Below are 46530 nucleotides of genomic sequence, written 5' to 3' on the forward strand. Positions count from 1 at the left end.
CGATTCTTGATTTAGAGTGACTAGATCTTTAAATCGTCGCCGCGTCTACAAACCAAGTCATTCTCGCTGAACCTAGCATCTCGAGGTTACTTGGGTATATTATTTCAGTCTCGAAAACAAATGTTGCAATTTATTGCTTAACCTTGTTTTTATCGCGGATAGACTATATCTATAACGCAACGGAGCACGAAACTAAGCGGAATCAGCTTTTCAAGCGTTCTGTTACTTATAAAAACCTGTTCCATATAATAATCCGTTTAAAAAACATCTGTTTTAAAAAACGATAAGCTTCCTCGGAGAAAAGTAATGAAGCGAATTATGTTATTCCTAGCAACTAACCTAGCTGTTGTGCTAGTGCTTAGTGTTGTTCTGAATATTGTTTACGCTGTAACTGGAATGCAACCAGGCAGTCTATCTGGTCTACTTGTGATGGCTGCTGTATTTGGTTTTGGTGGCGCATTTATTTCGTTAATGATGTCTAAGGGCATGGCACTGCGTTCTGTGGGTGGCATGGTCATCGAAAGTCCTCGTAACGAAACAGAGCATTGGCTTCTTGAAACGGTTGGACGTCAAGCTCAGCAAGCTGGCATTGGTATGCCAACTGTTGCAATTTATGATTCTGCGGACATCAACGCATTCGCAACGGGTGCAAAACGCGACGATTCATTGGTTGCAGTTTCTACCGGTCTGCTACACAACATGACCCGTGATGAAGCAGAAGCGGTATTGGCGCACGAAGTTAGCCACATCGCTAATGGTGACATGGTAACGATGACGCTAATGCAAGGCGTGGTGAATACGTTTGTTATCTTCCTATCTCGCTTTATCGCAAATATTGTTGCTTCTAACGATGATGAGGAAGGTCAAGGTACCAACATGATGGTTTACTTTGGTGTATCTATGGTACTTGAACTGGTATTCGGGTTCCTAGCAAGTTTCTTAACCATGTGGTACAGCCGCCATCGTGAATTCCACGCAGACGCCGGGGCTGCTCAATTAGTCGGTAAAGAGAAGATGATCGCAGCACTAGAGCGCTTGAAGATGAGCCACGAATCTCAACTAGATGGCACTATGATGGCATTTGGTATTAACGGTAAGCGCTCGATGACAGAACTTCTAATGAGCCACCCACCGTTAGATAAACGTATTGCAGCGCTACGTAGCCAACAATACTAATCACGTTGTAAGCTAACAGTTCAACTTACTGCTAGTTAAAATTTTGAAAAGGCTTGGTTTTTTAACCAAGCCTTTTTTTGTGTCTGTTGATCTCTGCTGTACTTCATCACGTATCACTGTTCAGAAACAAAGTTATACAAAAATATTTTTGTACAACTTTTCATGATTAGTCTATCTTGTACATATGATATTTTTGTACAACTTTTGATGTGGTATAGGAGCAAAGGAATGGACATTCAGTCAGTTGGCAACATATATCAGAAGTTGAGTAAAGCAAACTTGCATTTGCTTGAAGGGGTTTACCACCGAGATGTGGTGTTTGAAGATGCAGCCCATCGATTAGAAGGGTGGCCTGCACTTTCCGATTACTTTCAGTCCTTATACACCAATGTCATTCGCTGTGACTTCGTTATCCATGACCATCAACAAGTCGGAGAAACTGGGTTTCTCACTTGGACGATGGATTTACAACATCCTAAGCTTCAAAAGGGTGCGCCGATATCTGTAAATGGTGTATCCCACCTTAAGTTTTGTGAAGGGCAAGTCATTTACCATCGTGATTATTTTGATTTGGGTGAAATGCTCTACGAGAACCTACCGCTCCTAGGTTCTGTCGTCAAAACCATTAAACAGAGGTTAGGGCAATGAGTGGCTCAGTACTTATCACCGGGGCAACTTCAGGCATTGGCAAACAGCTCGCCTTGGATTATGCCAATGAAGGTTGGAAAGTGATTGCATGTGGTCGTAACGAAGCTGTATTGGCTGAGCTAGAAAAAGGTTCAACCAACATGTCGACTTTACGCTTCGACGTGACTCAGTACGACGAAACAATTCAAGCTCTCTCTCAACTGCCGTTTATCCCTGAAACTTGGATTTTCAATGCCGGTGACTGTGAATACATGAATGATGGCATTGTTGATGCGCAACTCATGGCGCGTGTTATGAACGTTAACGTCGTTGGTGTGGCCAATTGTGTCGAAGCGTGTCAGGGGCAATTTGAACGTGGGCATCGCGTCGTAATTGTCGGGTCAATCGCGTCAGAGGTCGCATTGCCTCGTGCTGAAGCCTACGGCGCTTCAAAAGCAGCCGTCAGTTACTTTGCACGTACGCTAGCCGTCGATTTGAAGAAGAAAGGTATCAAAGTGGTGACGGTGTTCCCTGGCTTTGTCGAAACGCCACTTACTGACAAAAACACGTTTGACATGCCGATGATTGTTTCTGTCAATCAGGCTTCAGCTGCGATTCGAAAACAGTTGGATGCCAACAAAAGCCATATTTATTTCCCGGCGAGATTCACCGGTGTTCTGCGTTTTATCTCGTTGCTTCCGTATAGCTGGCAAGCTCGGCTTACCTCAAAACTCGCATCATAAGAAGGAAGAATCATGAATACGGCAGGAAGAAAAAAAATCGCCATCGTAGGTACAGGGATATCTGGTCTCACATGTGGCTATTACTTACATAAAGAACATGACGTGACGTTGTTTGAAGCGAATGATTACGTTGGTGGTCATACGGCGACTGTTGATGTCAGTCTTGATGGTAAAGAGTATGCAATCGACACTGGGTTTATCGTATACAACGATCGTACATACCCAAACTTCATAGAAATGATGGATGAGATTGGCGTTGAAGGCATTCCTACTCAGATGAGCTTCAGCGTCAGAAACGATGGTAATGGATTGGAATACAACGGACACACTGTATCGACATTGTTTGCTCAAAAACGAAATTGGGCAAATCCAAAGTTCTATCGTTTTATTTTTGAAATCCTTCGCTTCAACAAACTGGCTAAAAGCTTTGCCAATGAACAGTTAACTAATAACCAGACGTTGGGAGCGTTTCTGGATGAGCACAAATTCAGTGCTTTCTTTACCGACAACTACATCTTGCCGATGGGCGCTGCAATTTGGTCGTCGACACTAGCGGATATGCGTGCATTCCCGCTTATGTTTTTCTTACGCTTCTTCCTCAACCACGGTTTGTTGGATATTACAAATCGCCCACAATGGTACGTGGTTAAAGGTGGCTCTCGCTCTTACATTACGCCTCTAACGAAAGGCTATGCCAATGATATTCGTCTAAACAGCCCTGTAGAGAAAGTTGTCCGAACTGAAAATGGCGTAGGTGTTCAGGTTCATGGAGAAACACATTGGTTTGATGACGTTATCTTCGCTTGTCACAGTGATCAAGCAATGAGAATGCTAGGAGATATCAGCCAAACCGAGCAGGAAATTCTAGGGGATATGACCTATCAAGCAAACGAGGTTGTACTGCATACAGACACCCGTTTACTCCCAAAACGTAAGGCCGCGTGGGCGTCATGGAATTATCTGCTAGAAGGCAGTGAAGATGAGCAGCAACGACTTCCTTCGCTTACTTACAACATGAATATCCTTCAGCATGTCCAGTCTGAGCATACTTTCTGTGTCACTTTGAACAGTACGGAACAAATCGACCCAAACAAAATCCTACGCTCATTCACTTATCATCACCCTGTGTTTACGACGGAGTCTATCGCTGCACAGCAACGTAAAGACGAAGTGCAAGGTATACAAGGCACATGGTTCTGCGGTGCTTATTGGTACAACGGTTTCCATGAAGATGGTGTCCGTAGCGCACTCGATGTTGTTCAAGGGCTAGAAGAAAAGTACCGCGAGCAAAATGTGGTTCCTTTTGAAAAAGGCGCGGCATGATATGGATAGTCAGATGAACAGCAGATTATTTATAGGTAACGTCCGTCACCGTCGCTTTACGCCTATAAAGCATGAGTTGAATTACTCACTATTTATGCCAGCCATCGACGTGGACGAGCTCGAAGCGTTAGAGAAAAAAGTATGGGGCTTTGGTTCGCGATGGTGGCATTGGGCACGTTTTAAGCGCAGTGATTATATCGGTGGTAAAGGGTGCGTAAAATCTGCGGTTCAAGACAAACTGGAAGCGCTAGCTGGTGTTCGTTTGACCGGTAAAGTGATAGCGGTTTGTCACTTACGTTATCTAGGGCTCTATTTCAGTCCGGTCAATTTCTACTACGTTTATAACAAAGAAGGGGAATGGAAGTACCTTCTAGCAGAGGTGAGCAACACACCTTGGAATGAACGTCATTATTATGCGGTAGCAGCGGACGAGCAAGATGAAGAGTTTGGGTGGGAGCAGAACAAAGCATTTCATGTTTCTCCTTTCAACCCAATCGACCAACTGTACCGATGGAAAATCAAACCTTTAACAGACAAGCTGAATATTCATTTGGAATGCCATAAAGGCGAAAAACATTTTGATGCGACTATGGCTATGAAAGCCAAGCCCTTTTCAAGTAATGCCTTGTTGAAATGCTTGATCGTTACGCCGATTCAAACGGTAAAAGTAATGGTTGGTATTTATTGGCACGCACTGAAATTGTGGATTAAAGGCGCACCTTTTTACTCACATCCAAAATACGCTCAATCCAGTAAGGGCGAAGCAAACCATGTGGGTGAAGACAAGAAAAATAATAAGCATAAGGAGAACTCTGCATGTTAAATACAACTTCTATCGCAATGCCGCGTGAATTAACAACAACGCAAAAAGCGGCCCGTGGAGTTCTTTTCCAGTGTCTGCAAAAGATGGAGATTGGATGCTTAACGGTCATTGAGAGCTTCAAGACAGAAACGACTGAGCGTAGCGAACGTTTTTCAACACCCAATGGTGAGCATAACGGAGAACCCGTTGCTGCAACTATTGAAGTTAAGCATCCGGGGTTCTACTCCCGAATTCTACAGGGCGGCAGTATCGCTGCGGGTGAAGCCTATATGGATGGGTGGTGGGATAGTCCAGATCTGACAGCATTGATGAAGCTAATGGCGCTTAACATGCGAGCGCTGGATAAGCTTGAAGAGCAGGGCAGCTGGATAACGAGGCTGTTATATAAGGTGAGCCATTGGACAAATCGCAATTCGCAAGAAAATTCGCGCAAAAACATTCACGCTCATTACGATTTAGGCAACAATTTGTATGAAGCATTTCTTGATACGAATATGCTGTACTCGTCGGCCCTGTACAACCAAGTGGATGACTCATTAGAGCAGGCGCAAATCAATAAGATGGAACGCCTGTGTCAACAACTTGAGCTCAAATCTAGCGACCATGTCATTGAAATTGGTACCGGTTGGGGCGCAATGGCGATTTATATGGCTGAGCAGTATGGCTGTCGAGTGACCACGACAACCATTTCTGAAGAACAGTATGCCTACGCTGAACAGAAGATAAATGAGCGTGGTTTGACCGACAAAATCACCTTGCTTAAAGAAGATTACCGAAACTTAACGGGGTCTTATGACAAGCTTGTTTCTATTGAGATGATAGAAGCCGTGGGTAAGCAATTTTTACCTTCTTATATCAAGAAGTGTGAGTCCCTGCTAAAGTCGGGTGGTTTGATGGCTATCCAAGCGATTACTATTGCCGATCAGCGTTACGATTACTACAGCAACAATGTCGACTTCATTCAGAAATACATTTTCCCTGGCGGTTTTTTACCTTCGGTAACGTCACTCACCCAAGCAACAACTAAACACAGTGACCTGGTGACGCGAGACTTGTTTGATATTGGGTTGGATTACGCCAAGACGCTTAACGAATGGCACCACCGCTTTAATCAATCAGAGCATGACGTGCGTGCGTTTGGTTACGATGATCGCTTTGTACGTATGTGGCGATACTATCTAAGTTACTGTGAAGGTGGGTTTCTAGCTCGCACGATCAGTGCGGTTCATATGACGTTTCAGCGCCCGTAGTTCGTCATGAAAGTGTTTTTAGCGTCAACTTGGTTCCAACTATGCTGGTTTTTAGCTGTGCTTGGAACCTATCAGTGGCAGTCGCTGACCTTAATACTTACATTGCTGACCATAGTACATTGTTGGAGAGTGGAGCCCTCCGCTCTCAAACGTATCGCAATGGTTGTCTTTGTGGGTTTGGTGCTAGACACACTCAATAAGCAATTTTCTGTCTTTATATTTCCGACCACGTGGTTACCCTTATGGCTCACATGTTTGTGGGTTCTGTTCTCTTGGTACGCTTATCAACTTAAGTCAATTTTGCACCGTTTCCCCAAAATTTACGTATCAATAGTAGGTGGTCTCGGAGGCACAGCCAGCTACTTTGCCGGTTGTAAGCTTGAGGCTGTCGAGTTTGGTTTCAGCGTTAGCGCGACACTAGCGATTTTGTTCGTTGAATGGTGTTTGATGATGCTATTGATACTCAAGGTGTACGGAAATGAAAAGTTGGAAGATAAATTGGAAACGGAAACTGATTAGCAGTGTAATAGTCGCCTCCCTATTCTGTGCGGTGCCTTTGCAAGCGCAAAGTGTGACGAGTACAAACGGAGTAACAAATAGCGATTGGCAGCAATGGCAAACTGTCGGCGAAGCGCAGCTCACTTGGTTCGTGTTTGATATCTATAAATCTCGCTTAAAAGCGCCTGAGGGCATATATATGGTGTCCGGTGATATTTCTCCCCATCCATTTGCTCTCGAGATTAACTATCAGCGCGATATCAGTAGAGACCAGCTACTTGATGTGACCGACGAACAATGGCAAAAGCTGGGTTTTACTCAGGCTTATCGCCAGCAGTGGATTTCTGAATTGAACACTATGTTTCCTGACATCAAGAAAGGCGATGAGCTTACCTACCTTACCGATGGTAAAAATGGTCAACTGATTTATCGTCAAGCAGGCAGTAAACCTTACCAGACGGTTGGTTATGTGAATGATGAGCGCCTCAATGATGCCTTTCTTTCAATTTGGTTATCACCACAGACGGAATTCCCCAAACTTCGTAAACAACTGATTGGGCAGGTGAGGCAGTGAAAATAATAAAACGAATGATCAAAACATCGGTTGTCGCTGCTGCAACGTTACTCGGCGCATGTTCGGCTGACATAGATAATTACCAGGCGTCCTCACCGGCTTTTGATCTATTTGGCTACTTTGAAGGCGATGTCAAAGCGTGGGGGATGGTTCAAGATTACACCGAGAAGCAAACTCGCCGCTTTGAAGTCGATATTGTTGGAACGGTTGAAGGCAATGAGTTAACGCTGGTGGAAGACTTTGTCTTTGACGATGGTGAACTTGACCAGCGAATCTGGGTCATTACCAAACTTGCAGACGGTACTTATCAGGGGAAAGCGGATGATATTATTGGTGTCGCTACGGGCAAAGAGGTAGGAAACGCTCTGCAATGGCAGTACGATTTTGAGCTAAAAATGGATGATTCAACTATCACGGTTTCATTTGATGACTGGCTCTACCGCCAAGACGAAATGCACGTGTTTAATCTTACTAAGATCAAGAAGTTTGGGATCGAAGTAGGGACGATTACTCTGTTTTTTCAGAGGCAATAAAATTGCTGGTAATGCTGGTAATGCTGGTCTTCGAGATTCGAGAACGCTTCGCTTCATTAATAGAGCCTTATCCATTATTCCGAATCACTGCGCTGCATAGGTTGCAGTTCGTTCCCCTAAAATAAAGAAAGGGTTGACGCTTTCACGTCAACCCTCTTTATTATTCGATTCTCTTACAGCTTGTCTGTCAACTCAATTGCTTGACCGATGTAGTTCGCTGGTGTCATCTCTTTAAGTCGCGCTTTCTCGTGCTCAGGAAGCTCAAGACCGTCGATGAAGTTACGCATTGCTTCACCATCTACACGCTTACCACGAGTCAGTTCTTTTAGTTTCTCGTAAGGCTTCTCGATGCCGTAACGACGCATTACTGTTTGTACTGGTTCTGCCAGTACTTCCCAGTTCTTGTCTAGTTCAGCAAGAAGTGCTTCGCGGTTTACTTCTAGCTTGCTGATGCCTTTAAGCGTAGAAGTGTAAGCGATAATTGCGTAGCCAACACCAACACCAAGGTTACGTAGAACTGTTGAGTCAGTTAGGTCACGTTGCCAACGAGAGATAGGTAGTTTCTGTGCTAGGTGACCGAATACAGCGTTCGCAAGACCTAGGTTACCTTCTGAGTTTTCAAAGTCGATTGGGTTAACTTTGTGAGGCATTGTTGAAGAGCCAATCTCACCAGCAATGGTTTTTTGCTTGAAGTGACCTAGTGCGATGTAACCCCAAACGTCACGGTCGAAGTCAATCAGGATAGTGTTGAAACGAGCGATAGCGTCGAACAGTTCAGCGATGTAATCGTGCGGTTCGATCTGAGTTGTGTAAGGGTTCCAAGTTACGCCTAGAGACTCTGTGATGAACTCTTCAGAGAACTTGTGCCAATCTAGCTCTGGGTAAGCAGAAAGGTGTGCGTTGTAGTTACCTACTGCACCGTTGATTTTCGCTAGGATCTCAACGTTTTCGATTTGTTTGAATTGACGCTCCATACGGTACGCCACGTTTGCCATTTCTTTACCCATTGTTGATGGAGAAGCTGGCTGACCGTGTGTACGAGATAGAAGAGGAATGTCGCGGTATTCCACTGCTAGCGCTTTGATAGCGTCGATTAGGTTACGGATTTCTGGAAGAATCACGTTCTCACGCGCTTCTTTAAGCATAAGAGCGTGTGAAGTGTTGTTGATGTCTTCAGAAGTACATGCAAAGTGGAAGAACTCGTTTACTGCGTGCAGTTCAGGAACGTCTGCTACTTTCTCTTTTAGGAAGTACTCAACCGCTTTAACGTCGTGGTTAGTTGTACGCTCGATCTCTTTGATTCGGCGTGCATCTTCTTCAGAGAAGTTTGCAGCAAGGTCGTCTAGGAATTGGTTTGCTTCTGCGCTAAACGCTGGCACTTCTGCAATTTCAGCAGTAGCAGCAAGCTTTTGTAGCCAGCGGATTTCAACGATAGTACGGTACTTTAGTAGACCGTATTCACTGAAAATTTCGCGTAACGCAATTGTCTTGCTTCCGTAACGGCCGTCTACTGGTGAAACAGCAGTCAATGCTGACAGTTCCATGATGTTCTCCTGAATTGGGTTTCTAAATTTCGTGAGCTTTATACCAATAACTGTGGCAATTGTCACGAATATTGCGCAAACGTTTGCGCGAGATTTGTTTTGATCGAAAAAAATGAGCTCGCGATAAACGCGAGCTGCTTACTTGATACCTTATTACATTCGAGCAAGAAGGATTTGTGCTTGCTCTACCATCTTCTTGCGTCCGAAGATCAGGTGGCGACGTTTACCGCCAACTTGACGCCAGAGTACTGCGCTACGAATACCCGATAACAACAACGCACGAACTTTGTGCTGGTTAGCGGTTTGTTGCAGTACAGATGGAGTACCAGTTACTTGAATACGAGGACCAATAGGGCTGACTACATCCAAGTAAATGCTCGCTAGGTTGCTGATCATTTGATCATCTAGCAATTCAAAATGTTCCGTTTGACGCTGAGCCATTTGAATGCGGTCACCAAGTTGTGACATTGCATCGTTACGACCCGATAGCTTGCGCTCTAATGCCATTAGGCTGATGATGTAGCGAGTGACTTCACTTCCAGATGGGGTGCTATCAATCCCTTTCACCAAGCATTCAAGACCCAGCTTAAGGTCGGCTTCGCGACCGAAAACACCGATGGTGTTGGCTGGGCTAGTATTCAAAATGGCGTTAATTGACGTTTCAAAGGCATCTTGATCACAATGTCCGTCTCTCGCTACCTGTTGAACCAAAGCAACAGCTTGGCAGATACCTGCAAAAGCGATAGTACGGTCATAAAGTGTATTCGCCACGTAACGACTCCTAAGCTTGAGAATATTTAATGCGTTGCTCGATGATGCCGCCACCAAGGCACACGTCATCTTTATAGAACACGGCTGATTGACCTGGCGTTACAGCAATTTGTGGCTCGTCAAAGATCACTTTAATGTTTTCATCATCGATAGGGATGATTGTACAAGGAATATCTTCCTGACGGTAACGAGTTTTCACTGTGCACTTCATAACATCGCGAATTGGCTCACGATCTACCCAGTGAAGTTGTGATGCAAGTAGACCTTCTGATTTCAGCATTGGGTGGTCTTTACCTTGAACCGCAATCAAAACGTTACGTTCTAGATCTTTCTCACCAACAAACCATGGGTCTTCGTTACCGCCACCGCCTTTACGACCACCGATATGAAGACCTTTGCGTTGACCTAATGTGTGGTACATCAAACCTTGATGCTGACCGATCACTTCGCCTTCTGGCGTTTCGATATTACCCGGTTGAGCAGGAAGGTAACGACCTAGGAATTCCGTAAACTTACGTTCACCGATGAAACAGATTCCGGTAGAATCTTTCTTCTTCGCTGTGATCAGGTCTTGCTCTTCTGCGATACGGCGCACTTCTGGCTTCTCTAAATCACCAACAGGGAATAGGCTACGTGCAATCTGCTCGTGGCTTAATGTGTATAGGAAGTAGCTCTGGTCTTTGTTGCCATCTAGACCACGTAGCATTTGTGGTTTTTCCTGTTCTTCCCCAGGTAAAGCGTCTTCTGGGAAAGAGCGGCGTACGTAGTGACCCATTGCGATGTAATCTGCATCAAGCACTTCATCCGCAAATTCTAGAAATGCTTTGAATTTGATTTCTTTGTTACAAAGAATGTCTGGGTTTGGTGTACGACCTGCTTTGTATTCCGCAAGGAAGTATTCAAATACATTATCCCAGTATTCAGCAGCAAAGTTGATAGTGTGTAGGTGGATGCCTAGCTTGTCACATACTGCTTGCGCATCAGCAAGATCTTCTGCTGCTGTACAATATTCTTCGTTGTCATCTTCTTCCCAGTTCTTCATGAACAGGCCTTCTACTTGGTAGCCTTGTTGCTTTAGAAGATACGCAGAAACAGATGAATCAACGCCGCCGGACATACCGACGATGACTTTCTTTTGGCTGTTATCAGACATTACTAAACACCACTAAAATTAACGGGACGCAGATTCTACCAGAATCCACTGACCGGTGACAGATCCGAGATCGAAATCACACTTCGATTTTGGCTTAAATTTATCCAAATGCGAACGTGAGTATTAAATTCGATAAGTATAGAAGGGTTATATATGGCATAGTTGGCAAAAATCCAAGAGGAAAAATCAAATGACTGAAGAAAACCAATTTATGCAAGAAGCTGAGTTGATTGAAATTGTTGAAAATCAACTTGAAGATGGTAATCCACTTAAGGTGAAAGAAACGCTGATGCGTCTAATGATGACAGGCACACCACGTGAAGATGCGGTGGCGATGATGGCGTGTGCTATGTCTATTGAGATTTTTGACGTAATGAAGAACGGTGGGGAGTTCGACCCTAAGCGTTACAGTGAACACCTCGAACAACTGCCAGATCTTGGTTTCATGGAAGGCGAATAGGGCGATTGAAAGAAAAAAGCGGACTGCAAACGTTTGCTATAATTGCCTTTATTGCTGCTTTAATGACGGCGGTATAGAATCCGTTCTCCTTTTCATCCCCTTACTCAGACTAACAATATGAAATTTCCTGGACAACGCAAATCGAAGCACTATTTTCCTGTTCATGCTCGTGACCCATTGGTGAGCCAAGCACAAGAAAGCAAAAAGATGACGCGCACTCACATCATCGGCATTGACCAAACGCTGGTTGATATTGAAGCGAAAGTTACAACGGATGTGATTGAAAAGTACGGTTTGAGTAAAGGACACTCGTTGGTAATTGATGACGCGACTGCAGAAGCGCTATACCAACAGCTAAAAGAAGAATGCTTAATTACCAATGAGTATGCTGGTGGCACAATTGGTAACACGCTACACAACTATTCTGTATTAGCGGATGACCGTTCAACGCTTTTGGGTGTAATGAGTCAGGACATCAAAATTGGTAGCTACGGTTACCGCTACCTATGTAACACTTCTAGCCGTATGGACCTGAACTACCTACAAGGTGTTGAAGGTGCCATCGGTCGCTGTTTCGCTCTGATTACAGAAGATGGTGAACGTACTTTCGCAATCAGTGAAGGTCAAATGAACCAACTTCACCCAGACAACATCCCTGAGAAAATCTTCAGGAGCGCGTCTGCGTTAGTACTGACTGCTTACCTAGTTCGTTGTAAAGAAGGCGACCCAATGCCGGAAGCAACGATGCGTGCAATTGAATACGCGAAGAAACATGATGTTCCTGTGGTACTAACACTAGGAACTAAATTTGTTATTCAAGATGACCCAACATTCTGGCAAGAATTTATTCGTGACAATGTATCCGTTGTTGCAATGAATGAAGACGAAGCGGAAGCGCTAACGGGCGAATCTGATCCGCTAGCGGCGTCGGATAAGACGCTTGAGTGGGCTGACCTTGTGTTATGTACAGCAGGTCCTGTTGGTCTATTTATGGCAGGTTATACAGAAGAAAGCGCGAAGCGTGAAACGTCGTTGCCGCTGCTTCCTGGTTCTATTGCCGAATTCAACCGTTTTGAATTTAGCCGACCTGCAAAGAAAGACTCATGTGAAAATGCAATCAAAGTATATTCACATATCTCCCCATACATGGGTGGCCCAGAAAAAATTAAAAATACTAATGGTGCAGGTGATGCAGCATTGTCAGCAGTACTTCACGATATGGCTGCAAATAAATACCACAAAGAAAATGTGCCTAACTCTAGCAAGCACAGCAATGAGTATTTAACTTACTCTTCATTCTCTCAAGTTTGTAAATACGCAAACCGCGCGAGTTACGAAGTGTTAGTGCAGCATTCACCACGTCTTTCTCGTGGTCTTCCTGAGCGCGAAGATAGTTTAGAAGAAGCATACTGGGAACGTTAATAGATTCTGTTGAATTAACCAACTTCTCACATACGCAAAAAATGGCGCATTCAAAATGCGCCATTTTTGTATCTATTTACAGAAAAATAAAAAAGGCTCCCATAGGGAACCTTTTTAAAATTTCATAAATCTATTCTTAGATTAGGAAATCATCTAGAGATTTACCTGCATCTAGTTGCTCTTGGATTGCAGAAGGTGTACGACCTTGACCTGTCCAAGTTTTCTCTTCACCGCTTACGTCAGTGTATTTGTATTTAGCAGGGCGAGGAGCACGTTTAGTTTTTGCTTTAGTTTTTGTTTCACCAGCAAGTGCACTAATTAGCGCTTCAACATCGATACCGTCTTGAGCGATTTGCTCAGCGATAGCAGCCAGTTTAGCTTCTTGCTCAGCTTGTGCTGCGCGGTCTGCTTCTTCTGCTTCTTGACGCTCTTGAACAACGATAGTTAGTTTATCTAGAGCTTCTTCCAATTGTTCTAGAGTCAGCTCACGAGAAAATGCACGAAGGCTACGGATATTTAGAAGTGTTTTAGTCAGCTCTGACATGACGATTCCTATTAATAGGTTAAAAGATTCTACATCGCTTATCGATAAGATAAATTAAATGTGAATCTAGAAATAAACATAGAGTCCTTATATTTAACTTTATCTTTCTGATATGTGCAAATGCTAATTCATGATTTAGATTAAATTTCTTTAGTTTTTTCGGGTTCTAACAATATTAATTAATCAATTTGAAATTTAATTAGCCACTTCAGACAATTTTTACTTAATAGATACGGTCTTTTTCTCGATCGCTATCATGTTTATTTATAGCTTGAATTAAATTTCCCTTTTTCTGACAGAAAAGGATTAGATGGCAAATGCTATCACTGTCATATTTCATTCATTTATTGTTGCACGTAAAACTATGGCGTATTTAATAGTAGTAATAAAGTTTCATAATGGACAAGGTTGAAGTGATTGCAGTTGCGCAATGTATGATTTGGTCACATTTCATTTATAAATCGAAATCGCGATTATTTATTCATTTAATTTAGTTTGATGTGTTGCAATGGGAGGCTTCATAGGTACAATGACAACCACCTGATGCAATATTGCAGATAAATTGTTGTTAATTTGTACGATTAACGGTTAATTGTTTGTTATTGCCGTAGAGGTGCAGTCTCGAAGAGTAGCTATTATTGGGGTGATGCCAATGAATAATAGTGGAAGGCGAAGATTGCCGAAGTAAGTGGGGCTATCGAAACCACTTGCTGGGGTTGTCTCTGAAAGGAACAACACTGCCATAGTATATTTACATTAAACTATGGAGCGCTACTGTAGGGTTGGGTGAAGTGTTCGCTTCCCTGTCGCTAAGTTCAACATGAGCACGTACCGTATGCTACGTGACTTGTCTGCAGTAGATCTCTAGCCAAACTTTGGTTTTTGAAGATCATGAATTTAATAGATTTTGCACATTCTCCTGTTTCGTTATTACCGCCTATTGTCGCGCTGACGCTGGCGATTCTAACTCGACGTGTTTTAGTTTCTCTTGGTGTTGGTATCGTACTAGGTGCGGTACTTCTTAACGATTGGTCTATCGGTAATACGGTAGGTTATGTTAGTTCTCAAGTTTCTTCTGTCTTTATTGAAGACGGTGGTATCAATACTTGGAACATGAGTATTGTTGGCTTCCTTATTCTTTTAGGTATGACAACAGCGTTGTTAACACTTTCTGGTGGTACTCGTGCTTTCGCTGAATGGGCGCAAACACGCGTAAAAAGTAAACGTGGCTCTAAACTTCTTGCAGCTTTCCTTGGCGTATTCATTTTTGTCGACGATTACTTTAACAGTCTTGCTGTTGGTGCGATCTCTCGTCCAGTAACTGACCGCTTTTACGTCTCTCGCGCTAAGCTAGCGTACATCTTAGACTCCACAGCAGCACCTATGTGTGTGATCATGCCAGCATCAAGCTGGGGTGCATACATCATTACTATTATCGGTGGTATCTTGGTGTCACATGGCATCACAGAATATTCTGCACTAGGCGCTTATGTTCGCCTTATCCCAATGAACTTCTACGCTGTGTTTGCTCTGCTAATGGTATTCGCAGTGGCGTGGTTTGGTTTGGATATTGGTAAGATGCGTGATCACGAAATCGCGGCGTCTCAAGGCCGTGGTTTCGATAAAGATAAAGAAAATGATACTCAAGAAGCGCATGAGCTAAATGAAGAGCTAGATATCCGTGAAAGTGAGAAGGGTAAGGTTTCTGACCTAGTTCTTCCAATCGTTACGCTTATTGTGGCAACGATTGCTTCAATGCTTTACACCGGTGGTCAAGCACTAGCAGCAGATGGCAAAGAATTTGCTTTGTTAGGTGCGTTTGAGAATACTGATGTTGGTACTTCTCTAATTTACGGTAGCTTACTTGGTCTTGCTGTCGCGCTATTTACGGTGCTGAAGCAAGGTTTACCAATGGTTGAGATTGCACGTACGCTTTGGATTGGTGCTAAATCAATGTTTGGTGCAATCCTAATCCTAGTGTTTGCTTGGACTATCGGTTCTGTTATCGGTGACATGAAGACAGGTTCTTACCTATCTACAATGGCACAAGGCAACATCAACCCACACTGGCTGCCAGTTATCCTATTCTTGCTGTCTGGTCTAATGGCGTTCTCGACAGGCACTTCATGGGGTACGTTCGGTATCATGCTACCAATCGCGGGCGATATGGCGGGCGCAACAGATGTAGCGCTTATGCTACCAATGCTAAGTGCGGTTCTTGCTGGTGCGGTATTCGGTGACCATTGTTCTCCAATCTCAGATACGACTATCTTGTCATCGACTGGTGCACGTTGTAACCATATCGATCACGTATCAACTCAGTTACCTTATGCATTATCAGTCGCGCTTGTTTCATGTGTAGGCTTTATTGCTCTTGGTATGACGGCTTCAATTGCGTTCTCTTTCATCGCAGCATCGATTACATTCGTTATCGTTTGTGCGATTTTGTCATGGCTTTCAAAGTCAAAAATGGCATCTTGTCAAAACGCGTAAGTTGCTTTTATACAAGCTTATAAAGAGGAAGCTCCGCTATTTCTAGCGGAGCTTTTTTTTATACGCGATTTATGGTGAGGGGGGCAAATCGCGTTTTTGGGGATATTTTGTCTAGAAGACTGATATGAATAAGGCAAATAGCATGCCGAACTCAACTTGTTGAATTGTAAGTTTTTTTATTTTAAGGAATGGACGCCATTGTCTAACTGATTGATAAACAAGAATTCACCTGTTACACAGTGTTACGTTACAGTTTATCAAGGCTCGAAGTTCAACGGGATCAGACGGGTAGGTTATATTTTTTAATTAAGCGATAGAGTGTGGTTCTGGAGATCCCCAAATGTCTCGCAGCGGCACTCATGTTGTGCTTGTTGTCTTCAATCGCTTTTAGTAGATAATCCAAATCTATTTGTTCGACAGAAGGAAGAAGTTGCCTCTCACTGGTATCTAAACCGAGATCTGCAACATGTAGAGTGTTGTTTTCGCACATAACAATCGCTCTTTGGATCACATTACGAAGCTCTCTTACGTTTCCGGGCCACTTGTGCTTCATTAGCTTGTTTCTAACTTCTGTTGATAGCCCTTGAGACCTTTTATTGGTAAGAGAACTCAAGAAGTATTCTGATAATGTCAGAATGTCTTTGCCACGCTTCCGTAGGGGGGGAATAGTAAGTGGCAGAATATTGAGTCTGTAGAACAGATCCTCGCGAAACGTTCCCTGTATTACTTCATTTTTTAGATCTACGTGACTTGCTGCTATCACACGGCAGTCTACGTCGATGATATTGTCTGCACCCACTTTATGTATTTGCTTACTCTCAAGGAAATGGAGTAAATGTATTTGTAATTCTGGCGGCATATCGCCAATCTCATCGAGAAATAGGGTGCCTCGATTTGCTTTCTGAATAAATCCAATCCTATCGGAGATAGCTCCTGTAAATGCGCCTTTTTCATGACCAAAAAGCTCAGATGCAATCAGTCCACTCGGAATTGCTCCACAATTTACTTCGACAAATGGGAATGAATGCCTGTTGGACAGCTCATGGATGATACGAGCACACATTCCTTTTCCGACCCCTGTTTCACCTTGAATAAGCACCTCAGCGTCGCATCGTGCGTATTTTTTGAGCTTGTTACGAAGTTCATTGATGCACGCACTGTTCCCTATTAAAGGAACCAATGGATCTGCATCTGCCGAATGTCGTTTTAACGTAGTGTCGATTTTTTGCACTTTGATGACTCTTTACTTTTATGCCCCAAAGGAAAGTTTAGTAATGAATGATGTCTCAAATTTGAATCAAGCGTTTCGTTATTGAGACTTTTGTTGCTTGTCGCATTGATGGAATTTTAAACGTTTGTTTTTGCGAGATTTGAGGCTACTAGTTTTTTTATAACAAATTGGTGGTATAAATGAGCTGAATTTGTGTTTCTTTGATGATTGAAATGAAAATAAAGAATAATAATATCAAATGGTTAGTAAAAACATTAGGAAAAGTGCAAATTCGTTGTTGAAAAAAAATTAATCCTTCGTTAGTGTGGTCATTAACGAAGCAACATAATCGAGCCTTAAATAAGTATGCGTAATTTTGTAATGAAAATTCATCACCATCATCACCCAGCCTAGTCTTTCGGGAGATGCACGCATACCCGGGAGATAGGAAACTCCCGGAGGTGAAAATCAAAGTGAAAACAGATTTCAAACCCTCGGGAGACCAACATCTCTCGAGGGTTTTTTAGTTTTACTGGTTTATAAAATATTTTAATTACCGAATCTGGCACAGGGATAAAGCAATGCAAACACAACGCTTAAGAATTGCAATTCAGAAAAAAGGTCGTCTAAGCAAAGAGAGCCAAGCTCTACTTAAAAAATGTGGCGTGAAGTTCAATGTAATGGGTGAGCGCTTAGTTGTTCATTCTGAAAATATGCCAATTGATTTGCTTTTGGTTCGTGACGACGATATTCCAGGTCTAATTATGGATGGCGTGGTTGACTTGGGCTTTATTGGTGAAAACGAATTAGAAGAAGTTCGTCTTGATCGCAAAGCACTGGGTGAACCGTCTGAATTTGTTCAACTTCGTCGACTTGATTTTGGTGGTTGCCGTTTATCTATCGCGATTGATAAAGACGAAGAGTACAACGGTCCTCAAGACTTAGCTGGAAAACGTATCGCTACAACTTACCCGCAACTGTTAAAAGCTTATATGGATGAAGCGGGTGTTCCATTCTCAACATGTATGTTGACAGGCTCAGTAGAAGTTGCTCCTCGCGCTGGTCTTGCTGATGCCATCGCTGACTTGGTCTCTACAGGTGCAACACTGGAAGCGAACGGTCTTAAAGAAGCTGAAATTATCTTCAAATCAAAAGCGACACTCATTCAACGTACTGGCGAATTCGATGCAGACAAAGTGGCGCTAATCGAAAAACTTCTTACCCGCATGCAAGGCGTACAGCAAGCGAAAGAGTCTAAGTACATCATGTTACACGCACCTGCAGAGAAGCTAGACCAAATCAAAGCTCTACTTCCTGGTGCTGAAGACCCAACGGTATTACCTCTATCTGCTGACAAGCAAAAAGTTGCGGTTCACTTGGTAAGTACTGAAAACCTGTTCTGGGAAACCATGGAACAGCTAAAAGAACTGGGTGCCAGCTCAATTCTAGTACTACCAATTGAAAAAATGATGGAGTAATCGCAATGAGAACAGTCGTATGGCAATCGCTAAGTGAAACGCAGCAAGACTCAATCCTAGAACGTCCTGCAATTACAGAAGGTGCGAATATCACTGCCGCGGTTTCTGAAGTAATCACAAAAGTTCGCAAAGAAGGTGATGCTGCATTATTGGAGCTGACTGAGAAGTTTGACCGAGTGCAGCCGGAATCTATCCGTGTATCAGCTCAAGAAATCGATGAGGCATCAGCGCGTCTTTCTGAAAAAATGAAGAACGCACTGGAGCAAGCGTATGAAAACATTGCTAAGTTTCACAAAGCGCAGAAGCCACAGCCAATCAATGTAGAAACTCAACCGGGTGTAGTCTGTGAACAGGTAACGCGCCCAATTCAAAAAGTGGGTTTGTACATTCCCGGTGGCAGTGCGCCATTGCCATCGACCGTTTTGATGCTTGGGGTTCCTGCAAAAATTGCAGGCTGTCGTAAAGTGGTGCTTTGTTCTCCACCCCCAATTGCTGACGAGATCCTTTATGTAGCAAAACTGTGTGGCATTGATGAAGTGTACAATGTCGGCGGTGGTCAAGCCGTCGCAGCAATGGCTTACGGAACAGAAACCGTATCTAAAGTTGATAAGATCTTTGGTCCAGGTAACGCTTACGTGACAGAAGCAAAACGTCAGGTAAGTAATGATTTCCGTGGTGCAGCGATTGATATGCCAGCGGGCCCATCAGAAGTGCTAGTGATTGCTGATGAAACGGCAGACCCAGATTTCATTGCAGCGGATTTGTTAAGCCAAGCAGAGCACGGTCCTGACTCTCAAGTGGTTCTTGTGACTCCTTCTCCTGTGCTTGCAGATCAAGTGACGGATGCTGTTCAACGTCAGCTTAAAGAGTTGTCTCGTGCGGACATTGCCGAGCAAGCATTAGCTTCAAGTTTGATTATTATTGCTGAGTCTCTGACTCAATCGGTTTCAATCTCAAATTACTACGGTCCTGAGCACTTAATTGTTCAGACGAAGAACCCACGCGAGCTTCTGCCTCTATTAGACAACGCAGGTTCTATTTTCCTTGGTGATTGGTCGCCTGAATCAGCAGGTGACTACGCATCGGGTACTAACCACGTTCTTCCTACTTACGGTTACACACGTACTTATTCAAGCTTAGGCTTGGCGGACTTCTCTAAGCGTATGACGATTCAAGAGCTATCTGCTGATGGCCTAAAGAACCTTGCCCCTACAGTGGTCACTATGGCTGAAGCAGAAGGCTTAGATGCACACAAACGTGCAGTGACTATCCGTGTAGAAAAATTGGCAGCGAAGTAAGAGGATATTGAGATGGAAAAGCTAGCGCGTAAACAAGTCCAACAACTTACCCCTTATTTATCGGCTCGCCGAATTGGTGGTACCGGTGACGTATGGCTAAATGCCAACGAATCACCATTTAACAATGAATACAAAACAGACTTTGCTCGTCTTAATCGTTACAGCGAATGCCAACCGAAAGAACTGATTTCCGCTTACGCGGCGTATGCGAGTGTGAAACCAGAACAAACGCTGACTTCTCGCGGTGCAGATGAAGGCATTGAGCTACTGATTCGTGCTTTCTGTGAGCCGGGTGAAGATGCGATTCTTTACTGTCCACCGACTTACGGTATGTACGCTATCAGTGCCGAAACCATCGGTGTTGAGCGCAAAACCGTACCACTGACGTCAGATTGGCAACTAGACCTTGCAGGCATCGAAGCCAATCTGGATAACGTGAAACTGGTTTTCGTATGTTCGCCAAACAACCCAACAGGTAACTTGGTTAAGCGTGAAGACATTGTGTCTCTGCTTGAGATGACAAAAGACCGAGCAATCGTTGTAATGGATGAAGCGTACATTGATTTTTGTCCAGAAGCGTCAACGGTAGATTTGCTGGCGCAATATCCGAACCTAGCAATTCTGCGTACTCTGTCGAAAGCTTTCGCGCTTGCTGGTCTGCGTTGTGGATTTACGCTTGCGAACGAAGAGCTGATTAATGTACTTCTTAAAGTTATCGCACCATATCCAGTACCGGTTCCAGTGGCAGAAATTGCTACTCAAGCGCTGTCTGAAGCAGGTCTAGCGCGAGCGAAGTTCCAAGTTCTCGACTTGAATGCAAACCGAGCTTACTTACAAGTTGGTTTGTCAATGATTCCGGGATTGGAAGTCTTTGAAGGATGGGGGAATTACCTATTGGTGAAGTTCCCAGATGGCGATGATCTTTTCAAAGCCGCTTGGGATACGGGCATTATTTTACGTAACTCACCAATCGAGAACTGTGTACGTATCAGTGTGGGTAACCGCGACGAGTGCGAAAAAACACTCGGATTTATCAGAAACTACTACTCATAAGTAGAAAAAAGTATTTATCGCTCTCGCTCAATAGCGGGAGCGCCAAAAAGATATAGCAATAAGGAAGTTCGAGTGAGCAAACAACAAAAAATCCTTTTTATCGACCGTGATGGCACCTTAATTGTTGAGCCGCCGGTTGATTTTCAAGTAGACCGTTTAGATAAGCTTAAACTAGAGCCATTTGTTATCCCAAGCCTGTTGTCGTTGCAGGATGCCGGATACCGCCTAGTGATGGTAACGAACCAAGATGGTCTAGGTACCGACAGCTACCCACAAGAAGATTTCGACGCACCACACAACATGATGATGGAGATCTTTGAGTCTCAAGGTGTGAAGTTTGATGACGTGCTGATTTGTCCTCACTTTGATGAAGATAACTGCTCTTGCCGTAAGCCTAAATTGGGCTTGGTAAAAGAGTATCTACAAGGTGGCAAAGTTGATTTTCAAAACTCTGTTGTGATTGGTGATCGTCAAACCGATCTTCAACTTGCAGAAAATATGGCAATTCGTGGTATTCAATACAACCCAGAAACCATGGGTTGGAAACAGATCCTGAAAGATCTGACGGTGAAAGCTCGTGTTGCTGAAGTGATTCGTACCACGAAAGAAACGGACATCAAAGTTGCGGTTAATCTTGATGAGCAAGGCGGTAATGACATCTCAACGGGTCTTGGTTTCTTCGACCACATGTTGGATCAAATTGCGACGCACGGTGGATTCCAAATGGTGTGCAAAGTGGAAGGAGACCTTCACATCGATGATCACCACACAGTAGAAGATACCGCTCTTGCCTTGGGTCAGGCGTTGAAAGAAGCGCTGGGTGACAAGCGTGGTATTGGTCGCTTTGGTTTCAGCCTGCCAATGGATGAGTGTTTAGCACAATGTGCGCTAGACCTATCAGGTCGTCCCTACCTTAAGTTCGACGCGCAGTTTAGCCGTGAGCAAGTGGGTGATCTTTCAACAGAGATGGTGGTTCACTTCTTCCGTTCTCTGACTGACACCCTAGCGTGTACGCTGCACCTGTCTTCTGCGGGCAATAATGACCACCACATCATTGAAAGCTTGTTTAAAGCGTTTGGTCGTACTTTACGTCAAGCAATCAAAGTAGAAGGCACTGAGCTACCAAGTAGTAAAGGCGTGCTTTAAGGCTCACGTTAGCAAGGAGAAAAACAGTGACAGAACAGAAAGTTGTCATTATCGATACTGGCTGTGCCAACGTTTCTTCGGTGAAGTTTGCCATCGAACGCCTAGGTTATGACGTAACTATTTCAAAAGATCCACAAGTTGTATTGGCAGCTGACAAGCTATTTCTACCGGGAGTGGGGACTGCCAGTGAAGCGATGAAGAACCTAGAAGAGCGCGATCTTATCAGCTTGGTAAAACAGGTAGAAAAGCCTTTGCTAGGTATCTGTTTAGGCATGCAACTATTGGGCAAAGTGTCTCAAGAGAAAGGGCAGAAAGCAGATGAGTTGGTTGAGTGTCTTGGACTTTGTGATGGCGAAGTGAAGTTGCTACAAACCGGCGATTTACCGCTGCCGCATATGGGGTGGAATACAGTGTCTGCAAAAGCAGGTAACCCACTGTTCAAAGGCATTGAAGAAGGTGAGTACTTCTACTTTGTACACAGCTTTGCAATGCCTGTCGGGGATTACACGATTGCCGAGTGTGAATACGGCAACCCGTTCACAGCAGCAGTACAAAGTGGCAACTACTACGGTGTGCAGTTCCACCCTGAGCGTTCTTCAAAAGCAGGCGCGAAGCTTATTCAAAACTTCTTAGAATTATAAAAGGGATTTAGTGTGATTATTCCAGCTCTTGATTTAATTGAAGGACAGGTGGTTCGCCTTTATCAAGGTGATTACGGTCAAGTTACCGAGTACAAAGTCGACCCAGCAAAGCAGTTTAATTTGTACCACCAAGCAGGTGCTAACTGGCTACACTTAGTGGATTTAACTGGCGCGAAAGACACGACAGCACGCCAGTTAGATTTGATTGCAAAGCTACTAGCAAGCACACCAGCAAACATCCAAATCGGTGGCGGTGTGCGTACAGAGCAAGACGTGGTTGACCTGCTAGAAGCGGGTGCTCAGCGTGTTGTAGTTGGTTCTACAGCGGTAAAACAGCCAGAGCTTGTGAAAGGTTGGATGGAAAAATACGGTGCAGAGAAAATTGTTCTCGCGCTAGACATCAACATCGATCAAGACGGCACGCGTAAGGTAGCGATCTCTGGTTGGCAAGAAGACTCAGGCGTGACTATCGAAGCATTGATCAACGATTATCTGACGGTAGGTCTACAGCATGTGCTTTGCACGGACATTTCTCGTGACGGTACGCTAGAAGGTTCAAACGTTGAGCTTTACGTCGACTTATGTAAACAGTACCCGCAAGTGCAGTTCCAATCTTCAGGTGGCATCGGTTCATTAGCGGATATCGAAGCACTAAAAGGCAGCGGTGTTGCTGGCGTGATTGTTGGTCGTGCATTGTTAGATGGTAAGTTCACAGCAGAGGAGGCGTTTGCATGTTGGCAAAGCGAATAATTCCATGTCTTGATGTTCGTGATGGACAAGTGGTGAAGGGCGTCCAGTTTCGCAACCACGAAATTATTGGTGACATCGTTCCTCTGGCGCAGCGTTATGCTGAAGAAGGCGCAGACGAGCTTGTGTTCTACGATATTACCGCTTCAAGTGATGGTCGTGTCGTCGATAAAAGTTGGGTCGCTCGCGTTGCAGAAGTGATTGATATCCCGTTCTGTGTGGCTGGTGGTATTAAATCAGCAGAAGACGCGGCGCGCATTCTTGAGTTTGGTGCAGATAAGGTATCTATTAACTCTCCTGCCTTGGCTAACCCTCAGTTGATTACTGACCTTGCTGATAAGTTTGGTGTGCAATGTATCGTCGTTGGTATCGATTCATACTACGACAAAGAGACGGGCAAGTATCAGGTTTACCAGTTTACTGGTGATGAAGAACGCACCAAAGCGACCCAATGGGAAACGCGTGATTGGGTGCAAGAAGTACAAAAGCGCGGCGCTGGTGAAATCGTGCTGAACATGATGAACCAAGACGGTGTACGTAACGGCTACGACATCGAACAACTGAATATGGTGCGTGAAGTGTGTAACGTGCCATTGATTGCATCGGGCGGTGCAGGTGCCATGGAGCATTTCGCAGAAGCCTACCAAAAAGCAAATGTGGATGGCGCGCTTGCCGCATCGGTATTCCACAAGCAAGTCATCAATATTGGTGAACTAAAGCAGTATTTGAAACAACAAGGCATTGAGGTACGACTATGAGTGTGAAAGCCGCCGAAGTAAGTTCGCTAGCTGAGCGAATCAACTGGGAAAAGGTGGATGGTCTGGTACCTGCCATCGTACAAGATTTCCAATCAAGCCAAGTGCTGATGATGGGTTACATGAACCAAGATGCGTTGGCAAAAACGGGCGAAACAGGTCAAGTGACGTTTTTCTCTCGTACCAAGCAACGTCTTTGGACGAAAGGTGAGACCTCTGGCAACGTATTGCAATTGGTGAACATTCAGCTCGATTGCGACAACGATACGCTACTGGTGAAAGTGAATCCCATTGGTCCTACGTGTCACTTGGGTAACACAACTTGCTGGGATGTGGACCCTCAAGAGGAGTCACAAATGGTGTGGCTTCATCAACTTGAGCAGCTATTGGCTGCCCGCAAGAGTGCCGACCCAGATTCCTCTTATACTGCCAGTCTTTATGCCCGTGGCACCAAGCGTATTTCGCAAAAAGTGGGCGAAGAAGGCGTTGAAGTCGCGCTTGCGGCGACGTCGGGCGATAAGGCGGAGTTAGTGTGTGAATCAGCAGACTTGATTTACCACTTGCTGGTATTGCTTCAAGACCAAGGTCTATCGATGAATGACGTGGTGAATAAACTGAAAGAGCGTCATAAATAAGCCTGCTATAGATAAATGAAAGCCCCTATGACTCGGGAGTCTAGGGGCTTTTTTAATTTAGTGTTCTTGGTTCGGGGTAAACCTCGGCGACAGTGCGAGTGGCGATTGGATTCTGAATCACGCTCGTCCCTCGCTGTTCAGAATGACGGTATATTTTCTAATGGTGCTTGCAGTAGAGTTATCTACTTCAAACAGGTACATATATTCACGTCATTTCGACAAGCCTAAGCGATGTCAAGAATCCAATTAAATCGAGTTTAATAAGCTAGGTATGGATGCTTTACCCACAACACTTCTTAAATTTCTTACCACTTCCGCAGATACACGGGTCATTGCGGCCAACCTTTAGGCTACTTATTGGCTGGCTTAAACGTGGATCTTGTTCTGGTTCTTCTTCTGGCTCTTCTTCAGGAAATGTGCCGTCAATGTAGTACCAAAGTCCGTCTTCTTTTACAAAGCGAGAACGCTCTGTCATGCAGTAGCGTTTGCCGTCTTCATTAAAGTACGCATTGAACTCAACAAAACCTTCATTCTTGTTGCTACCCGCTTCAGTTTTGACTACCTCAAGCTTGCACCAATCGCTATCGATGGACTGGGCAATGCCTTCACGTTGTTCTTCTGCGTTACAGCTTGGGTGATATGTTTTTACCACGTAATCCACTAGACCCAACACATGTGCACTATAGCGAGAACGCATCAACTGCTCTGGAGTGATGACGTCAGCATGGTTATTGTGGGCGATTTCACAACACTGTGAGTAGGTGCGGTTAGACCCGCAAGGACAAGAAGAAGCCATAAAATGAAATCTCGATTAATTAAGCGGTAAAACAAACAACCTTTTACACCCAACTTATTCTCGCTGAACGTAGCATCGCGAGGTTACTTGGGCATATCAGTGAGGCTGGAGGTATTCTTTTGGGGCATTATAGCGATTTAGGGCGTTTGAGACAGCAGTTCTTGGGCCCACGCAGTGGATTGACTGAACGCCTTCGCTAATTGTGGTTCATTCAGTTTGAGCGCGTTACAGTACTTTTCCGTCGTTTCCCAATCGGCTTTCTCGTAAGCAATGATCATTGAAAGTAGGTAGCCTAATACACCTTTTCGACTGGTGAGTGCTTGTTTGATTTCCTCATCGACTGGAATGTCGCTGATTACATCGGATAGTGGCTGATCGAGTAGTGAGTCCAGCAGTGAAAACATACCTGTCAGGAATGCTTGACCCGGATCATACTTGGTTTTCATCTGGCTCAACAAAATCTCACACATACGTGCGCGTTGAATCGCTAACGAATAGAGAGAGTCAGGTTTATCCTCGTGCACAGAGGCAATCGCCACAAGAGAAATAAAGCGTCTTAAGCGCTCTTCACCAAGGTAAACCAGAGCTTGACGGAAAGACTTAATCTTAGTTGTGAGCGTGTAACCTGAGTTTACGTAAGTCAACAGCTTATAAGACAAAGTCACATCAATAGAAAACAGACGTTCTACCTCATTGAAATTGATAGGTTTATCTGCAATTTCTTTGCACAGTTGTATAACCGTCAAAAACGCTGGGTTGAGGCGTTTCTTCTGAATCATCTCTGGCTTACTGAAAAAGTATCCTTGGAAGTAGTTAAAACCAGCATCCATCGCTTGCTCAAATTCTTCATAGGTTTCGACTTTTTCTGCTAAGAAGTCGATACCAAAATGTCCGAGAGAACGAATATAGATTGCAGCTTTGTCTATAGGCACCAAACGGATATCAAACTTAATGATAGCGACGTATGGTAAGAAGCGCTTCCAAGCCTTGGTCGGAACGAAGTCATCTAATGCGACACGATAACCAGATGCGTGCAGATGTTTAATCGCATGAAGTAGCTCATCTGTCGGTTCGCAATCTTCCAGCACCTCTACAACTAACGACTCATTAGGAAATAGAGTAGGAACTAGGTTGACTAAGCTTTGGTATGGAAAATTAACAAAGCCAAGTTTATCACCTAGTGTGCTGTAGTGAGTCGTCAAGAAGTGATCAGACAAAAGTCGGCTAGTCGCCATTTCTGGTTCTACTTCTGGAAAGGTGTTTTTCGGACCGTCACGAAAGAGAAGCTCGTACCCAATGGTACGCTTTTCTCTGTCTAGTATCGGTTGACGAGCTACGTATGAATACTTCAATGCGGTACTTTGTTCTGTTTAACTTAGTATTACGATGATAGCGATTTTTTGTAAAATTTCTATGCTTTACGCGTCAATCTTCTACACGCTCGACAAGCTTTACTTCAATTCTGTGTCAAACGGTCGTGTTTGTAAGTCAAAACCGTCAGAATTTACTTGTAAAACTGAGCCTTGGGTATACCAATCACCTAAAACGATGCGGGTGTTTTTAGCACCATTAAGTTCAAAAAAATGTGTATTTGGACGATGTGTATGACCGTGAATCATCAAGTTGACGCAGTTTTGAGACATAACACGTTCAACTTCGCCTTGGTTTACATCCATGATGTCGAGAGACTTGGTTTTTTTATCATCTCGAATGTCTGATTGAACCTTGGTGACAATTCTTTTCTTAACGAACCAAGGAATTCGATTAAACAACCATTGAAGCCATGGTTTATGAACGGTTTTACGAAACTCTTGGTATTTCACATCATCAATGCAAAGTGTATCGCCATGTAAGATAACGGCTTTTTGACCATAGAGGTCAATCGTACAAACGTCGTCGAGCAACGTCATACCGGTTTCTTTGCAAAAGCGTTTACCTAGGAGGAAGTCTCGGTTGCCTTGGATGAAGAAAACAGGGACACCAGAATCCGTCAGCGCTTTAAATTCAGCGCGGATCTGGTCTGCGAAAGGGGTGTCATCATCGTCACCAATCCAAAACTCGAACAAATCACCGAGCACATACAAAGTATCTGCATGGATCGCCTCTGTATGCATGAACGTGACAAAGCACTCCGTGATGTCCGGACGTGATGGGGTAAGATGAAGATCAGATATAAATAATGTCGTCATAGAAATAAGGGGAGGCGAAGCCTCCCCACAAACTTATCTCTTGGTGGCAATTCTAAAGAATTACTCTTCGATTGTAGTACCAGTGATCATTACATCTTCTAGAGGTACGTCTTGGTGCATGCCGTAAGAACCAGTGCTAACGCCTTTGATCTTGTTTACGATGTCCATGCCTTCGATTACTTCACCGAATACACAGTAACCCCAACCATCTAGGCTTTCGCTACGGAAATCTAGGAACGTGTTGTTGTTTACGTTGATGAAGAACTGAGAGCTTGCTGAATGCGGCTCCATAGTACGAGCCATAGCAAGTGTACCCACTTTGTTGCTAAGGCCGTTGTTTGCTTCGTTCTTGATAGGTGCACGTGTAGCTTTTTCACGTAGACCAGACTCCATACCACCACCTTGGATCATGAAGCCGTCAATAACACGGTGGAAAAGAGTGTTGTCATAGAAACCGTCGCGGCAGTACTGAAGGAAGTTTGCGCTTGTTTCTGGCGCTTTCTCTTCGTTTAGTTGAATCTTGATGTCACCAAAATTAGTGTGAAGGGTGATCATGCTACTTTCCTTTACTGTGTTGTATTGAAACTGCGATTCTAGCCTAAGTTATTACGCTTTAAAAACTCAGGAAGAACAAATTCATAGTTTTGTGCTTGAAGTTTAGCCGATTATCGTTTTATCGGTTAATTGCTATTACCTAATAAGGTCTGAGTTGTTATACTCGGCGTTCTTGTTATTCATTCACAATCATAGATAGAGATCATGTTAAAGATATATAACACACTCACAAGACAGAAAGAGGAATTCAAACCAATTACAGCCGGCAAAGTTGGCATGTATGTCTGTGGAGTTACCATCTACGATCTCTGTCATATTGGTCACGGTCGTACTTTCGTTTCTTTTGATGTTGTTTCTCGTTACCTACGTTACCTTGGTTACGATCTAACGTTTGTACGCAACATCACTGATATCGACGACAAAATCATCAAACGCGCGGCAGAAAACGGCGAGTCTTGTGATTCACTTACTGAACGTTTGATCGGTGAAATGCACGCTGACTTTGATGCACTAAACATGAAACGTCCTGACGTTGAGCCTCGTGCGACTCAGTTCATTGCTGAAATCATCGAATTGGTTGAAAAGCTAATCGAGCGTGGTTTTGCTTACGTTGCAGACAACGGCGACGTAATGTTCGAAGTGGGCAAGTTCAACGAATACGGAAAACTGTCTAAGCAAGATCTTGACCAGCTTCAAGCTGGTGCTCGTGTCGATATCGAAACAGCAAAACGTAGCCCGCTAGACTTCGTACTTTGGAAGATGTCTAAACCGGGAGAGCCAACATGGGAATCACCATGGGGTCCAGGTCGTCCAGGTTGGCACATTGAGTGTTCTGCTATGAACTCGTCAATCCTAGGCAACCACTTCGACATTCACGGCGGCGGTTCTGATCTTCAGTTCCCACACCACGAGAACGAAATCGCGCAATCATGCTGTGCACATGACACTCAGTACGTGAACACATGGATGCACAGCGGCATGGTAATGGTAGACCGTGAGAAGATGTCAAAGTCTCTAGGTAACTTCTTTACTATCCGCGATGTTCTAGGTCACTACGATGCTGAGACCGTTCGTTACTTCCTAATGTCTGGTCACTACCGTAGCCAGCTAAACTACAGCGAAGATAACCTAAACCAAGCACGCGCGTCTCTTGAGCGTCTATACACATCTCTACGTGGTCTGGATCTGAATGCTGCGCCAGCGGGTGGTGAAGAATACGTAACTCGCTTTACAGCAGCGATGAACGATGACTTCAACACACCAGAAGCTTACTCAGTACTGTTTGACATGGCGCGTGAAGTAAACCGTCTGAAGACAGAAAACCTAGAGAAAGCGAGCGAGCTAGGTGCGCTAATGCGTGAACTGGCTGACGTGATCGGTATTCTTCACCAAGATCCAGAAGCATTCTTAAAAGGTGATGCAGGCGACGACGATGAAGTGGCTGAAATCGAAGCACTAATTAAGCTACGTAACGATTCTCGTGCAGCAAAAGATTGGGCTAACGCAGATATGGCTCGTGACAAGCTGACGGAAATGGGCATTGTTCTGGAAGATGGTCCAGAAGGCACAACGTGGCGACGTAAGTAATTGAATCTTTTAAAAGGGCTGATGATTCAGCCCTTTTCTTTACAAGCTTTTATAAATTCTAAACTTTAACGAAGGTAGTGCTCTGTGGCTCAGATGTATTTCTATTACTCGGCAATGAACGCGGGTAAATCGACAACTCTTCTTCAATCTTCATTTAACTACCAAGAACGTGGCATGACGCCTGTGATTTTCACAGCAGCGTTAGATGATCGCTACGGCGTAGGTAAAGTGAGCTCTCGTATTGGTTTGCAATCAGACGCGCATTTGTTCCGTCCAGATACCAACCTTTACCAAGAGATCGCGGCACTGCATGAAGTTGAAAAACGTCACTGTATCCTAATTGATGAGTGTCAGTTTTTGTCGAAAGAACAGGTTTACCAACTAACAGAAGTGGTTGATAAGCTGCATATTCCTGTACTCTGCTATGGTCTTCGTACCGATTTTCTAGGCGAACTTTTTGAAGGCAGCAAGTACCTGCTATCTTGGGCAGACAAGTTGGTGGAACTCAAAACGATTTGTCACTGTGGTCGCAAGGCAAACATGGTTATCCGTACTGATGAGCACGGTGTTGCAATCAAAGAAGGTGATCAAGTCGCAATCGGTGGTAACGATCGTTACGTATCCGTTTGTCGCCAGCATTATAAAGAAGCACTTGGTAAGTAAGCCAGTCTAGATAAGAGTTAGATAAGAAAAAGCCACCGAATTCGGTGGCTTTTTACTGTCTAGCTGTTGGTCCGTAAGTGAAGGATTACGCGAGACCAAACTCAAACTTTTCTCGAAGTGCTTGATAAGAAGACTCAACGTGGGCAGGAATCTCTTGTTTTGTTTGAAAGCCTTTCTCTGGGTAGGTTTTCACACGAGAAAAATCTTCCATGAGCGCTTCAAGGACCATCATTAGTGGCATTTCTTCGTTGATATATTCAAAGAAAGGGTGCGCTGTGGACGTGACTTGAAGCTGTGAATAAGGCGATTGCCACTGTTTTTCAAAGGTTGCAATGGCGCGTCTTTCCATAAATGGCTTTTGAACCAAAATCAGAGAGTCACAGCTAATCCCTTTTTCTTTCAATAACAGCTCAGTGAAGCGAACGTTCTCACCACTGTTACTCGACTTTGTTTCGAGCAATATTGCTTCGCTCGGTACACCTGCAAGCTTGGCGATATCTGCAAAAGTCTCTGCTTCACTTCTCTCAAATAAACCATCCGTAAAACGCCCTTCGCCACCAGAAAATACAATGAGTGGCGCAAATTTTTGATGGTAAAGCTTAGCGGCGTGTTCGGCTACGCGTAAGTCATTACTGCACATTACAAATAGGCAGTCAGCAGGCTTTAGCTTATGCTTGAGTTGCATGTACTCCCACAAGGTTTCAATGTGTTGATAGAGTTTCATAGTGCGTCCAGCGTTGAGGTGAATTGGAACTGGTAACCAAGCGAGATAAGTTTGTCTGCAAGGATTCGCTTATCGGCGGTTTCGGTGACTGGCGGAAGGGCAATATCTAAATCACTTTGCGTAATGGCAGCTTGATAAAACTCAGCTTTGCTGACGGTATTTGGCGTGGTCGCATTAACTACCTCATTTTCAATTTGATTGAGCGCGAAAGCCGTTGCCGCAACAGCATCGTTTTGATGCACCATATTCGCTGGCGCTTTGCGACTGACCTGTTTTAATCGCAACGCAAAGCGAGACGGGTGTCGGTCGGCACCAATCAAACCACTACAGCGAACGATAGCGTAGTCAATACCGGAGTCCATCACGTATTGCTCGGCTTGCAGCATAATACGTGCATTATCAGAGAAATGCGGATTGTCTTGCGCTAAAGCGAATGTGGCGTCTTCCTCTCTCATATCGACGGGCAAATTTGGATAGACCGTCGTTGAACTGACCATCAAAAGCTTTTCCACACCACTTACTTTTGCGGCTTCAACTAAACGTTGCCATTGCTGTGCGTATTCTTGTCCGTTTCCTTTGCGAAAACCTGGAGGAAACGATCCGACAATGCGTTCTATTTGTTCTTGTTTGAGCAGTTCGACAATTTTTTGTTGAGCTATTGGTTCGCTAAGGTCAAGTTGAGCCGTTCGTACGGAAGTGATTGGAAGTTCATCTAGCCTAGATTGGCTACGACGGGTAACCGTAACATGGTGTCCTTGGTCAGCTAAAGTTTGTGCAAGTGGCGCTCCTAGCCAGCCTGCGCCCACGATCAATATATTTGCCATCTGTATGTTCCTACGGTATGCCCTGATGACTACTCAAACAGGGTTTGTAACTCTAATCTGGCTTGTTGATGCAGGGGATCGGAATGCCATTTCTGATGTTGTATCAAATCAATGTTGACTTGCCATGCCAGTTTTGTGAATTCTTCGCCAAGTTTCACTAAGGTATTTGGTGCGTAAGACACCAAATGTTCAGGAAGAAAGCACCAGCCAAATCCCTTGTTCGCCAGTTCTAATAATATGTAGTAATCATCAGCGTACCAGATATCTGGGCTAAACGCCTGATTAAGACCGCTCACGTCTTCATTCTTTGAACGGATTACCAGTTGACGATGTTGCTTTAGCTCGTCGATGTTTCGGATTGGCTGTATTGCTAAAGGGTGTTGTGATGAGACAAACACATCAAAACCAATATGCCCTAGGTTAGATAAATCAACATTCTTAGGCATTTGTAAGTCACTTAAGATGATGCCCGTTGTCGCACGTTCTGATTTAATTAGTTCAATAATGTCAGGGCTGGATGCGGTCAAGCATTCCACCTGTAGACTTGGGAACTTTTTTTCTAAATTTTTCAATGCAATCGGGAGGCGGGTGAGCGGAATCCCTTCGTCAACAGCAAGGACAAGCTTGGTTGCAGGGCTGGAAAAAAGTTGAGACGCTTTATTATTCAGTCGGTCAAGTTGGCTAAGCGTTGCAAGTGCGTAAGGCATTAACTCATGACCTTTCTCCGTCAATTTTGGATAACGACCAGTTCGATCAAAAAGGTCCACGCCGCAATCAAGTTCCATGTTCATGATGTGCTGACTGATCACCGATTGTGCTCGTCCAAGCTTACGGGCTGCTGCGGAGAAAGAACCAGCTTCTGATGTAGTGACGAAAGCTTGTAGTTGTTCAATAGTAAACATATCGTTTTAACCGATGGTACCTAACTTTTACTTATCTTAATGATAGATAAAATGCCAGTCATTGAGTAGAACTATTTAGGTAAAACATCATGACTCGTAACGAACGTATCTTTCACGCTGTACTATTTGAAATGATTGCATTGGCGATCATTATTCCTGCTGCTTCTTTAATAACAGGGAAGGGATCCAGTGACTTAGCAGTGGTGGGTATTGGTCTGAGTCTTTACACCGTAGTTTGGAACTACATTTATAACTTGTACTTTGACAAGTGGTTTGGTCCAAACCGTGAAGAGCGCAGTCTAGCGATGCGCATTGGTCACACTTTGGGGTTTGAAGGTGGATTAATCTTCTTGTCTATTCCGGTGATCGCGTGGTTTTTGGAAATCACTCTGCTACAGGCATTAGCGTTAGAAGCGGGCTTCTTAATTTTCTTCTTATTTTATGCAACGGGCTTTAACTGGGCGTATGATAAAATTCAACCATTTGGAAAAATGAGAAAGCTCATTGCTTAATATAGTGAGTCTAGATAAATTTAATTATCAAAAAAGCCACCGTTGCGGTGGCTTTTTTAATTCCGATACTGGTTTATTTAAATATCGTTATTCAGCAGAAAGGACTCGAAGAATTTTATCTGCGTGTTCTGCAACTTCGATACCTTCGTCAGTTAGATAACCGCCATCAGGTTGTGTACATAGTTGTTTTTCGTACAGACGAGCAACGGCTGCCTGCATTTCTTCAGAAGCTTCTTTGTGGACTTTGATGCCTGTTGCTGCGCTGCTTAAATCGAATTGAAGAAGTAGGTTCAGTTCGGCGATATGGTCAGCTGAATATTTCATAGGTAATTCCTTCGTACTTTTTTATCCAAGCTAGTCTGAAAACTAAGGTTGAGCAATAGAAAACCCTTAGAAATGTTAAGTGTAGCGCTATAGCTCTGATATAACGCGGAAATTTTATTCTACGGTAAACATTTGACCCAAATATTAATAATGGTTAGGACAATAACTCATAGTTGAATTTTATCGATTACTCTCTCAACAACAACAAATTTGGTAAACATGAAAAATAGCCCTTGAAAAAGTCTGGAAATGGAGCGATTATCCGCGCCTCGTTAATTGTTTCTAAATGTTACACTTCCATGAACTTCAATCAGTTTGACTCATTATTACCACCTCAGGCTGCTGAACGTGCCGCCGAAGTAGGTGTTGGCAAAGCAACTAAAGCTCCAATGAAATCTTTCCTGTTGGCAATTTCAGCAGGTCTTCACATTGGTATCGCTTTTATTTTTTATACAACCGTAACCACAGGTGCTGGTGATCTTCCATGGGGCATTACACGTCTTATTGGTGGTTTGGCATTCAGTCTTGGTCTGATCTTAGTGGTAGTAACCGGCGGCGAGCTTTTTACTAGCTCAGTTCTTACGCTGGTGGCACGTGCAAGCGGCAAGATTTCATGGAAAGCCTTAATGAAAAACTGGCTGGTTGTGTACTTCGGTAACATGGTTGGTGCGGTTTTGCTTGTTGTGTGTATGCTGATCACCAAACAGTACATGTTCGACGGTGGTCAAGTGGGCTTGAATGCGATGGCCATTTCGCAGCACAAACTGCATCATGGCTTTTTCCAAGCTGTCGCGCTGGGCATCATGTGTAACGTTTTGGTATGTATCGCAGTTTGGATGACGTTCAGTGGTCGCACATTGACTGATAAAATCGCCGTAATGATCTTGCCGGTAGCTATGTTCGTTTCTGCTGGCTTTGAGCACTGTATCGCTAACATGTTCCAAGTACCAATGGCGATCGGTATTAAATACTTCGCACCTGAATCGTTTTGGCAAATGACAGGTGCAAACATTGCAGATTACGCGGATCTAAACATGATGGGATTCTTAGTGAACAACCTAATCCCTGTGACAATCGGTAATATCATCGGTGGTGGTGTCTTCGTTGGCATGTGGTATTGGATGATTTATCTACGTGATGAAGACAAGCATCTGAAATAACTTTTAAAAAAGGCAAGCTAAATGGCTTGCCTTTCTTTTATCTAAACTTCGCTCAACCGATGTTTAAACCAGTTCTTCGTTGATGCCATATTCGTTTGGAATCCAATGAGACGTCATTTCTACCGGTTCCTGAGTCAGCCAATCAACGGGCGAATCTGACTGCAACTCATCGAAGTTTTCTCGTACGGCTAACCTATCCATGGTGCTCTCCCTATGTCGTTTAATTGCACTTTAGAAGAGTAAGATGACGGTTCAATGACCAATCAGTGACCATTAAATTTCGCAGTGTACAGTGGTCTCAAAGTTGCGCTTATGTTTCTGGTTGCTTATGGGTTTTCGGGGTTTATCCACATTTTCTGTGGATAACCTGTCTCAAAGATCGTGAGTATCTTTTTTGATCGAGAAAAATTCATAAAATGAGACGCTTATGTGATGACGAAGTAACCGATTTTATGTCTTTTCCTTGTTGATAAACTTCACTTTAATACGTCCTTCTTTGGTTTGTACACAACTTAGTGTCATCTCTAAAGTGATCGCTACAGACACACTGAGCATGACAAAAATCGCCAGCATAATAACCAATTGATACTTGATGGCGATCATCGGGCTAGCACCACCTAAGATCTGACCTGTCATCATACCAGGGAGCGTCACCAAGCCTGTTGTTGCCATAGAAGCAAGAATTGGCGCAAGGGATTTGCGAAGGGCTTCTTGAAGAAAAGGGAAGGAGGCATACCTAGGAGCGGCTCCCAATGAGATGGCTGCCTCGTACTCTGACTTGCGTTGTTCGAAAGCGGTGAATAAGTTCTGCAACGCGACAATATTGCTGCTTAAGCTATTGCCTAACAGCATGCCTGCTAATGGAATCATGTATTGGGCATTGTAGAATGGTTCTGGCTTTACGAGACCTAAAGTGATAGCGGCAAGAAGAGGGACTAGACTGCAAGACAAGCCAGTAATCAGTGGGAGCATGAGTGGTTTCTTCGGAAGATTAGCTTTGCCCACAATTGAGCTTGCTCCGACGACAACCATAATGGATAACCACAGTAAATTTACGAGTAAGCTATTTAGCTTAAAAAGGTATTCCAGATACACACCAACCAAAATGAGTTGCACTGTCATTCGCGCAACACTCATCGCTGTATCTTTCGCAATTCCTAATTTATAGCGAGCATTGATGGTGAGTGGAACAATAAGAATCAAACTAAAAAGTGCAAGCTCAAACCAATTTATATCGACAACTTGATTCATAAACCTTCTCCCAAAATCAATGCTTTGATTCTAACGAAGTGGCATAGGTTTATGAATTGCTAAGCTCTGTTTTTTCGAAATCTCATCGACAAAATGATCGCTAAGACTTCGTGAAGTTTTCTTAACATAAAGATCACAAAGTATTGTCTTTAGTCGAAAAAATAGCGATTTAGTAGCACGAAAAAATCCATAAAAATGTAAACAAAGTTAATCTAATGTTGTATTCTTAACATGTTTGCAAAAGACTTATTTTTTCACATCTATTAATATTCTTTCACAAAGAATATCAATCAAACACATCTCTGGATGAGCTCAAAAAAGTGTTGGATAACAAGGGCTGGAGCGTCAGATTTGATTGAACCTTACTATTAGTATGGTCTAACATTTTCCAATAGAGATTGTAAAAAACTTAAGCTTGGTAACGCAGGCTTTTCAATAACACTAGATACAAAATAGGCAAATGTATGAGTGATGTTAACAAAATTGAGAGTGGTGAAAAACGCTCCCTGGAGTGGAAGTCTTTCCTCTTCATTGCAGTTGTTCTCTTCCCAATTCTGAGTGTGGCTTTCGTAGGTGGCTACGGATTTATCGTTTGGGCACTACAAGTGTTCTTCTTTGGTCCTCCAGGCGCACACGGCATGTAAGCCAGTGAGCTCACAACCACACTTTTGAAAAGATTTTAAGAGAGCAAATAATGAAATCATTAATCATTAAACTGTGGCGTACGATGACGCGCCCGGCAGTTCATATCAGCCTTGGCGTGCTGACTATGGGCGGTTTCATCGCTGGTGTTATTTTCTGGGGTGGTTTTAACACCGCACTAGAAGCAACCAACACAGAAGAATTCTGTATTAGCTGTCACACTATGCGTGACAACGTATACGTTGAACTGCAAGACACGGTTCACTGGAAAAACCACTCTGGTGTTCGTGCTACATGTCCTGACTGTCACGTTCCACACAACTGGACAGATAAAATCGCTCGTAAAATGCAAGCATCTAAAGAAGTATTTGCACAAGTATTTGGCAACTACGACGAACCGGGTGTTTTCGAAGAGCGCCGTATCGAACTTGCTAAACACGAATGGGATCGTTTCTCTGCAAACAAATCTCTAGAGTGTAAAAACTGTCACAACTACGATTCTATGGACTTCGAGCAAATGTCTCCAACGGCTCGTATCCAAATGAAACAAGCAGCTGAGAAAGACCAAAGCTGTGTTGACTGTCACAAAGGTATCGCACACAACCTGCCAGCTGGTATGGACAGCATTGGTGGTATCGTTGGTGACCTTGAAGGTATGACTTCAAACACTGACTACGGTGTAGGTCAACAACTTGTAAGTGTTCGTCATCTACCAATCTACTTCGACGATAAAGGTGCTAAAGAAGCAGGTCTTCTAAACCCAGCATCGACTGTTAAAGTTCTTGAAGAGAAAGGCGACTACGTTGAAGTTGAAATCGATGGCTGGCGTAAAGCGAAAGGCTTCGGTCGTGTAATTCAAGAAGACTTCGGTAAGAACATCGCAGTAGCATCACTACTAAAAGAAGCATCAACAGACGCTAACGTTGTGACTGCTGGTGAGAAGAAAGTTGATGAGCTAACAGGTCTTCCTTGGGAGAAAGTAGCTGCGAAAGTATGGATCAAGAAAGAATCTATGCTGAACGACATCAACCCTGTATGGGAAAAATCAAAAGAAGCTTACAAAACTAACTGTTCAGTATGTCACACACAACCTGCTGAAGCGCACTTCGATGCGAACACATGGCCAGGTATGTTCGACGGTATGCTAGCGTTCGTTAACCTAGATACAGACAGTGAAGCACTGATCTTGAAGTACCTACAGAAGCACTCTTCAGATTATGCTGAAGGTCACCACTAATAAGCGTCGGATTGGAGTAAATTAAATGGCTATTACACGAAGAAGTTTTCTTAAAGGTGTAGCAACCACAAGTGCAGCGTCAGTTATCGGCCCAAGCTTATTGGCTTCAGCATCTGCAAATGCAGCTGAGACTACTGGTACTTGGAAAGTAACAGGTTCACACTGGGGCGCGTTTCGCGCCCACATCTACGCGGGTAAAGTTCAAGAGATCAAACCGCTAGAACTAGACCAGAACCCAACAGAAATGTTGAACGGCATCAAGGGCATCATCTACAGCCCATCACGTGTTCGTTACCCAATGGTTCGTCTAGATTGGCTGAAGAAGCACAAATACAGCGCTGAGACGCGCGGTAACAACCGTTTCATCCGTGTAACTTGGGATGAAGCTCTAGACCTGTTCTACCGTGAGCTAGAACGTGTTCAGAAAGAATACGGTCCATGGGCTCTACACGCAGGTCAAACTGGTTGGAACCAAACTGGTGCGTTCAACAACTGTACGGCACACATGCAACGTGCTGTAGGTATGCACGGTAACTTCATCACTAAAGTAGGTGACTACTCGACTGGTGCAGGTCAAACCATCATGCCTTACGTACTTGGTTCAACAGAAGTTTATGCACAAGGTACGTCTTGGTCTGAAATTCTAGAGAACTCAGACAACATCATTCTTTGGGCAAATGACCCAGTGAAAAACCTGCAAGTAGGTTGGAACTGTGAAACGCACGAATCTTTCAACTACCTAGCGCAGTTGAAGGAAAAAGTAGCGAAAGGCGAGATCAATGTTCTTTCTGTAGACCCAGTTAAGAACAAGACTCAACGTTACCTAGAGAACGATCACCTATACATTAACCCGCTAACAGACGTAGCATTCATGCTTGCTGTTGCGCACGTACTGTACAACGAAGACCTATACGACAAGAAGTTTATTGAAACTTACTGTCTAGGTTTCGAAGATTTCATCAAGTACGTTCAAGGTGAAACGAAAGATAAAGTTGTTAAGACACCTGAGTGGGCTGCTCCTATCTGTGGCGTGAAAGCGGACAAGATTCGTGAATTCGCACGCATGCTAGTGAACGGTCGTACACAAATCCTTATGGGTTGGTGTATCCAACGTCAAGAGCACGGTGAGCAACCATACTGGGCAGCAGCAGTAGTTGCAGCAATGGTTGGTCAAATTGGTCTGCCTGGCGGTGGTATCTCTTACGGTCACCACTACTCAAGTATCGGTGTACCTTCAACTGGTTTCGCGGGTCCTGGTGGTTTCCCTCGTAACCTAGATACTGGTATGAAGCCGAAGTGGGACAACAACGACTTTAACGGTTACAGCCGTACTATCCCTGTTGCTCGTTGGATCGACTGTCTGCTAGAACCAGGCAAAGAGATCAACTACAACGGTGGTAAAGTTAAACTTCCAGACTTCAAGATGATGGTGATCTCGGGTTGTAACCCATGGCACCACCACCAAGATCGTAACCGCATGAAGCAAGCGTTCCAGAAGCTACAAACAGTAGTAACGGTTGAGTTCGCTTGGACTGCAACGTGTCGTTTCTCTGATATCGTGCTTCCAGCATGTACTCAGTGGGAACGTAACGACATCGACGTGTACGGTTCTTACTCGAACAAAGGTTTGATTGCTATGCATCGTCTAGTGGATCCATTGTTCCAATCTAAGCCAGACTTCCAAATCATGAGTGAACTGACTCAACGCTTTGGTCGTCGCGACGAGTACACTCGTGGCATGAGCGAGATGGAATGGATCCGCAGCCTGTACAACGATTGTAAGAAAGCGAACGACGGTAAGTTCGAAATGCCAGAATTTGATGAGTTCTGGGAGAAGAGCGTACTAGACTTCGGTCAAGGTAAGCCTTGGGTTCGTCACGCTGACTTCCGTCAAGATCCAGAAATCAACCCACTGGGTACACCTTCTGGTTTCATCGAGATCACTTCTCGTAAGATCGGTCGTTACGGTTACGAACACTGTCAAGAACACCCTATGTGGTTCGAGAAATCAGAACGTTCACACGGTGGTCCTGGCTCTGACAAACACCCGTACTGGCTACAATCTTGCCACCCAGACAAGCGTCTGCACTCTCAGATGTGTGAATCTGAAGACTTCCGTGCAACTTACGCTGTTCAAGGTCGTGAGCCTGTATACATCAACCCGGCTGATGCAAAAGCGAAAGGCATCAAAGACGGTGACTTGGTACGCGTATTTAACGATCGTGGTCAGCTTCTTGCTGGTGCTGTACTTACTGACAGCTACCCACGTGGTGTTATCCGTATCGAAGAAGGTGCGTGGTATGGTCCTCTAAACGAGAAAGTAGGTGCAATCTGTACTTACGGTGACCCTAACACTCTAACTCAAGATATCGGTTCTTCTGAGCTAGCACAGGCGACTTCTGCGAATACATGTATCGTAAACTTCGAGAAGTTCACTGGTAAAGTTCCACCAGTTACTTCATTCGGTGGTCCAATCGAAGTTGCTTAATCAGAGCACTAAGCTTTAAATAAAATACCAGCCTTCGGGCTGGTATTTTTTTGACCAAATTTCAGTGAGCATTCTCTCAATACCGAGTTTGGGCTTGCTCAAGAGCAACAGATTCGTGACGTCGATAACGAATTGAGCAGCAGAAGCGGAGGATAATGAGCCAAACTAAACAATAATAATCAAGTGAGTAGATTTTCTATGGCTCAGACCATTCAATTGGCCAATCATACTGAGATCTCAGTAAGTGATAACGATCTTCAATTCGAAATCGTCGGCAACCAAATTCACTTTTCTTTTGCCGGGATACACAATAAAACCTTTACTGACCGTGAAGTCTTGTTTCAAATGCCTTTTCTCTATGAGCAAGGCGCAACCGTTATCGGTGATGGCTTCCAAATGTTGGCACAGACCAGCGGTACCATTTCTCAACCTATCGACATTGGTCGTTGCCCCGATAACAACAATTCCTACCGTATTTACCCTGAGAGCACACCAAAGCGTTACTACAACTATTTAGTCGTAGAAGACTCTGCAGGTTACACCTTATTTGGTTTCACTACTTGCCGTCGCTTTGCTGGTTACTTTGAGGTGAAGCAACATGGTGAACATTGGGTACTTTCAGCAGCAATCGATGGTGAAAGAACGCAAGTTGCAGACTGGGAACATAACCATCTTGAATCGGTTGTTGTGTTACGTGGGAGTTCGTTATCTGAGCTGTATCAAGAATACAGTGAGATGATTGCAGAACATCACCCTGCACGTAACGGAGTAATGCAAGACGCTCCGGTTGGTTGGTGCTCTTGGTATGCCTACTACGCGGACGTGACCGAAGGCAACGTTTTGGAAAACGTGGAATGTATGCAAGACAACCTAGCTGAGGTCGAATGGGTACTGCTAGATGATGGCTACCAAGCATTTATGGGAGATTGGCTAACGCCTTCAGATAAGTTCTCTGGTGGTGTAAAAGAGCTGATTCATAACATTCGTGCAAAAGGCAAAAAACCAGCCATTTGGATGGCACCATTCATTGCCCAGCCAGAATCAGAAATCTTCAAAAAGCATCCCGATTGGTTTGTGCGTCACGAAGACGGAGAGCTTCTGAAAGCTGAAGATGTCACCTATGGTGGTTGGCGTTGTACACCTTGGTACATTCTCGATACTTCAAACCCTGAAGTTCAAGATCACTTAACTCACGTAGTATCTGTCATGCGCGAAGAGTGGGGTGTTGAGCTATTCAAATTAGATGCAAACTATTGGGGCACTTTAAAAGGTAAGCGCAGTCAATCGGGCGTAACCGGTGTAGAAGCCTACCGTATGGGTATGGAAGCGATCGCTAAAGGGGCAGGAGATGCATGGCTATTGGGTTGTAACGCACCAATGTGGCCTTCTTTGGGCTTAGTCGATGCTATGCGTGTGTCTGACGATGTAGAGCGCCATAGCCATCGCTTTGAGCAAATTGCTAAAGAGACCTTCTTCCGCAGTTGGCAGCATCGCAAGTTATGGCAAATCGACCCAGATTGCGCAACGTTCACTTCATTACCTAACCAAGCAGCCTCGCGTGAAGATTATCAATTCCATCGTAACGTGCTGCTAGCGTGTGGCGGTCTACTACTTTCCGGTGACCCTCTACCAGAAATCACCCCATTTGCGAGTAAGACGCTAGCGAAACTGATGCTGCGTCAACGCCGTAATCAAGAATCGGCTAAGTTTACCGCATTAGGTTTGAACCATGCTTTTCTGGCACTAACATCTAAGAATGATCTGCACTGTTTGTTTAACTACGCGAACGATGATGCGACAGAATTTACGCTTACCGCAGACCAACCAACAGATTGGTATGATTACTGGACCGGGGAGAAGCTCAATCAAGAGCCATGTCAGTTATTGCTAGTCAGCTTAGATAAAGGGTTAAATGCTAAGGCTGTCGTGACAGCAATGTAATTGGAAAAGTGAGCCAATCTCGTCCTTTTCAGAAATAAAGGCTAAAATTACTGTAAATGATAACTATTATCATTTACAGTAATGCTAATGAAAGGTAGAATCCTTCTATCTTTTCAAAGTAACTATTTGCCTTCTGGAGAAAACAGGGATGAGATTAAAAATTGGCTCTTTTGCCAAACCTGCGGTTGTACTTTTGTCTATGATGTCACTTGGATTAAGCACGGCAGCAATGGCAGCCGAGAAATTTAAAGTAGTGACAACTTTCACCATTATCGCGGATATGGCTCAAAACGTAGCTGGTGATGCGGCTGTTGTTGAGTCGATTACTAAACCTGACGCTGAGATTCACAACTATCAAGCGACCCCTGGTGATATTCGACGCGCTCAAGGCGCGGATCTTATTCTGTACAATGGTTTGAACCTAGAACTGTGGTTCAAAAAGTTCTTCAAAAATCTTCATGATGTGCCAAGTGTGATTGTGACCGAGGGTGTGCAGCCGATGAGCATCGCTCAAGGTCCTTACAGTGGCAAACCTAATCCCCATGCTTGGATGTCTCCAAGTGATGCTCTGATATACGTCGATAATATTCGTGATGCACTAGTGAAATACGACAGTGTTAATGCAAAGACTTACCAAAAGAATGCTGAAGCATACAAAAAGCAGATCATGGATATGGTTCAGCCTATTCGCGAAAAAGTGGCTCAAATCCCAGAAGACAAACGTTGGTTGGTAACAAGTGAAGGGGCATTCAGCTATTTGGCTCGAGACTTCGGTCTTAAAGAACTCTACCTATGGCCAATCAATGCAGACTCGCAAGGTACGCCACAACAAGTTAAACGCGTTATTGATGAAGTTCGTGCAAATCAGATCTCTGCGGTATTCAGTGAAAGCACGGTATCGGCAAAGCCAGCACAGCAGGTTGCGCGTGAAACAGGGGCTAAATATGCAGGTGTCTTGTACGTGGATTCATTGAGCAGTAAAAACGGTCCAGTGCCAACCTTCTTAGACTTACTGAAAGTGACTTCAAACACAATCGCAGAGGGTCTAGAACAGTAATGGCAGGAATTAAAGTATCAGACATTAGTGTCACTTATCGCAACGGTCATACCGCGCTATATGATGCAAGTTTTTCTCTTCCAAAAGGATCAATTACGGCTCTTGTTGGTGTGAATGGCAGCGGTAAGTCGACGTTATTCAAATCCATTATGGGGTTTGTACCGGTTAGCCAAGGATCGGTTGAGATCCTTGGTATGCCGGCAAAAAAAGCTCTAAAACAGAATGTTGTCGCGTACGTACCGCAAAGCGAAGAAATCGATTGGAACTTTCCTGTTCTGGTTGAAGATGTTGTCATGATGGGGCGCTATGGTCATATGGGATTACTCCGCATTCCAAAGCAAACCGATCATGACATGGTGACGGCTGCACTTGATCGCGTGAACATGACCGCGTTTAGAAAACGCCAAATAGGTGAACTTTCTGGCGGACAAAAGAAACGTGTTTTTCTTGCGCGAGCATTGGCGCAAGAGAGTGACGTTATTTTGCTGGATGAACCTTTTACTGGTGTCGACGTTCAAACGGAAGAACAAATCATGGCGTTGCTGCGTGACTTACGTGATGAGGGCAAAGTCATGCTGGTATCCACGCACAATTTAGGTAGTGTGCCAGATTTTTGTGACCGCACCGTATTGATCAACCGAACTGTGCTTGCTTCCGGGATGACTAGCGAAATCTTCACTCCTGAAAACCTCGAACTTGCATTTGGTGGCGTCCTTCGACACTTCATCCTTGGCGGTAAAGATCTTCATGAAGATGATGATGAGCGTAAGTTGACAGTATTGTCTGACCACGAACGTCCAGTTGTTATGTATGGTGAGCAGCAAGCTGTTCCGGTTTCGCGTCCAGACAAGTAAGGAGTTCATTTTTATGGATTATTTACTCGAACCTTTTCACTATGGCTACATGGTGAATGCCATGTGGGTGAGTGCATTGATTGGCGGTGTCTGCGGCTTTCTGTCGACTTACCTAATGTTGAAAGGCTGGTCACTCATTGGTGATGCACTTTCTCACTCGATCGTTCCTGGGGTTGCTGGTGCATATATGCTCGGCTTACCTTTTGCCTTTGGCGCGTTTTTGTCTGGTGGTCTTGCTGCCGCTGGAATGTTGTTCTTGAGCCAAAGAAGCAAATTAAAAGAAGATGCCATCATTGGTTTGATATTTACGTCTTTTTTTGGTCTGGGGTTATTTTTAGTTTCTCTTTTCCCTGCCGCGGTGAATATTCAAACTATTGTATTAGGTAATGTGCTCGCCATCACGCCGACCGATACATTCCAGTTAGTTATTATTGGTGGTATCTCGCTTGCCGTTATGCTCGTCAAATGGAAAGACCTAATGGTGGTCTTTTTCGATGAGAACCATGCCAAGAGTGTCGGACTGAACCCGACCCGATTGAAAGTGTTGTTTTTTACGCTTCTAAGTGCATGTACTGTCGCAGCGTTGCAGACCGTTGGTGCTTTTTTGGTTATTGCGATGGTCGTTATTCCAGGGGCTACAGCGTATTTAATGACTGACCGATTTTCACGCGTGATTGTCTACGCTGTTGCAATTGGGTCTCTAAGTTCATTCGTTGGTGCCTACGTCAGTTACTACATTGATGGCGCGACTGGCGGGATCATCGTTTTACTGCAAACAGCTTGTTTCTTGATGGCATTTGTTTTCGCACCTAAGCATGGTCAAATTGCGATTAGACGCAAAAGCAAACAACAAATCGCAAAAAAGAATCGTGAATCAGCGTCTTCAATGCCTATGATGAATAAGGAGCACAAAAATGCTTGATACACTCCTTATGCCTTTTACCTTCACATTCATGCAGCAAGCATTCTTGATTGTTTTGCTTGTTTCAATTCCAACGGCTTTATTGTCTTGCTTCCTTGTATTGAAAGGTTGGTCGTTGATGGGGGACGCCATCGCGCACTCGATTCTTCCTGGTGTGGTGATTGCCTATATCCTTGCTATCCCTTACACCGTTGGCGCGTTTGCTGCGGGTATATTTTGTGCGCTTTCAACAGGCTACTTAAAAGAAAATAGCCGTATCAAAGAAGACACCATTATGGGCGTAGTCTTTTCTGCCATGTTCGCGCTTGGTCTCGTATTGATGACCAAAATCGAAGTAGGCGTCCACCTAGATCATATCTTGTTTGGTGATGCACTAGGTGTGAGTTGGGCGGACATCATTGAAGCCGCAATCGTCGCTTTACTTGTTGTGCTGTTTGCGGTGTTCAAAGGAAAAGATTTGTTAGTTTTCGTATTTGATTACCAACACGCGCAAGCAATTGGTCTGCCTGTTAAGTTTCTCCATTATGGTTTGCTTTCGTTACTATCGTTAGCCATTGTCGCTGCACTTAAGGCTGTTGGGATGATCTTAGTTATCGCGATGCTGATTGCTCCCGGGGCAACTGCATTCTTACTAACGCGCCGTTTCCACAGCATGGTGTTGCTTGCCTTATGTATGTCACTGCTGAGTGCTTTTCTTGGTGTGTACTTGAGCTTTTTCATTGACAGTGCACCAGCGCCTACCATCATTCTCATCATGACGCTGAAGTTTATTATTGTCTTCTGCTACACCAGTTATAAAAATAGGAAAGTGGAGTTTAAATCTGGCGACACGATAGAACAGTTTTAAACCAGACTTTTCATCAAAGCCCAAGTATTGAATTGCTTGGGCTTTTTTCGTTGTCACTACTATACCCAAGTAACCTCGAGATGCTAGGTTCAGCGAGACTGACTTGGTTTGTAGACGCGGCGGCGATTTAAAGGTTTAGTGGGTCTAAATCAAGAATC

General features: G+C 44.1%; 47 protein-coding genes, 1 riboswitch and 1 other annotated feature. Of the genes, 32 read left to right on the forward strand and 15 right to left on the reverse strand.

What is annotated here, in order from left to right; genetic code table 11:
- Positions 1 to 306: 306 nt before the first annotated feature.
- The 9 genes from htpX to MHO32_RS21850 all read left to right on the forward strand — a co-directional run bounded on the left by htpX (position 307) and on the right by MHO32_RS21850 (position 7547).
- The gene (gene htpX, locus MHO32_RS21810; RefSeq protein ID WP_005450788.1) at positions 307 to 1176 is read left to right on the forward strand and encodes a protease HtpX; all 870 of its coding nucleotides are present in this window, start codon (positions 307 to 309) and stop codon (positions 1174 to 1176) included.
- Positions 1177 to 1404: 228 nt separating this feature from the next.
- Positions 1405 to 1824: a nuclear transport factor 2 family protein gene (locus tag MHO32_RS21815; RefSeq protein ID WP_005450787.1), complete on the forward strand. Its 420-nt coding sequence runs from the start codon at positions 1405 to 1407 to the stop codon at positions 1822 to 1824.
- Positions 1821 to 2546, forward strand: coding sequence for an SDR family oxidoreductase (locus tag MHO32_RS21820; protein ID WP_239213914.1), 726 nt, complete (start codon positions 1821 to 1823; stop codon positions 2544 to 2546). Before MHO32_RS21815 ends, MHO32_RS21820 begins: the two co-directional genes overlap by 4 nt.
- 12 nt (positions 2547 to 2558) lie before the next feature.
- Positions 2559 to 3869, forward strand: a complete 1311-nt coding sequence (locus tag MHO32_RS21825; protein ID WP_239213917.1) for an NAD(P)/FAD-dependent oxidoreductase — start codon at positions 2559 to 2561, stop codon at positions 3867 to 3869.
- Between the two features lies 1 nt (position 3870).
- Positions 3871 to 4692 carry a DUF1365 domain-containing protein gene (locus MHO32_RS21830; RefSeq protein ID WP_005450784.1) on the forward strand — a complete coding sequence of 274 codons (822 nt, stop codon included), beginning with the start codon at positions 3871 to 3873 and terminating at the stop codon, positions 4690 to 4692.
- Positions 4686 to 5942: an SAM-dependent methyltransferase gene (locus MHO32_RS21835; RefSeq protein WP_050908586.1), complete on the forward strand. Its 1257-nt coding sequence runs from the start codon at positions 4686 to 4688 to the stop codon at positions 5940 to 5942. Before MHO32_RS21830 ends, MHO32_RS21835 begins: the two co-directional genes overlap by 7 nt.
- Before the next feature lie 6 nt (positions 5943 to 5948).
- Positions 5949 to 6461 (forward strand): DUF2878 domain-containing protein, encoded by a 513-nt coding sequence (locus tag MHO32_RS21840; protein WP_239213920.1) that lies wholly within the window; start codon positions 5949 to 5951, stop codon positions 6459 to 6461.
- Positions 6421 to 7014 carry a chalcone isomerase family protein gene (locus MHO32_RS21845; RefSeq protein WP_239213922.1) on the forward strand — a complete coding sequence of 198 codons (594 nt, stop codon included), beginning with the start codon at positions 6421 to 6423 and terminating at the stop codon, positions 7012 to 7014. The genes MHO32_RS21840 and MHO32_RS21845 overlap by 41 nt, the downstream gene beginning before the upstream one ends.
- 14 nt (positions 7015 to 7028) lie before the next feature.
- Positions 7029 to 7547 (forward strand): DUF3833 domain-containing protein, encoded by a 519-nt coding sequence (locus MHO32_RS21850; protein ID WP_005450780.1) that lies wholly within the window; start codon positions 7029 to 7031, stop codon positions 7545 to 7547.
- Between the two features lie 173 nt (positions 7548 to 7720).
- On the opposite strand, the gene purB is transcribed toward MHO32_RS21850, so the two are convergent.
- The 3 genes from purB to mnmA form a co-directional block, all read right to left on the reverse strand.
- Positions 7721 to 9091 (reverse strand): adenylosuccinate lyase, encoded by a 1371-nt coding sequence (purB, locus tag MHO32_RS21855; RefSeq protein ID WP_005378198.1) that lies wholly within the window; start codon positions 9089 to 9091, stop codon positions 7721 to 7723.
- Positions 9092 to 9244: 153 nt separating this feature from the next.
- A complete protein-coding gene (gene hflD, locus MHO32_RS21860) occupies positions 9245 to 9862 on the reverse strand; it encodes a high frequency lysogenization protein HflD (RefSeq protein ID WP_005450778.1) in 618 nt (205 codons plus the stop codon).
- Between the two features lie 10 nt (positions 9863 to 9872).
- Entirely contained in the window at positions 9873 to 11015 is a 1143-nt protein-coding gene (gene mnmA / locus MHO32_RS21865) for a tRNA 2-thiouridine(34) synthase MnmA (RefSeq protein WP_005450776.1), read from the reverse strand.
- A gap of 190 nt (positions 11016 to 11205) precedes the next feature.
- On the opposite strand from mnmA, the gene MHO32_RS21870 reads away from it, so the two are divergent.
- Both MHO32_RS21870 and MHO32_RS21875 read left to right on the forward strand, forming a co-directional pair.
- The gene (locus MHO32_RS21870) at positions 11206 to 11475 is read left to right on the forward strand and encodes a hypothetical protein (protein ID WP_239213925.1); all 270 of its coding nucleotides are present in this window, start codon (positions 11206 to 11208) and stop codon (positions 11473 to 11475) included.
- 117 nt (positions 11476 to 11592) lie between these two features.
- Positions 11593 to 12897, forward strand: coding sequence for an inosine/guanosine kinase (locus MHO32_RS21875; RefSeq protein ID WP_239213928.1), 1305 nt, complete (start codon positions 11593 to 11595; stop codon positions 12895 to 12897).
- A gap of 136 nt (positions 12898 to 13033) precedes the next feature.
- Here the strand turns inward: MHO32_RS21875 and MHO32_RS21880 are convergent, their stop codons facing one another.
- Positions 13034 to 13441, reverse strand: coding sequence for an H-NS family histone-like protein (locus tag MHO32_RS21880; protein ID WP_005450770.1), 408 nt, complete (start codon positions 13439 to 13441; stop codon positions 13034 to 13036).
- Between the two features lie 600 nt (positions 13442 to 14041).
- Positions 14042 to 14223: riboswitch (Lysine riboswitch) on the forward strand.
- Between the two features lie 109 nt (positions 14224 to 14332).
- On the opposite strand from MHO32_RS21880, the gene tet(35) reads away from it, so the two are divergent.
- Positions 14333 to 15934 carry a tetracycline efflux Na+/H+ antiporter family transporter Tet(35) gene (gene tet(35) / locus MHO32_RS21885; RefSeq protein ID WP_047513512.1) on the forward strand — a complete coding sequence of 534 codons (1602 nt, stop codon included), beginning with the start codon at positions 14333 to 14335 and terminating at the stop codon, positions 15932 to 15934.
- A 280-nt stretch (positions 15935 to 16214) separates the two neighbouring features.
- Here tet(35) and MHO32_RS21890 read toward each other — a convergent pair whose 3' ends face one another.
- The gene (locus tag MHO32_RS21890; RefSeq protein ID WP_199480101.1) at positions 16215 to 17171 is read right to left on the reverse strand and encodes a sigma-54 interaction domain-containing protein; all 957 of its coding nucleotides are present in this window, start codon (positions 17169 to 17171) and stop codon (positions 16215 to 16217) included.
- 362 nt (positions 17172 to 17533) lie between these two features.
- Positions 17534 to 17672: a sequence feature (His leader region), on the forward strand.
- Between the two features lie 53 nt (positions 17673 to 17725).
- On the opposite strand from MHO32_RS21890, the gene hisG reads away from it, so the two are divergent.
- The 8 genes from hisG (at position 17726) to hisIE (ending at position 24897) form a co-directional block, all read left to right on the forward strand.
- Positions 17726 to 18622 carry an ATP phosphoribosyltransferase gene (gene hisG / locus MHO32_RS21895; RefSeq protein WP_005450765.1) on the forward strand — a complete coding sequence of 299 codons (897 nt, stop codon included), beginning with the start codon at positions 17726 to 17728 and terminating at the stop codon, positions 18620 to 18622.
- A gap of 5 nt (positions 18623 to 18627) precedes the next feature.
- Entirely contained in the window at positions 18628 to 19920 is a 1293-nt protein-coding gene (hisD, locus tag MHO32_RS21900; RefSeq protein WP_239213931.1) for a histidinol dehydrogenase, read from the forward strand.
- A 12-nt stretch (positions 19921 to 19932) separates the two neighbouring features.
- A complete protein-coding gene (hisC, locus tag MHO32_RS21905) occupies positions 19933 to 20973 on the forward strand; it encodes a histidinol-phosphate transaminase (protein WP_239213934.1) in 1041 nt (346 codons plus the stop codon).
- Between the two features lie 72 nt (positions 20974 to 21045).
- The gene (hisB, locus tag MHO32_RS21910; protein WP_005450760.1) at positions 21046 to 22119 is read left to right on the forward strand and encodes a bifunctional histidinol-phosphatase/imidazoleglycerol-phosphate dehydratase HisB; all 1074 of its coding nucleotides are present in this window, start codon (positions 21046 to 21048) and stop codon (positions 22117 to 22119) included.
- Between the two features lie 26 nt (positions 22120 to 22145).
- Complete coding sequence (hisH, locus tag MHO32_RS21915) at positions 22146 to 22760, forward strand: imidazole glycerol phosphate synthase subunit HisH (RefSeq protein WP_005450758.1); 615 nt, start codon at positions 22146 to 22148, stop codon at positions 22758 to 22760.
- A 12-nt stretch (positions 22761 to 22772) separates the two neighbouring features.
- Positions 22773 to 23510: a 1-(5-phosphoribosyl)-5-[(5-phosphoribosylamino)methylideneamino]imidazole-4-carboxamide isomerase gene (hisA, locus tag MHO32_RS21920; RefSeq protein ID WP_005450756.1), complete on the forward strand. Its 738-nt coding sequence runs from the start codon at positions 22773 to 22775 to the stop codon at positions 23508 to 23510.
- Positions 23492 to 24265: an imidazole glycerol phosphate synthase subunit HisF gene (gene hisF / locus MHO32_RS21925; RefSeq protein WP_004749837.1), complete on the forward strand. Its 774-nt coding sequence runs from the start codon at positions 23492 to 23494 to the stop codon at positions 24263 to 24265. Before hisA ends, hisF begins: the two co-directional genes overlap by 19 nt.
- Positions 24262 to 24897: a bifunctional phosphoribosyl-AMP cyclohydrolase/phosphoribosyl-ATP diphosphatase HisIE gene (hisIE, locus tag MHO32_RS21930; RefSeq protein ID WP_005450749.1), complete on the forward strand. Its 636-nt coding sequence runs from the start codon at positions 24262 to 24264 to the stop codon at positions 24895 to 24897. Before hisF ends, hisIE begins: the two co-directional genes overlap by 4 nt.
- A gap of 280 nt (positions 24898 to 25177) precedes the next feature.
- Here hisIE and MHO32_RS21935 read toward each other — a convergent pair whose 3' ends face one another.
- From MHO32_RS21935 to MHO32_RS21950, 4 genes are all read right to left on the reverse strand, one after another.
- Positions 25178 to 25693: a YchJ family protein gene (locus MHO32_RS21935; RefSeq protein ID WP_239213937.1), complete on the reverse strand. Its 516-nt coding sequence runs from the start codon at positions 25691 to 25693 to the stop codon at positions 25178 to 25180.
- Between the two features lie 137 nt (positions 25694 to 25830).
- Positions 25831 to 27045, reverse strand: coding sequence for an EAL and HDOD domain-containing protein (locus MHO32_RS21940; RefSeq protein WP_049536206.1), 1215 nt, complete (start codon positions 27043 to 27045; stop codon positions 25831 to 25833).
- A 99-nt stretch (positions 27046 to 27144) separates the two neighbouring features.
- Positions 27145 to 27882 carry a UDP-2,3-diacylglucosamine diphosphatase gene (gene lpxH, locus MHO32_RS21945; protein WP_239213940.1) on the reverse strand — a complete coding sequence of 246 codons (738 nt, stop codon included), beginning with the start codon at positions 27880 to 27882 and terminating at the stop codon, positions 27145 to 27147.
- Between the two features lie 60 nt (positions 27883 to 27942).
- Positions 27943 to 28437, reverse strand: a complete 495-nt coding sequence (locus MHO32_RS21950; RefSeq protein WP_005437228.1) for a peptidylprolyl isomerase — start codon at positions 28435 to 28437, stop codon at positions 27943 to 27945.
- 204 nt (positions 28438 to 28641) lie between these two features.
- On the opposite strand from MHO32_RS21950, the gene cysS reads away from it, so the two are divergent.
- Together cysS and MHO32_RS21960 are read left to right on the forward strand one after the other, a co-directional pair.
- Positions 28642 to 30024: a cysteine--tRNA ligase gene (gene cysS, locus MHO32_RS21955; RefSeq protein WP_005437232.1), complete on the forward strand. Its 1383-nt coding sequence runs from the start codon at positions 28642 to 28644 to the stop codon at positions 30022 to 30024.
- An 84-nt stretch (positions 30025 to 30108) separates the two neighbouring features.
- A complete protein-coding gene (locus tag MHO32_RS21960; protein WP_005450744.1) occupies positions 30109 to 30687 on the forward strand; it encodes a thymidine kinase in 579 nt (192 codons plus the stop codon).
- An 85-nt stretch (positions 30688 to 30772) separates the two neighbouring features.
- On the opposite strand, the gene MHO32_RS21965 is transcribed toward MHO32_RS21960, so the two are convergent.
- Genes MHO32_RS21965 through MHO32_RS21975 form a run of 3 tightly spaced genes read right to left on the reverse strand, consistent with a single transcriptional unit; the run spans position 30773 to position 33137 of the window.
- Positions 30773 to 31411: a YdcF family protein gene (locus MHO32_RS21965; protein WP_047513523.1), complete on the reverse strand. Its 639-nt coding sequence runs from the start codon at positions 31409 to 31411 to the stop codon at positions 30773 to 30775.
- Complete coding sequence (locus MHO32_RS21970) at positions 31408 to 32235, reverse strand: NAD(P)H-binding protein (RefSeq protein ID WP_239213943.1); 828 nt, start codon at positions 32233 to 32235, stop codon at positions 31408 to 31410. Before MHO32_RS21970 ends, MHO32_RS21965 begins: the two co-directional genes overlap by 4 nt.
- Positions 32236 to 32264: 29 nt before the next feature.
- Positions 32265 to 33137, reverse strand: a complete 873-nt coding sequence (locus MHO32_RS21975; protein WP_029789471.1) for a LysR family transcriptional regulator — start codon at positions 33135 to 33137, stop codon at positions 32265 to 32267.
- Between the two features lie 89 nt (positions 33138 to 33226).
- Here MHO32_RS21975 and MHO32_RS21980 point away from each other — a divergent pair, with 89 nt between their 5' ends.
- Positions 33227 to 33649, forward strand: a complete 423-nt coding sequence (locus tag MHO32_RS21980) for a PACE efflux transporter (protein WP_005450737.1) — start codon at positions 33227 to 33229, stop codon at positions 33647 to 33649.
- Positions 33650 to 33736: 87 nt separating this feature from the next.
- On the opposite strand, the gene MHO32_RS21985 is transcribed toward MHO32_RS21980, so the two are convergent.
- On the reverse strand, positions 33737 to 33973 hold the full coding sequence (locus MHO32_RS21985) for a TIGR02647 family protein (RefSeq protein WP_005430269.1): 237 nt from the start codon (positions 33971 to 33973) through the stop codon (positions 33737 to 33739).
- A 299-nt stretch (positions 33974 to 34272) separates the two neighbouring features.
- Here MHO32_RS21985 and focA point away from each other — a divergent pair, with 299 nt between their 5' ends.
- Complete coding sequence (gene focA / locus MHO32_RS21990; protein WP_005450735.1) at positions 34273 to 35133, forward strand: formate transporter FocA; 861 nt, start codon at positions 34273 to 34275, stop codon at positions 35131 to 35133.
- Between the two features lie 63 nt (positions 35134 to 35196).
- Here the strand turns inward: focA and MHO32_RS21995 are convergent, their stop codons facing one another.
- Together MHO32_RS21995 and MHO32_RS22000 are read right to left on the reverse strand one after the other, a co-directional pair.
- A complete protein-coding gene (locus tag MHO32_RS21995) occupies positions 35197 to 35334 on the reverse strand; it encodes a hypothetical protein (RefSeq protein ID WP_005450732.1) in 138 nt (45 codons plus the stop codon).
- Positions 35335 to 35583: 249 nt separating this feature from the next.
- Complete coding sequence (locus tag MHO32_RS22000; RefSeq protein ID WP_239213945.1) at positions 35584 to 36384, reverse strand: ABC transporter permease; 801 nt, start codon at positions 36382 to 36384, stop codon at positions 35584 to 35586.
- Between the two features lie 464 nt (positions 36385 to 36848).
- Between MHO32_RS22000 and torE the strand changes: the two genes are divergently transcribed.
- The 8 genes from torE (at position 36849) to MHO32_RS22040 (ending at position 46372) form a co-directional block, all read left to right on the forward strand.
- Complete coding sequence (torE, locus tag MHO32_RS22005; RefSeq protein WP_005450728.1) at positions 36849 to 37028, forward strand: trimethylamine N-oxide reductase system protein TorE; 180 nt, start codon at positions 36849 to 36851, stop codon at positions 37026 to 37028.
- A 50-nt stretch (positions 37029 to 37078) separates the two neighbouring features.
- The gene (torC, locus tag MHO32_RS22010; RefSeq protein ID WP_005450726.1) at positions 37079 to 38263 is read left to right on the forward strand and encodes a pentaheme c-type cytochrome TorC; all 1185 of its coding nucleotides are present in this window, start codon (positions 37079 to 37081) and stop codon (positions 38261 to 38263) included.
- 25 nt (positions 38264 to 38288) lie between these two features.
- Positions 38289 to 40751, forward strand: a complete 2463-nt coding sequence (gene torA, locus MHO32_RS22015) for a trimethylamine-N-oxide reductase TorA (protein ID WP_005450724.1) — start codon at positions 38289 to 38291, stop codon at positions 40749 to 40751.
- Between the two features lie 198 nt (positions 40752 to 40949).
- A complete protein-coding gene (locus tag MHO32_RS22020) occupies positions 40950 to 42692 on the forward strand; it encodes a glycoside hydrolase family 36 protein (protein WP_239213947.1) in 1743 nt (580 codons plus the stop codon).
- Between the two features lie 148 nt (positions 42693 to 42840).
- Positions 42841 to 43749, forward strand: coding sequence for a metal ABC transporter substrate-binding protein (locus MHO32_RS22025; protein ID WP_005450720.1), 909 nt, complete (start codon positions 42841 to 42843; stop codon positions 43747 to 43749).
- Positions 43749 to 44603, forward strand: a complete 855-nt coding sequence (locus MHO32_RS22030) for a manganese/iron ABC transporter ATP-binding protein (RefSeq protein ID WP_005450718.1) — start codon at positions 43749 to 43751, stop codon at positions 44601 to 44603. The genes MHO32_RS22025 and MHO32_RS22030 overlap by 1 nt, the downstream gene beginning before the upstream one ends.
- Before the next feature lie 13 nt (positions 44604 to 44616).
- Positions 44617 to 45525 carry a metal ABC transporter permease gene (locus tag MHO32_RS22035; protein ID WP_017819516.1) on the forward strand — a complete coding sequence of 303 codons (909 nt, stop codon included), beginning with the start codon at positions 44617 to 44619 and terminating at the stop codon, positions 45523 to 45525.
- Positions 45518 to 46372 (forward strand): metal ABC transporter permease, encoded by an 855-nt coding sequence (locus tag MHO32_RS22040; protein ID WP_005450714.1) that lies wholly within the window; start codon positions 45518 to 45520, stop codon positions 46370 to 46372. Before MHO32_RS22035 ends, MHO32_RS22040 begins: the two co-directional genes overlap by 8 nt.
- Positions 46373 to 46530: the final 158 nt, after the last annotated feature.

It is taken from the genome of Vibrio sp. MMH1-50, from assembly GCF_022347645.1.
Taxonomy (GTDB): Bacteria; Pseudomonadota; Gammaproteobacteria; order Enterobacterales; family Vibrionaceae; genus Vibrio; species Vibrio harveyi.

Coding starts and splice junctions, on each gene's coding strand:
- htpX (WP_005450788.1), top strand. CDS start 307: ATGAAGCGAATTATGTTATTCCTAGCAACTAACCTAGCTGTTGTGCTA.
- MHO32_RS21815 (WP_005450787.1), top strand. CDS start 1,405: ATGGACATTCAGTCAGTTGGCAACATATATCAGAAGTTGAGTAAAGCA.
- MHO32_RS21820 (WP_239213914.1), top strand. CDS start 1,821: ATGAGTGGCTCAGTACTTATCACCGGGGCAACTTCAGGCATTGGCAAA.
- MHO32_RS21825 (WP_239213917.1), top strand. CDS start 2,559: ATGAATACGGCAGGAAGAAAAAAAATCGCCATCGTAGGTACAGGGATA.
- MHO32_RS21830 (WP_005450784.1), top strand. CDS start 3,871: ATGGATAGTCAGATGAACAGCAGATTATTTATAGGTAACGTCCGTCAC.
- MHO32_RS21835 (WP_050908586.1), top strand. CDS start 4,686: ATGTTAAATACAACTTCTATCGCAATGCCGCGTGAATTAACAACAACG.
- MHO32_RS21840 (WP_239213920.1), top strand. CDS start 5,949: ATGAAAGTGTTTTTAGCGTCAACTTGGTTCCAACTATGCTGGTTTTTA.
- MHO32_RS21845 (WP_239213922.1), top strand. CDS start 6,421: ATGAAAAGTTGGAAGATAAATTGGAAACGGAAACTGATTAGCAGTGTA.
- MHO32_RS21850 (WP_005450780.1), top strand. CDS start 7,029: ATGATCAAAACATCGGTTGTCGCTGCTGCAACGTTACTCGGCGCATGT.
- purB (WP_005378198.1), bottom strand. CDS start 9,091: ATGGAACTGTCAGCATTGACTGCTGTTTCACCAGTAGACGGCCGTTAC.
- mnmA (WP_005450776.1), bottom strand. CDS start 11,015: ATGTCTGATAACAGCCAAAAGAAAGTCATCGTCGGTATGTCCGGCGGC.
- MHO32_RS21870 (WP_239213925.1), top strand. CDS start 11,206: ATGACTGAAGAAAACCAATTTATGCAAGAAGCTGAGTTGATTGAAATT.
- MHO32_RS21875 (WP_239213928.1), top strand. CDS start 11,593: ATGAAATTTCCTGGACAACGCAAATCGAAGCACTATTTTCCTGTTCAT.
- MHO32_RS21880 (WP_005450770.1), bottom strand. CDS start 13,441: ATGTCAGAGCTGACTAAAACACTTCTAAATATCCGTAGCCTTCGTGCA.
- hisG (WP_005450765.1), top strand. CDS start 17,726: ATGCAAACACAACGCTTAAGAATTGCAATTCAGAAAAAAGGTCGTCTA.
- hisD (WP_239213931.1), top strand. CDS start 18,628: ATGAGAACAGTCGTATGGCAATCGCTAAGTGAAACGCAGCAAGACTCA.
- hisC (WP_239213934.1), top strand. CDS start 19,933: ATGGAAAAGCTAGCGCGTAAACAAGTCCAACAACTTACCCCTTATTTA.
- hisF (WP_004749837.1), top strand. CDS start 23,492: ATGTTGGCAAAGCGAATAATTCCATGTCTTGATGTTCGTGATGGACAA.
- hisIE (WP_005450749.1), top strand. CDS start 24,262: ATGAGTGTGAAAGCCGCCGAAGTAAGTTCGCTAGCTGAGCGAATCAAC.
- MHO32_RS21935 (WP_239213937.1), bottom strand. CDS start 25,693: ATGGCTTCTTCTTGTCCTTGCGGGTCTAACCGCACCTACTCACAGTGT.
- lpxH (WP_239213940.1), bottom strand. CDS start 27,882: ATGACGACATTATTTATATCTGATCTTCATCTTACCCCATCACGTCCG.
- MHO32_RS21950 (WP_005437228.1), bottom strand. CDS start 28,437: ATGATCACCCTTCACACTAATTTTGGTGACATCAAGATTCAACTAAAC.
- cysS (WP_005437232.1), top strand. CDS start 28,642: ATGTTAAAGATATATAACACACTCACAAGACAGAAAGAGGAATTCAAA.
- MHO32_RS21965 (WP_047513523.1), bottom strand. CDS start 31,411: ATGAAACTCTATCAACACATTGAAACCTTGTGGGAGTACATGCAACTC.
- MHO32_RS21970 (WP_239213943.1), bottom strand. CDS start 32,235: ATGGCAAATATATTGATCGTGGGCGCAGGCTGGCTAGGAGCGCCACTT.
- MHO32_RS21975 (WP_029789471.1), bottom strand. CDS start 33,137: ATGTTTACTATTGAACAACTACAAGCTTTCGTCACTACATCAGAAGCT.
- MHO32_RS21980 (WP_005450737.1), top strand. CDS start 33,227: ATGACTCGTAACGAACGTATCTTTCACGCTGTACTATTTGAAATGATT.
- MHO32_RS21985 (WP_005430269.1), bottom strand. CDS start 33,973: ATGAAATATTCAGCTGACCATATCGCCGAACTGAACCTACTTCTTCAA.
- focA (WP_005450735.1), top strand. CDS start 34,273: ATGAACTTCAATCAGTTTGACTCATTATTACCACCTCAGGCTGCTGAA.
- MHO32_RS21995 (WP_005450732.1), bottom strand. CDS start 35,334: ATGGATAGGTTAGCCGTACGAGAAAACTTCGATGAGTTGCAGTCAGAT.
- MHO32_RS22000 (WP_239213945.1), bottom strand. CDS start 36,384: ATGAATCAAGTTGTCGATATAAATTGGTTTGAGCTTGCACTTTTTAGT.
- torE (WP_005450728.1), top strand. CDS start 36,849: ATGAGTGATGTTAACAAAATTGAGAGTGGTGAAAAACGCTCCCTGGAG.
- torC (WP_005450726.1), top strand. CDS start 37,079: ATGAAATCATTAATCATTAAACTGTGGCGTACGATGACGCGCCCGGCA.
- torA (WP_005450724.1), top strand. CDS start 38,289: ATGGCTATTACACGAAGAAGTTTTCTTAAAGGTGTAGCAACCACAAGT.
- MHO32_RS22020 (WP_239213947.1), top strand. CDS start 40,950: ATGGCTCAGACCATTCAATTGGCCAATCATACTGAGATCTCAGTAAGT.
- MHO32_RS22025 (WP_005450720.1), top strand. CDS start 42,841: ATGAGATTAAAAATTGGCTCTTTTGCCAAACCTGCGGTTGTACTTTTG.
- MHO32_RS22030 (WP_005450718.1), top strand. CDS start 43,749: ATGGCAGGAATTAAAGTATCAGACATTAGTGTCACTTATCGCAACGGT.
- MHO32_RS22035 (WP_017819516.1), top strand. CDS start 44,617: ATGGATTATTTACTCGAACCTTTTCACTATGGCTACATGGTGAATGCC.
- MHO32_RS22040 (WP_005450714.1), top strand. CDS start 45,518: ATGCTTGATACACTCCTTATGCCTTTTACCTTCACATTCATGCAGCAA.